At 70.1% G+C, this 57,032-nt stretch carries 47 protein-coding genes (2 of these 47 only partly in view); 29 read left to right on the top strand and 18 right to left on the bottom strand.

What is annotated here, in order from left to right; translation table 11 throughout:
• The 5 genes from dnaB to NFT33_RS17625 all read left to right on the top strand — a co-directional run.
• Window positions 1–97: the 3' portion of a replicative DNA helicase gene (dnaB, locus tag NFT33_RS17645; protein WP_220785776.1), read on the top strand. It extends 1,325 nt beyond the left edge of the window; the window shows 97 of its 1,422 coding nt (coding positions 1,326–1,422); the start codon falls outside the window, past its left edge; the stop codon is at window positions 95–97.
• A 216-nt stretch (window positions 98–313) separates the two neighbouring features.
• Entirely contained in the window at window positions 314–1,501 is a 1,188-nt protein-coding gene (gene carA, locus NFT33_RS17640; protein ID WP_251677284.1) for a glutamine-hydrolyzing carbamoyl-phosphate synthase small subunit, read from the top strand.
• Entirely contained in the window at window positions 1,494–4,772 is a 3,279-nt protein-coding gene (carB, locus tag NFT33_RS17635) for a carbamoyl-phosphate synthase large subunit (RefSeq protein ID WP_251677282.1), read from the top strand. The genes carA and carB overlap by 8 nt, the downstream gene beginning before the upstream one ends.
• A 118-nt stretch (window positions 4,773–4,890) precedes the next feature.
• Complete coding sequence (gene greA / locus NFT33_RS17630; RefSeq protein ID WP_037477629.1) at window positions 4,891–5,367, top strand: transcription elongation factor GreA; 477 nt, start codon at window positions 4,891–4,893, stop codon at window positions 5,365–5,367.
• A 30-nt stretch (window positions 5,368–5,397) separates the two neighbouring features.
• Complete coding sequence (locus tag NFT33_RS17625) at window positions 5,398–5,841, top strand: DUF4149 domain-containing protein (RefSeq protein ID WP_220785773.1); 444 nt, start codon at window positions 5,398–5,400, stop codon at window positions 5,839–5,841.
• Window positions 5,842–5,913: 72 nt separating this feature from the next.
• Here NFT33_RS17625 and NFT33_RS17620 read toward each other — a convergent pair whose 3' ends face one another.
• Window positions 5,914–6,396: a YhbY family RNA-binding protein gene (locus NFT33_RS17620; RefSeq protein WP_149503011.1), complete on the bottom strand. Its 483-nt coding sequence runs from the start codon at window positions 6,394–6,396 to the stop codon at window positions 5,914–5,916.
• 21 nt (window positions 6,397–6,417) lie between these two features.
• Here NFT33_RS17620 and NFT33_RS17615 point away from each other — a divergent pair, with 21 nt between their 5' ends.
• A complete protein-coding gene (locus tag NFT33_RS17615; RefSeq protein ID WP_149503012.1) occupies window positions 6,418–7,098 on the top strand; it encodes an RlmE family RNA methyltransferase in 681 nt (226 codons plus the stop codon).
• Window positions 7,099–7,315: 217 nt separating this feature from the next.
• Window positions 7,316–9,220, top strand: coding sequence for an ATP-dependent zinc metalloprotease FtsH (ftsH, locus tag NFT33_RS17610; protein WP_220785771.1), 1,905 nt, complete (start codon window positions 7,316–7,318; stop codon window positions 9,218–9,220).
• A 79-nt stretch (window positions 9,221–9,299) separates the two neighbouring features.
• Here ftsH and murI read toward each other — a convergent pair whose 3' ends face one another.
• Window positions 9,300–10,139, bottom strand: a complete 840-nt coding sequence (gene murI, locus NFT33_RS17605) for a glutamate racemase (RefSeq protein WP_251677280.1) — start codon at window positions 10,137–10,139, stop codon at window positions 9,300–9,302.
• Window positions 10,140–10,359: 220 nt separating this feature from the next.
• On the opposite strand from murI, the gene NFT33_RS17600 reads away from it, so the two are divergent.
• The 4 genes from NFT33_RS17600 to NFT33_RS17585 all read left to right on the top strand — a co-directional run bounded on the left by NFT33_RS17600 (window position 10,360) and on the right by NFT33_RS17585 (window position 15,032).
• Window positions 10,360–11,109 carry an electron transfer flavoprotein subunit beta/FixA family protein gene (locus NFT33_RS17600; RefSeq protein ID WP_251677279.1) on the top strand — a complete coding sequence of 250 codons (750 nt, stop codon included), beginning with the start codon at window positions 10,360–10,362 and terminating at the stop codon, window positions 11,107–11,109.
• Between the two features lies 1 nt (window position 11,110).
• On the top strand, window positions 11,111–12,040 hold the full coding sequence (locus NFT33_RS17595; RefSeq protein WP_251677277.1) for an electron transfer flavoprotein subunit alpha/FixB family protein: 930 nt from the start codon (window positions 11,111–11,113) through the stop codon (window positions 12,038–12,040).
• A 125-nt stretch (window positions 12,041–12,165) separates the two neighbouring features.
• Entirely contained in the window at window positions 12,166–13,956 is a 1,791-nt protein-coding gene (locus NFT33_RS17590; protein ID WP_251677274.1) for an acyl-CoA dehydrogenase, read from the top strand.
• Between the two features lie 116 nt (window positions 13,957–14,072).
• On the top strand, window positions 14,073–15,032 hold the full coding sequence (locus tag NFT33_RS17585; protein WP_251677271.1) for an NAD(P)H-dependent flavin oxidoreductase: 960 nt from the start codon (window positions 14,073–14,075) through the stop codon (window positions 15,030–15,032).
• A 30-nt stretch (window positions 15,033–15,062) separates the two neighbouring features.
• Here the strand turns inward: NFT33_RS17585 and NFT33_RS17580 are convergent, their stop codons facing one another.
• From NFT33_RS17580 to NFT33_RS17565, 4 genes are all read right to left on the bottom strand, one after another.
• Window positions 15,063–16,193 (bottom strand): protein-glutamate methylesterase/protein-glutamine glutaminase, encoded by a 1,131-nt coding sequence (locus tag NFT33_RS17580; protein ID WP_251677269.1) that lies wholly within the window; start codon window positions 16,191–16,193, stop codon window positions 15,063–15,065.
• Window positions 16,186–16,980 (bottom strand): CheR family methyltransferase, encoded by a 795-nt coding sequence (locus tag NFT33_RS17575; RefSeq protein WP_251677267.1) that lies wholly within the window; start codon window positions 16,978–16,980, stop codon window positions 16,186–16,188. Before NFT33_RS17575 ends, NFT33_RS17580 begins: the two co-directional genes overlap by 8 nt.
• A 67-nt stretch (window positions 16,981–17,047) precedes the next feature.
• Entirely contained in the window at window positions 17,048–19,273 is a 2,226-nt protein-coding gene (locus tag NFT33_RS17570; RefSeq protein ID WP_251677265.1) for a chemotaxis protein CheA, read from the bottom strand.
• A gap of 46 nt (window positions 19,274–19,319) precedes the next feature.
• Complete coding sequence (locus NFT33_RS17565) at window positions 19,320–20,489, bottom strand: methyl-accepting chemotaxis protein (protein WP_251677263.1); 1,170 nt, start codon at window positions 20,487–20,489, stop codon at window positions 19,320–19,322.
• A gap of 259 nt (window positions 20,490–20,748) precedes the next feature.
• Here NFT33_RS17565 and NFT33_RS17560 point away from each other — a divergent pair, with 259 nt between their 5' ends.
• The 3 genes from NFT33_RS17560 (at window position 20,749) to NFT33_RS17550 (ending at window position 26,707) form a co-directional block, all read left to right on the top strand.
• The gene (locus NFT33_RS17560) at window positions 20,749–22,788 is read left to right on the top strand and encodes a methyl-accepting chemotaxis protein (RefSeq protein WP_251677261.1); all 2,040 of its coding nucleotides are present in this window, start codon (window positions 20,749–20,751) and stop codon (window positions 22,786–22,788) included.
• 42 nt (window positions 22,789–22,830) lie between these two features.
• Window positions 22,831–25,233, top strand: coding sequence for a methyl-accepting chemotaxis protein (locus NFT33_RS17555; protein WP_251677259.1), 2,403 nt, complete (start codon window positions 22,831–22,833; stop codon window positions 25,231–25,233).
• A gap of 76 nt (window positions 25,234–25,309) precedes the next feature.
• Window positions 25,310–26,707, top strand: coding sequence for an SUMF1/EgtB/PvdO family nonheme iron enzyme (locus NFT33_RS17550; RefSeq protein WP_251677257.1), 1,398 nt, complete (start codon window positions 25,310–25,312; stop codon window positions 26,705–26,707).
• An 18-nt stretch (window positions 26,708–26,725) separates the two neighbouring features.
• Here NFT33_RS17550 and recJ read toward each other — a convergent pair whose 3' ends face one another.
• From recJ to NFT33_RS17535, 3 genes are read right to left on the bottom strand one after another with little or no spacing between them, the layout of a single operon-like run.
• On the bottom strand, window positions 26,726–28,456 hold the full coding sequence (gene recJ / locus NFT33_RS17545) for a single-stranded-DNA-specific exonuclease RecJ (RefSeq protein WP_251677246.1): 1,731 nt from the start codon (window positions 28,454–28,456) through the stop codon (window positions 26,726–26,728).
• An 8-nt stretch (window positions 28,457–28,464) separates the two neighbouring features.
• A complete protein-coding gene (locus tag NFT33_RS17540; RefSeq protein WP_251677244.1) occupies window positions 28,465–29,445 on the bottom strand; it encodes a hypothetical protein in 981 nt (326 codons plus the stop codon).
• A complete protein-coding gene (locus tag NFT33_RS17535; RefSeq protein WP_251677242.1) occupies window positions 29,435–30,988 on the bottom strand; it encodes a hypothetical protein in 1,554 nt (517 codons plus the stop codon). The genes NFT33_RS17540 and NFT33_RS17535 overlap by 11 nt, the downstream gene beginning before the upstream one ends.
• Before the next feature lie 81 nt (window positions 30,989–31,069).
• On the opposite strand from NFT33_RS17535, the gene NFT33_RS17530 reads away from it, so the two are divergent.
• Together NFT33_RS17530 and NFT33_RS17525 are read left to right on the top strand one after the other, a co-directional pair.
• Window positions 31,070–32,326 (top strand): lipoprotein-releasing ABC transporter permease subunit, encoded by a 1,257-nt coding sequence (locus tag NFT33_RS17530; RefSeq protein ID WP_149503027.1) that lies wholly within the window; start codon window positions 31,070–31,072, stop codon window positions 32,324–32,326.
• Window positions 32,319–33,032 (top strand): ABC transporter ATP-binding protein, encoded by a 714-nt coding sequence (locus tag NFT33_RS17525; RefSeq protein ID WP_251677240.1) that lies wholly within the window; start codon window positions 32,319–32,321, stop codon window positions 33,030–33,032. The genes NFT33_RS17530 and NFT33_RS17525 overlap by 8 nt, the downstream gene beginning before the upstream one ends.
• Here NFT33_RS17525 and NFT33_RS17520 read toward each other — a convergent pair.
• The 3 genes from NFT33_RS17520 to moeA form a co-directional block, all read right to left on the bottom strand.
• The gene (locus NFT33_RS17520) at window positions 33,026–33,727 is read right to left on the bottom strand and encodes a hypothetical protein (RefSeq protein ID WP_251677238.1); all 702 of its coding nucleotides are present in this window, start codon (window positions 33,725–33,727) and stop codon (window positions 33,026–33,028) included. The two genes, NFT33_RS17525 and NFT33_RS17520, sit on opposite strands and share 7 nt — an antisense overlap.
• Before the next feature lie 249 nt (window positions 33,728–33,976).
• On the bottom strand, window positions 33,977–35,713 hold the full coding sequence (locus NFT33_RS17515; protein WP_251677236.1) for a PQQ-dependent methanol/ethanol family dehydrogenase: 1,737 nt from the start codon (window positions 35,711–35,713) through the stop codon (window positions 33,977–33,979).
• A 260-nt stretch (window positions 35,714–35,973) separates the two neighbouring features.
• Window positions 35,974–37,248 (bottom strand): molybdopterin molybdotransferase MoeA, encoded by a 1,275-nt coding sequence (gene moeA / locus NFT33_RS17510; RefSeq protein WP_251677234.1) that lies wholly within the window; start codon window positions 37,246–37,248, stop codon window positions 35,974–35,976.
• Between the two features lie 155 nt (window positions 37,249–37,403).
• On the opposite strand from moeA, the gene NFT33_RS17505 reads away from it, so the two are divergent.
• The 9 genes from NFT33_RS17505 to NFT33_RS17465 all read left to right on the top strand — a co-directional run bounded on the left by NFT33_RS17505 (window position 37,404) and on the right by NFT33_RS17465 (window position 45,400).
• Window positions 37,404–38,135, top strand: a complete 732-nt coding sequence (locus tag NFT33_RS17505; protein ID WP_251677232.1) for an ABC transporter permease — start codon at window positions 37,404–37,406, stop codon at window positions 38,133–38,135.
• Window positions 38,132–38,878 carry an energy-coupling factor ABC transporter ATP-binding protein gene (locus NFT33_RS17500; protein ID WP_251677230.1) on the top strand — a complete coding sequence of 249 codons (747 nt, stop codon included), beginning with the start codon at window positions 38,132–38,134 and terminating at the stop codon, window positions 38,876–38,878. The genes NFT33_RS17505 and NFT33_RS17500 overlap by 4 nt, the downstream gene beginning before the upstream one ends.
• The gene (locus NFT33_RS17495; protein WP_251677228.1) at window positions 38,866–39,741 is read left to right on the top strand and encodes an ABC transporter substrate-binding protein; all 876 of its coding nucleotides are present in this window, start codon (window positions 38,866–38,868) and stop codon (window positions 39,739–39,741) included. Before NFT33_RS17500 ends, NFT33_RS17495 begins: the two co-directional genes overlap by 13 nt.
• Window positions 39,742–39,930: 189 nt before the next feature.
• Window positions 39,931–40,404 carry a 4Fe-4S dicluster domain-containing protein gene (locus tag NFT33_RS17490; protein WP_251677226.1) on the top strand — a complete coding sequence of 158 codons (474 nt, stop codon included), beginning with the start codon at window positions 39,931–39,933 and terminating at the stop codon, window positions 40,402–40,404.
• 45 nt (window positions 40,405–40,449) lie between these two features.
• Complete coding sequence (locus NFT33_RS17485) at window positions 40,450–42,297, top strand: aldehyde ferredoxin oxidoreductase family protein (RefSeq protein WP_251677224.1); 1,848 nt, start codon at window positions 40,450–40,452, stop codon at window positions 42,295–42,297.
• 19 nt (window positions 42,298–42,316) lie between these two features.
• The gene (locus tag NFT33_RS17480) at window positions 42,317–43,645 is read left to right on the top strand and encodes an NAD(P)/FAD-dependent oxidoreductase (protein WP_251677222.1); all 1,329 of its coding nucleotides are present in this window, start codon (window positions 42,317–42,319) and stop codon (window positions 43,643–43,645) included.
• A gap of 19 nt (window positions 43,646–43,664) precedes the next feature.
• A complete protein-coding gene (thiS, locus tag NFT33_RS17475) occupies window positions 43,665–43,919 on the top strand; it encodes a sulfur carrier protein ThiS (RefSeq protein ID WP_149503036.1) in 255 nt (84 codons plus the stop codon).
• A gap of 28 nt (window positions 43,920–43,947) precedes the next feature.
• Complete coding sequence (locus NFT33_RS17470; RefSeq protein WP_220785748.1) at window positions 43,948–44,250, top strand: hypothetical protein; 303 nt, start codon at window positions 43,948–43,950, stop codon at window positions 44,248–44,250.
• Between the two features lie 40 nt (window positions 44,251–44,290).
• Window positions 44,291–45,400, top strand: coding sequence for a substrate-binding domain-containing protein (locus NFT33_RS17465; RefSeq protein ID WP_251677219.1), 1,110 nt, complete (start codon window positions 44,291–44,293; stop codon window positions 45,398–45,400).
• Here the strand turns inward: NFT33_RS17465 and NFT33_RS17460 are convergent.
• From NFT33_RS17460 to NFT33_RS17450, 3 genes are read right to left on the bottom strand one after another with little or no spacing between them, the layout of a single operon-like run.
• Complete coding sequence (locus NFT33_RS17460; protein WP_251677217.1) at window positions 45,379–46,428, bottom strand: quinoprotein relay system zinc metallohydrolase 1; 1,050 nt, start codon at window positions 46,426–46,428, stop codon at window positions 45,379–45,381. The two genes, NFT33_RS17465 and NFT33_RS17460, sit on opposite strands and share 22 nt — an antisense overlap.
• 10 nt (window positions 46,429–46,438) lie before the next feature.
• The gene (locus NFT33_RS17455; RefSeq protein WP_251677215.1) at window positions 46,439–47,260 is read right to left on the bottom strand and encodes a quinoprotein dehydrogenase-associated SoxYZ-like carrier; all 822 of its coding nucleotides are present in this window, start codon (window positions 47,258–47,260) and stop codon (window positions 46,439–46,441) included.
• 39 nt (window positions 47,261–47,299) lie between these two features.
• Window positions 47,300–49,489, bottom strand: coding sequence for a TonB-dependent receptor family protein (locus tag NFT33_RS17450; protein WP_251677213.1), 2,190 nt, complete (start codon window positions 49,487–49,489; stop codon window positions 47,300–47,302).
• Between the two features lie 235 nt (window positions 49,490–49,724).
• Between NFT33_RS17450 and NFT33_RS17445 the strand changes: the two genes are divergently transcribed.
• The 3 genes from NFT33_RS17445 to NFT33_RS17435 are packed head-to-tail and all read left to right on the top strand — an operon-like array spanning window position 49,725 to window position 54,465.
• Window positions 49,725–51,815 (top strand): TonB-dependent receptor plug domain-containing protein, encoded by a 2,091-nt coding sequence (locus tag NFT33_RS17445; protein ID WP_251677211.1) that lies wholly within the window; start codon window positions 49,725–49,727, stop codon window positions 51,813–51,815.
• Window positions 51,816–51,865: 50 nt separating this feature from the next.
• The gene (locus tag NFT33_RS17440) at window positions 51,866–52,417 is read left to right on the top strand and encodes a YfiR family protein (protein ID WP_220785742.1); all 552 of its coding nucleotides are present in this window, start codon (window positions 51,866–51,868) and stop codon (window positions 52,415–52,417) included.
• The gene (locus tag NFT33_RS17435) at window positions 52,414–54,465 is read left to right on the top strand and encodes a putative bifunctional diguanylate cyclase/phosphodiesterase (RefSeq protein WP_251677209.1); all 2,052 of its coding nucleotides are present in this window, start codon (window positions 52,414–52,416) and stop codon (window positions 54,463–54,465) included. The genes NFT33_RS17440 and NFT33_RS17435 overlap by 4 nt, the downstream gene beginning before the upstream one ends.
• Here the strand turns inward: NFT33_RS17435 and NFT33_RS17430 are convergent.
• The 3 genes from NFT33_RS17430 to folE all read right to left on the bottom strand — a co-directional run bounded on the left by NFT33_RS17430 (window position 54,438) and on the right by folE (window position 56,520).
• A complete protein-coding gene (locus NFT33_RS17430; protein ID WP_149503044.1) occupies window positions 54,438–55,307 on the bottom strand; it encodes a DUF429 domain-containing protein in 870 nt (289 codons plus the stop codon). The genes NFT33_RS17435 and NFT33_RS17430 overlap by 28 nt on opposite strands.
• Window positions 55,294–55,722, bottom strand: a complete 429-nt coding sequence (locus tag NFT33_RS17425; RefSeq protein ID WP_149503045.1) for a BLUF domain-containing protein — start codon at window positions 55,720–55,722, stop codon at window positions 55,294–55,296. The genes NFT33_RS17430 and NFT33_RS17425 overlap by 14 nt, the downstream gene beginning before the upstream one ends.
• 75 nt (window positions 55,723–55,797) lie before the next feature.
• Entirely contained in the window at window positions 55,798–56,520 is a 723-nt protein-coding gene (folE, locus tag NFT33_RS17420) for a GTP cyclohydrolase I (protein WP_251677207.1), read from the bottom strand.
• 175 nt (window positions 56,521–56,695) lie between these two features.
• Between folE and NFT33_RS17415 the strand changes: the two genes are divergently transcribed.
• Window positions 56,696–57,032: the 5' end (the start) of a gamma-glutamyl-gamma-aminobutyrate hydrolase family protein gene (locus NFT33_RS17415; protein WP_149503047.1), read on the top strand. Its footprint extends 461 nt past the window's final position; only the first 337 of its 798 coding nucleotides appear in the window; its start codon is at window positions 56,696–56,698; its stop codon lies off the right edge, out of view.

The raw sequence follows: 57,032 nt of genomic DNA, 5'->3' as shown, positions 1-57,032 counted from the left end.
GCGTAACGGCCCGGTCGGCACCGTGAAACTGGCGTTCATGAAGCCGCTGACCAAGTTCGAGAACCTGGCGCCGGGCAGCTACGGCGACGAGTACTGACGATCACCGCGCGCGGGCTTCTGGTTTCCGAGCAGTGACAGGGGCTGGCCGGGTAAACCCCGATCCGGCTATAATCCTCAGGTTTGTCCGCCAACAACGCAGCCCAGCGCCATCGCGGCGTCAACCCCCCGGATCCGGCATGTGCCGGTCTCGTGGACGATCTGGTTGACCGCCGAGCTCCGATGCCGCGCTGGGCTTGCCCACATCGGAGTTCCCGTGCTGCCCGTCCTGCCTCCCGCCATTCTCGCCCTCGCAGACGGCACGGTCTTTCATGGCACCTCGATCGGCGCTGCCGGTCACACGGTCGGTGAAGTGGTGTTCAACACCTCGATCACCGGCTATCAGGAAATCCTCACTGACCCCAGCTACTGCCGGCAGATCGTGACCCTCACGTATCCGCACATCGGCAACTATGGTGTCAACGAGCAGGATGTCGAGGCCTCGAAAGTCCATGCCGCCGGTCTGATCATCAAGGATCTGCCTGTCCGCGCTTCCAATTTCCGTCAGACCCTGACGCTGACCGAGTACCTGGTCCGCGAGGGCACGGTGGCCATCGCCGACATCGACACCCGTCGCCTGACGCGCGTGCTGCGCACGAAGGGCGCGCAGAACGGCTGCATCATGTCGTTCACGGCTGACACCGTCGTGACGCAGGCGATGATCGACGAGGCGGTCGCGCTGGCGCGCTCGGCGCCGAGCATGGCGGGCCAGGATCTGGCCCAGGTCGTGACCCGCGCCGCCACCGAGGTGTGGACCGAGACCGAGTGGCGCCTGACCACCCCGGCCGGCGGCCCCGGCTTCGGCGAGCAGACCGAGCCGCGCTTCCATGTCGTGGCCTATGACTTCGGCGTCAAGCGCAACATCCTGCGCATGCTGGCCGAGCGGGGCTGCAAGGTCACCGTGGTGCCGGCCAAGACCCCGGCGGCCGAGGCGCTGGCCCTGAACCCGGACGGCATCTTCCTGTCCAACGGCCCTGGCGATCCGGAGCCCTGTGACTACGCGATCACGGCCGCCAAGGAGCTGATCGAGACCGGCATTCCGACCTTCGGCATCTGCCTGGGTCACCAGATCATGGCGCTGGCCTCGGGGGCGAAGACCTTCAAGATGAAGTTCGGCCACCACGGCGGCAACCATCCGGTCAAGGACCTGGACAACGGCCGCGTGTCGATCACCAGCCAGAACCACGGCTTCGCGGTCGACGCCGAGACGCTGCCGGCCAACCTGCGCCCGACGCATGTGAGCCTGTTCGACGGCACGCTGCAGGGCCTGGCCCGCACCGACCGTCCGGCCTTCTGCTTCCAGGGCCACCCGGAAGCCTCGCCCGGCCCGCACGACATCGCCTACCTGTTCGACCGCTTCACTGCGCTGATGAACGACAAGCAAGCGGAGAAGAAGAATGCCTAAGCGCAGCGACCTGAAATCCATTCTCATCATCGGCGCCGGCCCGATCATCATCGGCCAGGCCTGCGAGTTCGACTATTCCGGCGCCCAGGCCTGCAAGGCCCTGCGCGAGGAAGGCTACAAGGTCATCCTGGTCAACTCGAACCCGGCGACGATCATGACCGACCCGGCCACGGCCGACGTCACCTACATCGAGCCGATCACCTGGCAGGTGGTCGAGAAGATCATCGCCAAGGAGCGCCCGGACGCGATCCTGCCGACCATGGGCGGCCAGACGGCGCTGAACTGCGCGCTCGACCTGCACAAGCACGGCGTGCTGGAGAAGTACAAAGTCGAGATGATCGGTGCCAACGAGCACGCGATCGAGAAGGCCGAGGACCGTCTGAAGTTCAAGGACGCGATGACCAAGATCGGTCTGGGCTCGGCCAAGTCGGGCATCGCGCACTCGATGGAAGAGGCCTGGGCCGTCCAGAAGGCGATCCAGGCCGAGGTCGGCGGCTCCGGCTTCCCGATGGTGATCCGCCCCAGCTTCACGCTGGGCGGCACCGGCGGCGGCATCGCCTACAACCCGGAAGAGTTCGAGGAGATCTGCAAGCGCGGCATCGACCTCTCGCCGACCAACGAGCTGCTGATCGAGGAATCGCTCATCGGCTGGAAGGAATACGAGATGGAAGTGGTCCGCGACCGGGCGGACAACTGCATCATCGTCTGCTCGATCGAGAACCTCGATCCGATGGGCATCCACACCGGCGACTCGATCACCGTGGCGCCGGCCCAGACGCTGACCGACCGCGAGTACCAGCTGCTGCGCAACGCCTCGATCGCGATCCTGCGCGAGATCGGCGTCGACACCGGTGGCTCGAACGTGCAGTTCTCGATCAACCCGCGTGACGGCCGCATGGTCGTCATCGAGATGAACCCGCGCGTGTCGCGTTCGTCCGCGCTGGCCTCCAAGGCCACCGGCTTCCCGATCGCCAAGATCGCGGCCAAGCTGGCGGTGGGCTACACGCTGGACGAGCTGAAGAACGACATCACCGGCGGCGCGACCCCGGCGTCGTTCGAGCCGTCGATCGACTACGTCGTCACCAAGATCCCGCGCTTCGCCTTCGAGAAGTTCCCGGCCGCCGACGCACACCTGACGACGCAGATGAAGTCGGTGGGCGAGGTCATGGCCATGGGCCGCACCTTCCAGGAATCGTTCCAGAAGGCGCTGCGCGGTCTGGAGACCGGCATCGACGGGCTGACCGAGCGCTCGCGCGACCGCGACGAGATCATCGAGGAGATCGGCGAGCCCGGCCCCGAGCGCATCCTGTTCGTCGGCGACGCATTCCGTCTGGGCATGACGCTCGACGAGATCTTCGAGGAAACCGCGATCGACCCGTGGTTCCTGGCGCAGATCGAGCAGATCATCGCCACCGAGACCCAGCTCAAGGGCCGCACCCTCGAGAGCCTGTCGGCCGCCGAGCTGCGCTTCCTGAAGAAGAAGGGCTTCTCGGACAAGCGTCTGGGCAAGCTGCTCGGCTCGAATCAGCATGATGTGCGCCGCGCGCGCCAGGCCCTGGGCGTGCGCCCGGTCTACAAGCGCGTCGACACCTGCGCGGCCGAGTTCGCCACGCAGACCGCCTACCTGTACTCCTGCTACGAGGGTCTGGATGGCGAGTGCGAGGCCGAGCCGACCGACAGGAAGAAGATCATGGTGCTGGGCGGTGGCCCGAACCGCATCGGCCAGGGCATCGAGTTCGACTACTGCTGCGTTCACGCGGCCCTCGCCATGCGCGAGGACGGCTTTGAAACCATCATGGTCAACTGCAACCCCGAGACCGTCTCGACCGACTACGACACCTCCGACCGCCTGTACTTCGAGCCGGTGACGCTGGAAGACGTGCTGGAGATCGTCGACAAGGAAAAGCCGGTCGGCGTGATCGTGCAGTACGGCGGCCAGACCCCGCTGAAGCTGGCGCTCGACCTGGAAGCCAACGGCGTGCCCATCATCGGCACCACGCCCGACTCGATCGACATCGCCGAGGACCGCGAGCGCTTCCAGAAGCTGCTCAATGAGCTGGGCCTGAAGCAGCCGCCCAACCGCACCGCCCGCGCCGAGAGCGAGGCGATCGCGCTGGCCAACGAGATCGGCTACCCGCTGGTCGTGCGCCCGAGCTATGTGCTGGGCGGCCGCGCGATGGAGATCGTGCACGGCGACAAGGACCTCGAGCGCTACATGCGCGAAGCGGTGCGCGTCTCCGACAAGTCGCCGGTGCTGCTCGACCGCTTCCTCGATGACGCGGTCGAGGTCGACGTCGACTGCATCGCCGACGCCGGCGGCGACGTGATGATCGGCGGCATCATGGAGCACATCGAGCAGGCCGGCGTGCACTCCGGCGACTCGGCGTGCTCGCTCCCCCCCTACACGCTCAGCACCGTGCTGCAGGACGAGCTGCGTCGCCAGACCGCCCTGATGGCCAAGGCGCTGAAGGTGGTCGGCCTGATGAACGTGCAGTTCGCGATCCAGGGCGACGTGACCGGCGGGCTCGATGCCTGCACCGTCTACGTTCTGGAAGTGAACCCGCGCGCCTCGCGCACCGTGCCCTACGTCTCGAAGGCCACCGGCCAGTCGCTGGCAAAGATCGCCGCGCGCTGCATGGCCGGCCAGAAGCTGGCCGACCAGAAGGGCCTGAACGGCGAGGCGCCGCGCGAGATCGTGCCGCCTTACTTCAGCGTCAAGGAAGCGGTCTTCCCGTTCAACAAGTTCCCTGGCGTCGACCCGATCCTGAGCCCGGAAATGCGCTCGACCGGCGAAGTCATGGGCACCGGCAAGACCTTCGCCGAGGCAATGCTCAAGAGCCAGCTCGGCGCGGGCTCGCGCCTGCCGCGCAGCGGCAACGTGGTGATCTCGGTCAAGGCCAGCGATCACGCCCGCGCCGTCGGCGTGGCGCGCGACCTGCACCAGCTCGGCTTCGGCATCGTCGCGACCAAGGGCACCGCTGCGGCCATCGCCGCCGGCGGCATCCCGGTCAAGGTGGTCAACAAGCTGAAGGACGGCCGTCCGCACATCGTCGACATGATCAAGGGTGGCGAGATCCAGCTGGTCTTCACCACCGTCGACGAGACCCGCACCGCGATTGCCGACTCGCGCCACATCCGCACCGCGGCCCTGGCCAACCGGGTGACCTACTACACCACGATGGCCGGCTGCGAGGCTGCCACCGAGGCGCTGAAGCACCAGGACGGCCTGAGCGTCGTGTCGCTGCAGGAACTGCACGCCGAGCTCGGCTGAAACTGAACTAAACTGCGCGGGCTGCCGCCCGTGCGCAGCCCCGTGCCGCCGCCGGCCTTCCGCGAGGAAGCAGGCGGCGGTTCGCTTTTGTTGATACCCGACCGATCGAAGAACACCCATGGCCACGATTCCGCTGACCAAGCGCGGCGCCGAGCTGCTGAAGGAAGAGCTGCACCGCCTCAAGACCGTCGAACGCCCGGCGGTCATCCAGGCGATCGCCGAGGCCCGCGCCCAGGGCGACCTGTCCGAGAACGCCGAGTACGACGCCGCCAAGGACAAGCAGGGCTTCATCGAGGGCCGCATCCTCGAGGTCGAGGCCAAGCTGTCGGTCGGGCAGGTGATCGATCCGGCTTCGCTCAATGCCGGCGGCAAGGTGGTGTTCGGTGCCACCGTCGATCTGGAAGAGGAAGAAAGCGGCGACGCGGTCACCTATCAGATCGTCGGCGAGGACGAGGCCGACATCAAGTTCGGCCGCATCTCGGTGGGGTCGCCGATCGCACGCGCGCTGATCGGCAAGGAAGCCGGCGACGTCGCCACCGTCAATGCACCCGGTGGCCTGAAGAACTACGAGATCATCGAAGTCCGCTACTGCTGAGCGGCAGCAGTCGGGCAAGGAGAGCCGATGTTGCTGTGTCGCATTCGCACGCTGCTGGCCGCGCTGTGGCTCGGGCTGGTCGTCACGCTCGGCGCGGCGGTGGCGCCGACGCTGTTCGCGATGCTCGAGCGCACCGAGGCGGGCCGCATCGCCGGTCAGCTCTTCCGCATCGAGGCCCATGCGGGCCTGGGGCTGGCGGTGGCGCTGTTCCTGATCGAGCGCCGGCTGGCCTCGCTGCGCATGGCCGCGGGGCGTGGTTCGGTGATGTCGCTGAACCTGCTGCTGGTGCTGGGCGCGCTGTTCTGCACCGTGCTGGGCTTCTTCGCGCTGCAGCCGATGATGGAGGCGGCACGGCTTGGCCAGGGCAGCTTCAGCTTCGGTGCGCTGCATGGCGCCTCGAGCACGCTTTTCCTGGTCAAGGGCCTGCTGCTGCTGGGGCTGGTCTGGCGCGCTGCGGGCGAGAGTCCGGCCTGAAAATGCACAGGCCCCCGCAGCGATGAGATGCTGCGGGGGCCTGTTCTTCTTGGCAGTCTGCTTTGAGCAGGCTCAGTCCTGCTGGCGCTTCTTGGTGCTGGTGGGGCGGTTCTTGGCCCGCTTGACCAGGCCGCCGGTGGTCAGACGCTGGTTGCCCAGGATGGTGACCTTCTTGATCTGTGCGCGGTGCGAGCCGCTCTTCGAGAAGGTCAGCAGCTTGACGACACGCGGCGCGGCGGCGCGGCGGTCCTCGCTGCGCTCTTCGGTGCGTTCCTTTTCGGGCAGCGGGCGCCACAGCACCAGCAGCTTGCCGATATGCTGGATCGGCGCGGCATCGAGTTCATGCGCGAGCTGGACCAGCAGGCCCTCGCGCGCACCGCGGTCGTCGCTGAAGACGCGCACCTTGATCAGTCCGTGCGCTTTCAGCGCGGCATCGGTCTCCTTGAGGACGGCAGGGGTCAGGCCCTCGGATCCGATCATGACGACGGGATCGAGGTGATGGGCCGCAGCGCGATGTTCCTTGCGCTGGGCCGGTGTCAGTTGGATGGCAGCCATGCCTCTATTATCGTTCCTAGCATGAAGATCGACAGCAAGAGCAAGAAAATCAACAAGGCGTGGCTGAACGCGCACGTCAACGACCCCTATGTGCGGCAGGCGCAGAAGGAGGGCTACCGCTCTCGTGCGGCCTACAAGCTCAAGGAGATCGACGAGACCTTTCACCTGATCCGGCCCGGACAGGTGGTGGTCGATCTGGGCGCGTCGCCCGGCGCCTGGAGCCAGTATCTGCGCCGTCGCTTCGCGCCGAAGGAGGCCGGCGCCGGGGGGGCCGCGGTCGGCGAGCTCGACGGCACGATCATCGCGCTGGACCTGCTGGATTTCGAGCCGATCGAGGGCGTGAACTTCATCCAGGGCGACTTCCGCGAGGATGCGGTGCTGCAGCAGCTGGTGAGCATGCTGGGCGGCCGGCCGGTGGATGTGGTCGTCTCCGACATGGCGCCCAATCTCTCGGGTGTCGGCGTGACCGATGCGGCGCGGGTCGAGCTGCTGATCGAGCTGGCGATCGACTTCGCGCAGTCGCACCTGAAGCCCGAGGGCGCGCTGGTCTGCAAGGTCTTCCATGGCGGCGGCTACGCCCAGCTCGTCGAGCTGTTCCGCCAGCATTTCCGGGTCGTCAAGCCGTGCAAGCCGAAGGCCTCGCGGGACAAATCTTCCGAAACCTTTCTGGTCGGCATCGGTCTCAAGCGCAGGTCGGCCTGAGAAATGGCGGCGATCTTGTCGGCACGGGGTCTCGTGTCGATGTCGTCCATGACTTTTACCCCGGGGCACAAGGTCTTCCGGGCATTTCGTCAGGGGCGGGGGGGTTGACTGGACTAGAATCGTCCACATCTACCGCGTTGGTGCATCCGTCCTGCTGTCAGGACCGGATGCAGAGCCCGCGAATCGGGCAGGAGATTGGATCAATGAAGGAGCCGCGGTGAACAATCAATGGTTCTCCAAAGTCGCTGTGTGGCTGGTGATCGCCCTCGTGCTGTTCACTGTCTTCAAGCAATTCGACCGCACGGCCACCGCCGGCAACCAGATCGGGTACTCGGAATTCCTCGAGGAGGTCCGCGCCAAGCGCATCCGGGAGGTGGTCCTGCAGGAAAACCCGGGCGGCGCGGAGATCGAGGCGCTGACCACCGATGACAAGCGCATCCGCACCACGGCCACCTATCTGGACCGCGGTCTGGTCGGCGACCTGATCAACAACGGCATCAAGTTTCGTGTCAAGCCGCGCGACGAGCCCTCGCTGCTGACCAGTCTGCTGGTTTCCTGGGGTCCGATGCTGCTGCTGATCGGCGTGTGGGTCTATTTCATGCGCCAGATGCAGGGCGGCGGCAAGGGCGGGGCGTTCAGCTTCGGCAAGAGCCGTGCGCGCATGCTCGACGACACAAACAACTCGGTCACCTTCGCCGATGTCGCCGGTTGCGACGAGGCCAAGGAAGAGGTCAAGGAGCTGGTGGATTTCCTGAAGGATCCGCAGAAGTTCCAGAAGCTCGGCGGCCGCATTCCGCGTGGCGTGCTGATGGTCGGCCCTCCGGGCACCGGCAAGACGCTGCTGGCCAAGTCGATCGCCGGCGAGGCCAAGGTGCCGTTCTTCTCGATCTCCGGCTCCGACTTCGTCGAGATGTTCGTCGGTGTCGGTGCCGCCCGCGTGCGCGACATGTTCGAGCAGGCCAAGAAGAACGCGCCGTGCATCATCTTCATCGATGAAATCGACGCGGTCGGTCGCCATCGTGGCGCCGGCCTGGGCGGTGGCAACGACGAGCGCGAGCAGACCCTGAACCAGATGCTGGTCGAGATGGACGGCTTCGAGACCAATCTCGGCGTCATCGTGATCGCGGCGACCAACCGTCCGGACATCCTGGATCCGGCGCTGCTGCGCCCGGGCCGCTTCGACCGTCAGGTCTATGTGACGCTGCCGGATGTGCGTGGTCGCGAGCAGATCCTGAACGTGCACATGCGCAAGATTCCGATCGGCCAGGACATCCGCGCCGACATCCTGGCGCGTGGCACACCGGGTTTCTCCGGTGCCGATCTGGCCAACCTGGTCAACGAGGCCGCCCTGTTCGCCGCCCGCCGCAATGCGCGCGTGGTCGACATGGTCGACTTCGAGAAGGCCAAGGACAAGATCATGATGGGCCCCGAGCGCAAGTCCATGGTCATGCCCGAGGAGGAGCGCAAGAACACCGCCTATCACGAGGCCGGCCACGCGCTGGTGGCGCGTCTGCTGCCCAAGACCGATCCGGTGCACAAGGTGACGATCATCCCGCGCGGTCGTGCGCTGGGCGTGACGATGCAGCTGCCCGAAGGCGACCGCTACAGCATGGACAAGGGCCGCATGCTCTCGACCATCTCGGTGCTCTTTGGCGGCCGCATCGCCGAAGAGGTCTTCATGGACCAGATGACCACCGGCGCCAGCAACGACTTCGAGCGTGCGACCCAGATTGCCCGCGACATGGTGACCCGCTACGGCATGACCGATGCGCTGGGCCCGATGGTCTACGCCGACAACGAGGGCGAGGTCTTCCTCGGCCGCTCGGTCACGAAGACCACCAACATGTCCGAGCAGACGATGCAGAAGGTCGATGGCGAGATCCGTCGCATCATCGACGAGCAGTACGCGCTGGCGCGTCGCCTCATCGAGGAGCATCAGGACAAGATGCATGTCATGGCCAAGGCGCTGCTCGACTGGGAAACCATCGATGCCGAGCAGATCGACGACATCATGAACGGGCGTCCGCCGCGTCCGCCGAAGGACTGGACCCCGTCGGTCGGCCGGCCGGGTGGCCCGTCGAATCCGTCGGTCAGCTCCGGCAATGCCGCTGCCACGGCCTGATGATCTGACCTGACGGCGCAAGCCGGACCGATGCGAACGGGGCCTGAGGGCCCCGTTTGTCTTGGCTTGTCTTGTTGGCTCAGTCTGGAATCGCCGCTGCTTCGGCCTGCCAGGCGAAATCCAGCCAGCGCCTGGCGAAGCTCTCCAGCCGGACCTGCTCGCCGGTGGTCCACAGCCTGGCCGCATCGGTGGCCGCTGCCACCGGCCATGCGGCTCGGGCTGGCAGCGACTCGCACAGGTGGCGTGTGCGCCGTGCGACCGCGTCCGAGGTGTCGATCAGCCTGACCATCGGGCCGAGTTCGGCCTGGATGTGATGAGCGACGAAGGGATAGTGGGTGCAGCCAAGTACCACGGTGTCGACCTGCTGCTCGCGCAGTGGCGCGCAGTGCTCGGCAACCCTGGACCTGACCTCGGGTGAATCGACTTCGCCGCCTTCGATGGCTGCGGCCAGGCCGGGGCAGGGCTGCAGCCGCAGGTCGACATGAGCCGCGTGGGCCTGGGCCAGCAACCGGAAGCGCTCGCTGCGCAGCGTGCCGGTGGTGGCCATCACGCCGATGCGGCCGTTGCGCGTCAGTCCGGCGGCCGGCTTGATGCCCGGCTCGACGCCGACGATCGGCCAGACCGGATGGTCCTGGCGCAGCGCGGAGACGGCCGCTGCGGTCGCGGTGTTGCAGGCGATGACCAGCAGATCGGCGCCGCGCTCGCGCAGGAAGGCGGCAATGGCCCGCGACCGGGCGATGACATGCGCGTCGCCGCGCTCGCCGTAGGGTGCATGACCGGAGTCGGCCACATACATCAGTTCGGCCGCCGGCAGCAGCGAGCGGATCGCACGCAGCACCGACAGTCCGCCCAGCCCGGAATCGAACACGCCGATGCGAGCGGTGGCCGCGGAGGGAGGGCAGGCAGTCGGCGTGATCACGGCAGAAAGGCAGGCAGGCAAGGTCGGCCGGGCAGTCTAGCAGCCGCCTTCTCAGGGAGATCCCGAGGTGCGTGACCCGGAAACGTCGCCGTTTTCATTCTAGAATCGAACGGTCGTGCTTTTTTGAGGCGACGGTGCCACAATCCGTCGCAATTTCACCCGAGCCGGACCCTAAAATCCGGCTCCCCATCTACAGCATGCAGACTTTGGAGAACCTCGCATGAAGGCACTCGTACCCGTCAAGCGGGTGGTCGACTACAACGTGAAGGTGCGCGTGAAGAGCGACGGCACCGGCGTGGACATCGCCAACGTGAAGATGAGCATGAACCCGTTCGACGAGATTGCCGTCGAGGAAGCGGTGCGGCTGAAGGAGAAGGGCATCGTCACGGAGATCGTGGCGGTGTCGTGCGGCGTGAGCCCGTGCCAGGAGACGCTGCGCACGGCGATGGCGATCGGTGCCGATCGCGGCATCCTGGTCGAGACCGATGCCGAACTGCAACCGCTGGCGGTGGCGAAGATCCTGAAGGCGCTGGTCGACAAGGAACAGCCCGGCCTGGTGATCCTGGGCAAGCAGGCGATCGACGACGACTGCAACCAGACCGGCCAGATGCTGGCGGCGCTGGCGGACCTGCCGCAGGCGACCTTCGCGTCGAAGGTCGAGGTGGCGGACGGCCGTGCGGTGGTGACGCGCGAGGTCGACGGCGGTCTGGAGACGGTGTCGGTGGCGCTGCCGGCGGTGCTGACGACGGACCTGCGCCTGAACGAGCCGCGGTATGTCACGCTGCCGAACATCATGAAGGCGAAGAAGAAGCCGCTGGAGACCGTCAAGCCGGACGCGCTGGGCGTGGACGTGGCGCCGCGCATCAAGACGCTGCAGGTGGCCGAGCCGGCCAAGCGCAGCGCCGGCATCAAGGTGGCGGACGTGGCGACGCTGGTCGCCAAGCTGAAGAACGAAGCGAAGGTGATCTGAGATGGCTGCACTCGTCATTGCTGAACACGACAATGCGTCCATCAAGGGCGCGACGCTGAACACCGTGACCGCTGCGGCGCAGCTCGGTGAAGTGCATGTGCTGGTCGCGGGCGCGAACGCGGCCGGTGCTGCCGCGGCCGCTGCGCAGATCGCCGGCGTGACCAAGGTGCTGCACGCCGACGGCGCCAGCCTCGCCGACGGCCTGGCTGAGAACCTCGCGGCGCAGGTGCTGGCCGTGGCCGGTGCCTACAGCCACCTGCTGTTCCCGGCGACGGCCAGCGGCAAGAACGTCGCGCCGCGCGTGGCGGCCAAGCTGGACGTGGCCCAGGTCAGCGACATCACCCGGGTCGTGAGCGCCGACACCTTCGAGCGCCCGATCTACGCCGGCAACGCGGTCGCCACCGTGCAGAGCCTGGACGCCGTCAAGGTCATCACCGTGCGCTCGACCGGCTTCGACGCCGCGGCCGCCACCGGTGGCAGCGCCGCGGTGGAGACCGTCGCTGCAGCCGCCGACTCCGGCAAGAGCACCTTCGTCGGCCGCGAGGTCACGAAGAGCGACCGTCCGGAGCTGACCGCCGCGAAGATCATCGTCTCGGGTGGCCGCGCGCTGGGCTCGAGCGAGAAGTTCGACGAAGTGCTGACGCCGCTGGCCGACAAGCTCGGCGCCGCGCTGGGCGCCAGCCGCGCCGCGGTCGATGCCGGCTACGCGCCGAACGACTGGCAGGTCGGCCAGACCGGCAAGATCGTCGCGCCGCAGCTGTATGTGGCCTGCGGCATCTCGGGCGCGATCCAGCACCTGGCCGGCATGAAGGACTCCAAGGTGATCGTCGCGATCAACAAGGATCCGGAGGCCCCGATCTTCCAGGTGGCCGACTACGGCCTGGAAGCCGACCTGTTCGCGGCCGTGCCTGAGCTGGTCAAGACCCTCTGATCCCTGCGATCGTCCGGCAGACGACATGCCGACCTCCCCGAAAAGGGCGCCCCACTGGCTGAGGCGCCTTTTTTTCGGCCCGACGCCCGATTTTTGCCCCTGAAACCACCCCAAAGGACCCCGAAATGACCTACCGAGCCCCCGTCAAGGATTTCCTGTTCGGCCTGAAGGAACTGGCCGGTCTGGACCAGCTCACGCAGATCGACGCCTTCGCCGAGGCCGGTCTGGACACCGCGCAGGCGGTGCTGGAGGAGTGCGCGAAGTTCAACGAGGGCGTCGTCGCGCCGCTGAACTGGGAGGGTGACAAGAACCCCTCGAGCTGGAAGGACGGCATCGTCACCACCACGCCGGGCTTCAAGGAGGCCTTCCGGCAGTATGGCGAAGGCGGCTGGCAGGGCCTGCAGCACCCGGTCGAGTTCGGCGGCCAGGGGCTGCCCAAGGCGATCGGCGCGGCCTGCGGCGAGATCCTCAACAGCGCCAACCTGAGCTTCGCGCTGTGCCCGCTGCTGACCGACGGTGCGATCGAGGCGCTGCTGACCGCCGGCTCCGAGGAGCAGAAGGCGCTGTACCTGCCGCCGATGAACGAAGGCCGCTGGACTGGCACGATGAACCTGACCGAACCGCAGGCCGGCTCCGATCTGGCCGCGGTGCGCACCAAGGCCGAGCCGCAGCCCGACGGCTCCTACAAGATCTTCGGCACGAAGATCTTCATCACCTACGGCGAGCACGACATGGCCGAGAACATCGTCCACCTGGTGCTGGCGCGCGTCGCCGGTGCGCCGGAGGGCGTCAAGGGCATCAGCCTGTTCATCGTGCCGAAGTTCATGGTCGGCGCCGACGGCTCGCTGGGCGAGCGCAACGACGTGCACTGCGTCTCGATCGAGCACAAGATGGGCATCAAGGCCAGCCCGACCGCGGTGCTGCAGTTCGGCGACCATGGCGGCGCGATCGGCTACCTGGTCGGCCAGGAGAACCGCGGCCTCGAGTACATGTTCATCATGATGAACTCGGCGCGCTTCGCGGTCGGCGTGCAGGGCATCGCGGTGGCCGAGCGGGCCTACCAGAAGGCGGTGCAGTACGCACGTGACCGTGTGCAGTCGCGTCCGGTCGACGGCTCGGTGGCGGGTGCTGCCAGCATCATCCACCACCCGGACGTGCGCCGCATGCTGATGACGATGCGCGCCTACACCGAGGGCTGCCGCGCGCTGGCGCTGGTCGCCGGTGCCGCCTATGACGCCGCGCACCATCATCCGGATCCGGAAACCCGCAAGGCCAGCCAGACCTTCTACGAGTTCATGGTGCCGCTGATCAAGGGCTATTCGACCGAGATGAGCCTGGAGGTCACCAGCCTGGGCGTGCAGGTCCACGGCGGCATGGGCTTCATCGAGGAGACAGGTGCGGCGCAGTACTACCGCGACGCCAAGATCCTGACGATCTACGAAGGCACGACCGCGATCCAGTCGAACGACCTCGTCGGCCGCAAGACCGCCCGCGACGGCGGCCAGACCGCCCGGGCGCTGGCCGGCCAGATCGCGCAGACCGAGGAGCTGCTGGCCGCGCGCGACGATGCCGCCGCGCAGTCCTTCGCGAAGAACCTGAAGGCGGCCCGCCTGGCCTTCCTGGACGCGGTCGACTTCATCGCCGGCAGCGCCAAGGCCAGCCCGAACGCGGCCTACGCCGGCTCGGTGCCCTACCTGATGCTGGCCGGCAACCTGATGGCCGGCTGGCAGATGGGCCGCGCGCTGCTGGCGGCGCAGGACGGACTGAACGAGGGCGAGGACGTCGACTTCATGAAGTCCAAGATCGTCACCGCGCGCTTCTACGCCGAGCACATCCTGGTCAAGGTGCCGGGCCTGCGCGACGCGATCGTCGGCGGTGCGGACTCGGTGTGCGACATGGCGCTGGACGCGTTCTGATGGCGCTCTGACGGCGTTCCGATGCCTGCCGCCTGAGCGACAGGGCGGGACGCCGGGCCGCGGCACACTGCAGGGGACTCTGTTCCCCGAACTCCAGCACCTCCAGGAGACCGTCCGTGCCGCTGCCCCCCGTCCTTGCCCGGCTGCCGCTGCCCATCATCGGCTCGCCGCTGTTCATCATCAGCAACCCGAAGCTGGTCATCGCCCAGTGCCAGGCCGGCGTCGTCGGCTCGATGCCGGCACTCAATGCCCGCCCGGCCTCGCAACTCGACGAGTGGCTGGCCGAGATCACCGAGACGCTGGCCGCCTACGACGCCGCGCATCCGGACGCGCCGTCCGCGCCGTTCGCGATCAACCAGATCGTGCACCGGAGCAACGACCGGCTCGAGCAGGACATGGCGCTGTGCGCCAAGTACAAGGTGCCGATCATCATCACCAGCCTGGGCGCGCGCACCGACGTGAACGACGCGGTGCACGGCTGGGGTGGCGTGGTGATGCACGACATCATCAACAACGCCTTCGCCCGCAAGGCGATCGAGAAGGGCGCCGACGGCCTGATCGCGGTCGCCGCCGGCGCGGGCGGCCACGCCGGCACCAAGAGCCCGTTCGCGCTGATCCAGGAGATCCGCCAGTGGTTCGACGGCCCGCTGGCGCTGTCGGGCTCGATCGCCTCGGGCGGCGCGGTGCTGGCGGCGCAGGCCATGGGCGCCGACTTCGCCTACATCGGCTCGGCCTTCATCGCCACCGACGAGGCGCGCGCCAGCGAGGCCTACAAGCAGTGCGTCGTCGACTCGAACAGCGACGACATCGTCTACTCGAGCCTGTTCACCGGCGTGCACGGCAACTACCTGAAGCCGTCGATCCGCGCCGCCGGGCTCGACCCGGACCACCTGCCCGAGAGCGACCCGTCGGCGATGAACTTCGGTGGCGACGCGAAGAAGGCGTGGAAGGACATCTGGGGCTGCGGCCAGGGCATCGGCGCGATCGACGCGGTGGTGCCGGCGGCCGAGCGCGTCGCCCGGCTGCGCCGCGAGTACGAGGCCGCGCGGGCGCGGCTGTGCGGCCTGGGCCGCTGAGAGGCCGCGCCGGTCGCGCAGCAGCGGGGCTCAGCCCGGCGTGGCGCCCGGCGTGCGCAGCGGCCGGTGGCTGGCGCTGTGGATCCACTCGGCGACCCGACCCAGCGGCACGACGTCGTCGACGCCACCGAGCTTGAGCGCCTCGGCGGGCATGCCGTAGACGATGCTGGTGGCCTCGTCCTGCGCGGCGGTCCAGGCGCCGGCGCGGTGCATTTCCAGCAGGCCGCGCGCGCCGTCGTTGCCCATGCCGGTCATGACGATGCCCAGCGCGTTGCGCCCGGCGTTCTGCGCCACCGACTTGAACAGCACATCCACCGAGGGCCGGTGATGGTTGATCAGCGGCCCGTCCTTGACCTCGACGACATACTGCGCACCGCTGCGCAGCAGCCGCATGTGACGCCCGCCCGGCGCGATCAGCAGCCGGCCGTTGATGACGCGGTCGCCGTCCTTGGCCTCCATCACCTCCAGGTCGTACTGGCTGTCGAGCCGCGCCGCCAGCGAGGCGGTGAACTTCTCGGGCATGTGCTGGACCATGACGATGCCGGGCGTGGTGGTGCGGCCCAGGCCGCGCAGCACCACCTCGATCGACTGCACGCCGCCGGTGGACAGGCCGATCGCCACCACCCGGTCGGTGGTGCGGCTCATCGCCTGCTGCACCGCCGGTGGGCGGATCACCGGCGCGCTGCCGGCGGCCGGACGCTGGCTGCGCAGGCTGGCCGCTGCGGCGACATTGGCGCGCGCGGCCGCCTTGACCGCCGCGACCAGGCCGTTACCGTCATCGGTCAGGAACTCGCGCAGACCCTCCTTGGGCTTGGTGACGAAGCCGACCGCGCCGGCGTCGAGGGCGGCCATCGTGGTCTCGCAGCCCTTCTCGGTCAGCGTCGAGCACATCACCACCGGCGTGGGGCGCTCGTTCATCAGCTGGCGCAGGAAGGTGATGCCGTCCATGCGCGGCATCTCGACGTCCAGCACGATGACATCCGGCCAGTCGGCCGTCATCTTCGGCATCGCGAACAGCGGGTCGCCAGCGGAGCCGATGACCTCGATGCCACCGGCGGTCAGCTTCTCGGCCATGAAGCGGCGCACCACCGCCGAGTCGTCGATCAGGAAGGCGCGCACCGGGCGCGCACCGGGCATCGCGGCGCGGCTGGTGTCAGGCATGGGTGTAGACCGCCGGGGCCAGGCTGGTGACGGGCAGGCCGAGGTTGGCGATCGACTCCGCATGGCCGGTGAAGAGCAGACCGCCCGGCTTGAGCTTGGGCAGCACCCGGCGCACGATCTCGGCCTTGGCCGGCGGCTCGAAGTAGATCAGCACATTGCGCAGGAAGATGATGTCGAACATGCCGATCTCCGGCAGCTGGCGCATCAGGTTGGCGTTCTCGAAGGTGACGTTCTGGCGCAGCTCCGGCGAGATCATCAGCTTGCCGGCGTTGTCGCCCTGGCCCTTCAGGCACCAGCGCTTCAGGTCGGCCTGCGCGGTCTGGCGGGCGCGCTCCATCGGGTAGACCGCGCGCCGTGCGGTGTCGACCATCGCGGTCGACAGGTCGGTGCCGACGATCTTCCAGCCGCGGGTGCCGTAGTGGTTGCCCAGCACCATCGCGATGCTGTAGGCCTCCTCGCCGGAGGAGCTGGCCGCGCTCCAGACGCGGAACTCGCTGGCCGAGGCCGGGCGCTTCTCGATGACGCTCTTCATGCGCTCGAAATGCTGCGGCTCGCGGAAGAAGTAGGTCTCGTTGGTGGTCAGCTTGTCGACCAGGCGGACCATTTCCTCGGTGTCGTTGTCGCGCATGAGCTGCTCGACGTACTGGTCGACCGAGCTCAGGCCGCGGGCCTGCGCGAGCTTCTGCAGCCGGCCGGCCACCAGCGCGCGCTTGGCATCGGTCAGCTGGATGCCCGAGACCTTGTGGAACATCGAGGTGACGGCTTCGAAGGATTTCTGGGACAGCATGGCGGCTTCCGGCGGGACGATGAGTTGAGGGGGATTGAACGAGGGGCGGCGACGACCGGCGGGCGACTCAGGTCGCCACCGTGCTGCGGGCCAGGCGCGGCGGCGCCGACTGGCGGACCTGGTAGCGCTCGAGCGAGGCCACATCCAGGATCAGCGCGACCTCGCCGCTGCCCAGGATGGTCGAGCCGGCGATGCCCTCCAGATGCTGGAAGATGCTGCCCAGCGGCTTGATGACGGTCTGGTACTCGCCCAGCAGCCGGTCGACCAGCAGGCCGATGCGGCTGTCGGTGCTGTGCACCACGATCAGGCTCTGGCGTGTCGGGCGCGGGCCGTCATGGCCGAAGCAGCGTCGCAGGTCGATGTAGGGCACCACCTCGCCGCGCAGGTCGAAGCAGCCGCAGGCGCCGCACTCGCCCAGCGCGAAGCCCGGCGGCGTCTCGATGCATTCGGCGACGATCTCCAGCGGCAGCACATAGCTCACGCCCGCGACCTGGGTCAGGAAGCCGTCGATGATGGCCAGCGTCAGCGGCAGGCGGATCTGCATCGTCGCGCCGCGACCGGGCGTGCTGGCGACCTTGATCTGGCCGCGCAGCGACTCGACGTTGCGCTTGACCACGTCCATGCCGACGCCCCGGCCCGACAGGTTGGTCACCTGTGCGGCGGTCGAGAAGCCGGGCTCGAAGATCAGCCGGTAGACCTGCTCGTCGTCGAGCACGCTGTCGGGCGAGACCAGCTCGCGCTCGACCGCCTTGGCCAGGATGCGGTCACGGTTCAGGCCGCGGCCGTCGTCGCTGACCTCGATGATCACGTTGCCGGACTCGTGATAGGCGTGCAGCGCCAGCGTGCCCTGGCCGGGCTTGCCGGCGGCTTCGCGGTCCTCGGCGGTCTCCAGGCCGTGGTCGAGGCTGTTGCGCACCAGGTGCATCAGCGGGTCTGCGATGGTCTCGACCATCGACTTGTCCAGCTCGGTGTCGCCGCCGGTGATCTGCAGCGCGACGTCCTTGCCGAGTTCCTTGCTGACGTCGCGCACCACCCGCTGGAAGCGGCTGAAGGTCTCGCCGATCGGCACCATGCGCAGGCCCAGGGCGCCGTCGCGCGCCTCCTGCACCAGGTCATGGATGCGCTGCGCGGCCTCGCCGAAGCGGGTCGAGCGTTCCTGCTGCGCCGCGACCTGTGCGCCGGAGCTGGCGATGACCAGCTCGCCGATCAGGTCGATCAGCCGGTCGAGCTTGTCGGCACGCACGCGGATGAAGCGGCTTTCCTCGCCGCCGGCGCGCCGGTCGCGCGGGCCGCCGCGGCGCTCCTCGGTCCGCGCTGCGGTCGCCGGCGGGCGGGGCGCCACGCTGGCGGCGGCCGGAGCGGGGCTGTCGGCGATGACGGGCTGGCCGCTGCCAGCGGGCTCAGAGGTCTCGAGCTGCCGGGCCAGGCCCAGCGCCTGCCAGTGCGCCAGCAGCGCCTCGCGTGCCGACTCGTCGGCGGCGCGCTGCGCCAGCAGCCGCTGGTAGTCCGCCGCGCCGGCGTCCGGCGCCAGCACCTCCAGCTCGCAGTCGTCCTGCAGGAACTCGAACACGTCGACGATGGTCTGCCGGTCGGCCGGGCTGCGCAGGCGGATCTCGAAGCCCAGGCAGCAGCCCTCCGGATCGAGCAGCAGCAGCTCCGGCACCGCCTCGGTCAGCGTGCGGATGCCCTCGACCTCGCCCAGCGTGTCGAGGTAGCGGATGAAGGACATCGGGTCGAGGCCGTTGCGCAGCGCGTCCACGCCCAGTCGCAGCGACAGGTGCCAGACGCCCGAGCCTTCGTCGTCGCTGGCCGGGCTGCTGTCCCCGGGCGGGGCCGTCGCAGCCGCGGGGGCCGGTGCGGCCGCGCCCGCGGACCCGCCGCGCAGCTGGCGCAGCTGCTCGCCCAGGCGCTGGCTGATCGCCTCCAGCTCGGCGTTGCCCTCGGTGCCGTCGCGCACCGCGTGCACCAGCCGCTCCATCTGGTCGCGGCCCTGCAGCAGCAGCGCCATGCCGGGCTCGGTCACCGCCAGCAGGCCGTCGCGCATGCGGTCGAGCACGCTCTCGACCTCGTGGGTGAAGCCGACCACCGCCTGGAAGCCGAACAGCCCGGCACCGCCCTTGATGGTGTGCGCGGCGCGAAAGGCGCTGTTGACCGCCTCGGCGTCGCCGGGGTCCTGCTCCATCGCCAGCAGGCCCTGCTCGAACTGGCGCAGATTGTCCTGGGCCTCCTCGAGAAAGCCCTCGCGGGCGGCCGCGATGATGTCGTCGTCGTCTCCGGTGGAATGCTTGCTCATCGCGATGTCCGTCTGGGTGGTCTGGAAGGTCCGAGGAGAGTGGCGCTCAGAAGAACTCGACGCCGGCCTGGCGGTCGACCGAGGTCACGCCGTGATGCGCCGAGCGCATCTCCTCCATCGTGTAGCTCTGCTCGAGGCGCTCGAGCCAGCGTGCCGGGTTGTCGGCCTGCGGATCCTGCTCGCCGCCGATCCAGCGGGTCAGCCGCTCGATGTCCTCGCTGATCGAGCCCAGCATCTGGGTGAAGCGGTCGTGCGACTGCAGGCTCATCAGGATCTGGTCGATGTCGCTCTGGACCTGGCGGCCGGTGTCGTGCAGCTCGCGCGAGGCGCGGCCGACCTCGCCCAGGCTGCCCAGCAGCCCGCGCACGATCTGGCGTGCGCGCTCCTCGGCCTGCAGCGCGAGCTCCTCGTCGTCGACCGATTCGGCGCGGGCGCGCGAGCGCAGATCGCTGACCGATTCCTGCAGCCGCCCGACATGCGCGGCGATGCTGGCCCCCACCTGGCGCGACTGTCCTGCGAGCTGGCGCACCTCGTGCGCGACCACCGCAAAGCCGGTGCCGCGCTCGCCGGCGCGGGTGGCCTCGACCGAGGTGTTGAGCGCAAGCATCTGGGTCGAGCGTGCGATCGACTGCACCTCGCGCGCCAGCCGGCCGAGTTCGCCCACCGGCGCGGCCAGGGCCTCCAGCGTCGTCAGCGTGTCGTCGCGCAGCCGCAGCGCCGCACGGCTGCTCTGCAGCAGCGCATCGATCTCGGGCTGGTGCTGCTCAAGCAGCCGGTCGCTGGTGCCCGGATCCAGCCGGGTCACGCCGGCGCTGGCGCCCAGCGTGGTGTCGAGCTGCTGGCTGATGCTGGCGAAGCGCTCGACCAGTTCGTTGCTGCTCTGCTCTGATTGTGTTCGGGCCGCCTCGATGCTGCGCTTCCAGACCGGCAGCACCTGGCGCGGCAGCAGGATGGGCACCGACTGCGGACCGCTGTCGACCGCCATCGACAGCGGCGGGCTGGTCGAGTCGCCGGGCAGGCCGCTGCCCGTGCCCGCACGCATGGCCAGCAGCGCGGCGGCCAAGGCCAGCGCGGCGCAGGTGGCCGCCGGCCAGGGCGAGAGCGCTGCACCTGCGCTGCCCGCCGCGACGAGCAGAGCGGCTGCAGCCGCCCGACGCAGGGCGGAGCTGCGGGCGGCGGGTGCGACGGGGGCGCTGATCGTCGAGGTCTCGGACATCCCTGTTCCATGGAAGTGCTCGGGGCTGCGGGCCGAGGGTGCAGCACGGCTTGTCGCAGCGCAGTGTCCGCATTCGCCGCGTCCCCGACGGCCGGATAAGCCCCGGCGCCCCGGCGCTGTTCCTTCCGTTCGCGCCAGAGGCCGCGGGCACAGTGCCGGACGACGGGGACACCCGGGCGCGACGGGCGCTTCAGCCTCGCGCGGCCCGGGCCGATAGCGCGGCAGCCCGGCCCCGTGCCCGTGCCCGACGAGGAAGGACATGACCACCGCCGCAGAATCTCCCGCCCGAGTCGAGAAGGCCGTCGCCAGCCGCGTCGTCACGCTTGCCGAGCGTGTCGCGCGCGCACGCCGCTGGCTGGCCGAGCAGCCCTCCGGTCTGTGGGGCCCCGGCATCCGCCTGCTGCGCAACCTGAGCCTGGCGCGCAAGACCGTGCTGGTGGGCACGCTGCTGCTGCTGCCGGGTGTGATGCTGATGCAGGATGCAGTGCAGCTCTGGCGCGGCCATCTCGCCGAGGTGCGCCGTGCCGTCGAGGGGCAGGCGCGCTACCAGGCGGTGGTCGATCTGAATCTGCTGATCGGCCGGCTGGCCCGCGAGACCTTCTGGCGCGAGCAGTCGATGCCGCATGGCGACCTGGCGGCCCTGCGTCGCCAGGAGGCCGAGGCCTTTGCCCGCCTGCAGCAGCAGCTCGACCGGCTGCCCGAGGCGGCACCGGATCGGGTCAGCGCGCTGTCGGCCGCTCGCAAGCGCCTGCTGGCCCGCCATGAGCTGATGCTGGCCCGGCTCGACCGCACCGATCCCGCCCAGCGCTGGCAGGCCCTGTTCGACTGCGTGGCCGAGCTCGAGGTGCTGCGCGGTGTGCTGGTCACCGACTGGTCCCATGCGGTCGACACCGATGTCGGCAGCAAGATGCTGCGCACAGGCCTGGTGGATCCGCAGTTCCAGATGCTGATGCAGATGCAGCGCCTGGCCGGAAAAGGCTTTCTGCAGATGAACGAGGCCACCGAGGCGCGCCAGAACGAGATGCTGCTGCTGCAGGGGCGGGTGGAGATGCTGTCGGACCAGGCTCGGCCGGCGGTGTCCCAGGCCCTGCTGATGCAGCTGCTGGATGTGGATGCGGTGCAGCGCGATCTGGGCTCGATCCGCGATCTGCTGGCCATGACCCTGCGGCTGACCGGACAGGACCGGTCCGCGGTGGATGTCGCGGCCTATACCCGGTTGGCGGTGACCGCCATCGAGGCCAGCGCCCGGCTGCAGCACATGGCGCTGGAGCGCATCGGCACGCGCATGAAGGCGCGGGAGGCGGTGCTGGTCGATCGGCTCGGCGTGCGGCTGGCGCTGCTGGGCGTGCTGGCGCTGGTGGGCCTCTATCTGCTGGTCTGCCTGTACCGGGTGATGTCGGGCGGGCTGAACACGCTGTGCCGTCATCTCGACCGCATCGGCCAGGGGGATCTGAGCGCACGTCCGCGTGGCTGGGGGCGCGACGAGATCGGCCATGCGCTCAACACGCTGGGCCGGGCGAACGCCAGCATCTCGTCGCTGTTCGAGGCGGTCCAGCATGGCGTGGCCGCGGTGACCCATGCCTCGCGCGAGGTGGCGATCGGCAACACCGGCCTGTCGGGGCGCACCGGCGAGGTGCGCGATGCGCTGTCCAAGGTGGTCGAGCGGGCGCAGCGCTTCTCCGGCGCGATGGATGCGTGCGCGCACCAGGTCGACGAGGCGGCCGAGCATGTGCGCACGATGCGCACCGAGGCCCAGCGCAGCCGCAAGGCGATGGAGGGCCTGCGTGAGAGCATGCAGTCGCTGCAGGTCAAGAGCCGCGAGATCGTCCACATCGTCGGGCTGGTGGAGGCGGTGGCCTTCCAGACCAAGCTGCTGTCGCTCAATGCCTCGGTCGAGGCGGCGCGGGCCGGCAGCGCCAGCCGCGGTTTCTCGGTGGTGGCGCAGGAGGTGCGCTCGCTGGCGCAGCGCAGCGAGGATGCGGCGGCCAAGATCCGCGCCATCGTCGAGGTGTCGGCCGCCGAGATCGAGCAGGGCAGCGTGATGACCGATCGCGCCAGCCGCGCGGTGGGCCGCACCGGCGACGAGATCCAGGCGGTGGATCGGATCATGGGCAGCCTGGTCCAGGTCACGCTCGACAGCCGCGAGCAGTCGCAGCAGGTGCTCGACATCGTGCATCAGGTGGATGCCTCGGTGCAGGGCAATGTCGCGCTGGTGGCGCAGCTGTCGGAGGCTTCGGGGGGCTTGCGCCATCAGGGTGATGCGCTCAAGCGCTCGGTCGGGCACTTCGTGGTGCGCTGAGCATCGAGGATGCACAAGGACCTACAAGTGGGAGGGGGCAGGATGGAACAGATCCGAGGCCGCCGGCTGCTGCAGCCCGGCATGCGCCTGATGCGCCGGCTGCCGCTGCCGCGCAAGATGATGCTGATGGCGCTGCTGCTGCTGCCGCCGCTGCTGCTGATGCTGGGCCTGTCGCTGAGCGACGGACTGAGGACGCTGGCCGCGGCCGACCGGGCCCGCGCCGGTGCTGCGCTGGCGCGCGATCTGGGCGACATGGCGGTGCTGGTGCAGCTGCACCGCACCCTGAGCCTGCAGGTCGCCGGCACCCAGTCGGCGGAAATGATCAGCGCGCGCGATGGCGTGCGGCGCCAGATCACCCGGGCGCTCGAGCATGTCGAGACGCGCCGCGCCGAGATGCCGGAGGCGCTGCGGCTCGAGGATGTCTGGCCGACCGAGCGCGAGCGTCTGCAGGCGCTGGCCCAGGGGCGTCTGCCGGAAAAGCGGGCCGAGATGCTGGCCGAGCATGGTGCGCGGGCCGCTCGCCTGAGCCAGCTGGCCTGGCTGAGCAGCGAGCGCGCCGGCGTGCTCTTCGATGCCGATCCGGCCGCCACGCTGCTGGCCGATCTTTCGGTCGAGCGGCTGCCGCCCTGGCTGGAGACGACGGCGCTGGCCGGCTCGCGCGGCATCGAGCTGCTGCAGCGCGACGTGATGCCGCGCGAGGCCGCGATGATGCTGGCGCTGGCCGATGATCTGGAGCGGGCCACCGGCACGATGGTGCCACGGCTGCAGGCGCTCGAGCGGGCGGGGGCCGGCGTGCTGCCGGGTGCCCCGGCCGCACGTGAGCGCCTGCGGCACCTGGCCGGCACGATTCGCGGGATCTTTGACCGCGAGGCGATCGAGGCCGAGGTGCTGCCCTTCCAGCGCGAGACCGCCGAGGTGCTGCAGCTGCTCGGACAGCTCGAGCAGGAGAGCTGGGGTCGGCTGGACGAGCGGCTCATGCAGCGGGCCCAGACCCAGCGCGTGCATCTGGCCGGCCTGCTGGCACTGAATCTGGCCGGCGTGCTGCTGACGCTCTATCTGGCGATCTGCTTCTACCGCGGCTTTGTGGAGGCGCTCGGCGAGGTGAGCGCGGCGGTCGGCGCGGTGGCGGCCGGCGACCTGACCCGGGCGGTCCGCATCGACGGCGACGACGAGATGGCCGAGGTGGGGCGATCGCTCGAGGCGATGAGCGCGCGGCTGTCGGCGCTGGTGGGCGAGATCCGCAGCAGCGCGGTGCGCATCGACCAGGCGGGCGGTCAGGTGTCCGGCGGGGGAGACATGCTGCGCCAGCGCACCGAGGAGCAGTCGGCCGAGCTGCACCGCACCGTCGGCAGCGTGCAGCAGCTCGACAGCCTGGTCGGCGCCAGCAGCCGGGCGGCCGATGCGCTGCAGCATCTGGCGGCCGGGCTGCATGGCGACGCCTCCACCGGCAGCGAGGCGATGCAGGCCGCCATCGGCGCGATGTCCGCGCTGCAGGACAGCGTGCGCCGGGTGGCCGAGATCAATGCAGTGATCGACGACATCGCCTTCCAGACCAACATGCTGGCGCTCAATGCCTCGATCGAGGCCTCCCGGGCCGGCGAGGCCGGACGCGGCTTTGCGGTGGTGGCGGGCGAGATCCGTGGTCTGGCTGCACGCTGCAGCCAGGCCGCAGCGGAGGTGCATGCGCTGATCGAGGCCACCGCGCTGCAGGCCGGGCAGTCGCGCGGCGCCATCGACGAGGCGGGCCAGCGCATCGAGGCCCTGTCGAGCGGCATCGACCAGATTTCCGCCCGGCTGCTGACGCTGGCCGAGGGCAGCTCCAGCCAGCGCGATTCGCTGGCGGGCGTGGCAGCCACCATCGAGAGTCTGGACGCGCTGACCCGCCACAACGCCGAGATCGCGGTGCAGTCGAGCCGCTCGGCCGGGGTGCTGTCGACCCAGGCCACGGTGCTGCGCCGCTCGGTGGCCACCATCCGGCTGCGCGATGCCACGGTCGAGGAGGCGCGCGAACTGGCCGAGCAGGCGGTGGCCCGCATCGACGAGCTGGGGCTGGATCCTGCGCTCGTCGAGTTCAACCTGCCTGACGGTCCCTGGTCGCAGCGCGGCATGTTCGTCTTTGTCATCGATGGCGCTGACCGCTTCGCTGCCCATGCCGCCCGGCCGGAGCTGGCCGGGCAGCGGGTCGACGAGACGCCGTCGATGAGCGCCGATGCGGCCGACGCGCTGATCCGCGCCGGCCGCGAGGCGGCGCGCCAGGGACGCGGCTGGATCGACTATCTCGGGCTGGACCCGGTCAGCGGCGGCTCGATCCGCAAGAGCGCCTATGTCATCGCGCTGCGTGACGAGGAGCTCTTCCTGGGCTGCGGCGTCAGCCGCGAGGGCGTGGATGCCTTCGGTGCCCAGGCGCCGGCCCGGGCGCCGGCGCCGGAGGTCGAGATTGCCTGAGCCTGGCCGGGCGGGGGGCGTGATGTGAACGGCGTGAGTGGTGTGAAAATCAGGGCTGACGCCGCTCGCCCCGACCATGAACACCATCGTCATCAGTTACCGCCGACAGGACAGCCGCGATGCGGCCCGGATGCTGCTCGAGCGGCTTCTGCACTACTTTCCCGGCCGGGTGGTGATGGGGCTGGAAGGGCTGCTGCCCGGGGAGAACCTGCGCCTGAAGGCCGAGCAGCAGATGCAGGACTGCCGGCTGCTGCTGGTGCTGATCGGCCCGGACTGGTCGCACATCGCCGATGACCGTGGCCGGCCGCGCCTGCAGGACCGGCGCGACTGGGTCCGGCTGGAGATCGCCACAGGGCTGCAGCGCGGGGTGCCGATCCTGCCGGTGCTGCTGGGCTCGACGCCGATGCCCGACGAGCACGATCTGCCGTCAGAGCTGCACAGCCTGCTCGACCTGCAGCCGCAGCGCCTGGACGATGGGGCCGGCCGGTCCGCGGCGCTGACGGGTCTGGTGGAGGCCATCCGGCGTCAGCTCGGCGAGGCCGACGAACTGCTGGCGCTGGTCACCGCCCCCGCGCCGATGCCGGCACCGATGCCCGAAGCGATTTCGGTCGCCGGCAGTGCCGAGGTGCTGCCACTGCGGCGTGCCGATGGCAGTCGGGTCACGCCGGCGCCGCCGCTGCCAGCGAGGGCGCCGGCCCGCAGCGCGGCCGAGCCGCTCGACCACGGCGGCTGGCCGGCCTGGGCACTGGCCTGCGGACGCGACGAGATCGGCGCCTGGGCCGAGATCGGCGTGGACGGGGTGTGCCAGCGCCTGCGCCGCATCGAGCCGGGCATGTTCCTGATGGGTGCCGGGCCGGGCACGCCTGAGCGCTTCGACGACGAGCTGCCGCGCCACCCGGTCACGCTGACCCGCGCCTTCTGGCTGGCCGACACCGCCTGCAGCCGGGCGCTGTGGTCGGCGCTGCTGGGCGATGATCCGGCGCTGCACCGTGCGCGGCCGGATCTGCCGGTCGACTCGGTCAGCTGGAACGACATCCAGGCGCTCTTCCTGCCTGCGCTGGCGCACGAGATCGGCCACGGCGCGCGGGTGCGCCTGCCCACCGAGGCCGAATGGGAATACGCCTGCCGTGCCGGTCAGCGGGGCAGCTTCCACTTCGGCGAGGTGGCCTCCGCGGCATGGATGCATGTCGGCGGCGAGGCCGACGGCCCGCTGCCGGTGCAGGCGCTGCCGTCCAGCGCCTGGGGCCTGCACCAGATGCATGGCAATGTCTGGGAGTGGTGCCAGGACGCCAAGCGCCGCTATGACGGCGAGCCGGCGCTCGACCCGCAGGGCGATCCGGTCGACATCGGCCGGGTGCTGCGCGGCGGCTCCTGGGCCGGACCGGCGCGCTGGGCGCGGGCCTCCTGCCGCTTCGAGGCGCCGCGCAGCCAGCGCCTGGACGACGCGGGCTTCCGCTTCCTGATCGAGGTCTGATCCCGATCTTGGCGCGGGTCAGAGCGGCTCGGCCGCCTCGACCATCATCTGCACCCGCGACTGGCCCTGCCAGGTGTCGAGCGCGAGCCGGTAGGCCAGCCGCACCCGCTCGGGCACCGGCTCGGCGTGGTGGAACCAGACCGCGTCGCGCAGCTGGCCGGCATGGCGCACCGACAGCTTCAGGTGCTTGTCGCCGCCGATCAGGCGCTGCTTGACCACCTCGACCTCGTCGACGAAGACCGGTGCGTCGAAGGCCTGGCCCCAGACCTGCGCCTCCAGCAGCGAGACGGTGTCGGCCTCGAACCAGCGCAGCTCCAGCGGTCCGTCGGTGGCCAGGCGCCGCTGCAGCGTGGCTTCGTCCAGCTCCTCGCGGGCGATGTCCTGCAGCGCCTGCGCGAAGGCGTCGAAGTCTTGCGGCGCGATGGTGCAGCCCGCCGCCATCGCATGGCCGCCGAATCGGCGCAGCAGCGTCGGGTGCAGCTTGCTGACCCGGTCGAGCGCGTCGCGCAGATGAAAGTTCGGAATCGACCTGCCCGAGCCCTTCAGCAGCCCGTCGCCGCCCAGCGCGAACACGAAGGTCGGCCGGTGCAGCCGCTCCTTCAGCCGCCCGGCGACGATGCCCACCACGCCCTCGTGGAACGCCTCGTCGTGCAGCACGATCGCTGGCGGCGGCGTGCCCGCGGGCATCAGCGACTCCAGCAGCAGCGCCGCCTGTTCGCGCATGCCGGCCTCGACATCGCGGCGCTCGCGGTTGATCGCGTCGAGCGTGCGTGCCAGCTCCGCCGCCTGCGCCGGGTCGTCGCACAGCAGGCAGGCGATGCCGATCGACATGTCGGCCAGCCGTCCGGCCGCGTTCAGGCGCGGGCCCAGCGCGAAGCCGAAGTCGGTCGAGCCGGCGCGCTGCGGATCGCGCCCGGCCGCAGCGAACAGCGCCGCCACCCCGGGCTGCATGCGCCCGGCGCGGATGCGCCTGAGCCCCTGCGAGACCAGCCGGCGGTTGTTGGCGTCGAGCTTGACCACATCGGCGACCGTGCCCAGCGCGACCAGGTCGAGCAGCGCGTCCAGCCGCGGCTGGCTGGCGGCGTCGAAGCGGCCGCGCCGGCGCAGCTCGGCGCGCAGCGCCAGCAGCACATAGAACATCACGCCGACGCCGGCGATGGCCTTGCTCTCGAAGTCGCAGCCCGGCTGGCTCGGGTCGACGATGACGTCGGCGGCAGGCAGGTCGGGACGGCCTTCGGCATCGACCGCCGGCAGGTGGTGATCGGTGACCAGCACCTGGATGCCCAGCGCGTGCGCGTGGTCGATGCCGGCATGGCCGGCGATGCCGTTGTCGACGGTGACCAGCAGCGCCGGGTCGAAGACGCGCGCCAGATCGACGATCGGCGGCGTCAGGCCGTAGCCGTGCACCGCGCGGTCGGGCACGACATGGTGCAGCGTGCCGGGGCGCGCGCCCAGCATCGCCAGCCCGCGCAGCGCCACCGCGCAGGCGGTCGCGCCGTCGCAGTCGTAGTCGGCGACGACGACGATGTTCCGGCCGGCGTCGATCGTGTCGGCCAGCAGCTGCGCGGCCTCCGGCGTGCCTTTCATCGTGTCGGGCGGCAGCAGCCGGGCCAGGCCGTCGTCGAGCTCGTCGGCGCGGCTCACGCCCCGGGCGGCGAAGAGCCGCGCCAGCAGCGGATGCACGCCGGCCTGCTCGAGCGCCCAGGCGGCGCGGGGCGGAACATCGCGGAGTTCGAGTTGCGGGGTCATGGTCGGATTCAGAGCGAGGCGAGCAGGGCGGAGGCATCGGCCGGGCGCGGCGCGCCCATCAGCCGGGAGAGCCAGCCGCGCGGCTTCAGGCCGAAGCGGCGCGCGTGGCGCTCGCCGCAGAGGGTGAGGGTGACCGGCGCGCCGGCCTCGGCGCGGGCGCGCAGCGCCGCCACCGGGCCGGCGTCGAGCGCCTGCCAGGCGGCGACCCAGGCGGCCCAGTCGCCGGCCAGCAGCGGTGCGCGCAGCCGCTCGTCGACCTGCACGCCCGCCTCGGCCAGCGGCCGGCGCGGCTGCGCGGCGCCGCAGCCGTCGAGCCAGAAGGAGTTGATCGTCAGCGCGCGCGCTTCCTCGCGTGCGGCGTTGACCGGGTGGTCGTGCCAGATCATCTGCGCCTCGACCTGCATCCGGCGCAGCCGGCGGGCCTCGGGCGCGTCGCTCATCCACAGGTCGAGGTTGCGGCCGACCGCGCGGTCCAGCGAGGCGCAGGCCAGCCCGCCCAGCGCCTCGTGGCGCACATGCCAGCGCAGCGGCGCGCCCCACAGCAGCGTCCAGCCCTCGGCGTCGAAGGAGGGCTTGACCGCCTCGAACAGCGCGCGCGACTCGGCTTCGTCCAGCGCGAGCGCGGCCGGATCGACCAGCGTGACCGAGTCGCTGCCGACATGCCAGTGCACCGGCGTCAGCCGGCCCCAGGGCGCGCCCGAGGTGTCGGTGTCCGCGCGCAGGCCGTCGTCGGCCGCAGCCGCCGCAGCCCAGGGCAGACGGCCGTCCTCGCCCGACCAGCCGTGCAGCGCGGCCAGCGCGCGCTCGTGCGGCGCGCTCAGGCTGTATTCGTCGGCGTCCGCCTCGGGGGCGGCGTCCGCCAGTGGCTGCAGCCGCGCCAGCAGCGCCGCCAGGTTCGGCAGCTTCACCACCTTCAGTGCGGCCGCGCCGGCCTCGGAGGCGGCGCTGGCGTGGGGGATCAGGAGGTGCGGGGCAGGATCAACGTGCATCAGAGGCGTGGGGCGGTGTCGAGGAACGCCTCTGATTATCCGCATCCCGTCCGCCTGAGGAGTTCAGTACGGAGATGATCTGTCCATAGACCGTACGCACGAAGCTGAGAAAGTGCGGGTTGTAGATGTTGCCATGGTTCTCGATGACGTCTTTTGTGGTGTGCACGATCCAGACTGGATTGCCAGCAGGAGACCAATTTTCTGGACGAGCTTTCAGAATCAGACCGTTGCAGAAGTGCTCTTCTTGCCCATAGTGCCGAGCATCTGCCGCAGATCGGCCATCACGAATCTCCTGAACTCGTCGAGTGATCTGCGACTTTTCTGCTTGAAGCAATTCCGTGGAAGGCGTTTTGTCTCCATCTTTGCTCATCTCTGCGCAAGATGGTGATGATTTTACGAGATCATGGGTCAAATATCGATCGTCGTGCCCGGCGGTCAGGACCGTGGCCCGCCACTGGCTGCGCGTGGGCGTAGGCTGCAGCACCGTGCTCAGGATTCGTGCAGCAGGAAAGGCCATGCGTGTAGCCAGGTCGGCGTCGCTGGTGACGGAGATCAGTACCGGCAACTGGTCCCGCCTGTATTGAAGGTTGTGCTGACGAGTGGCTCGATGAAGCGCTTCGTGTCTGGCGCCTTCCAGTGCGGCGTTGACGACGATTACCAGATCACCCTGCCTGGGCATGTAAGGAGGGAGATTTGCCACTCCGGGTTGACTCTGGTGCGAGGCTTGATTTTCTACCGCTGCTGAAGCGAGCCTAACCATGTTGGCTGACATGCTCTGAAGGACGATCAGGCCACCCATCGAGTGACCGATAGTGAGCATGTGCACGCAGTTTCCTGGAGAGTAATTCTTGTCTTTTGTGGCGAGCTGAGCAGTTCCTGATGACGTGCAGTCTTGGTTCGATAGCGTGTCTCGCCACTGGTCCAGACGACTGAACAGTTCCCTGACTGATCCGGAGGCTACGCGCTCTGCCGTGGCCTTGCGATCCCAGAAGGTCAGCGCGGTGTCGATCAGCGGCATGTCAATCGACTGTCCGCGCCATCCCACGTACAGCCCTACGATCTGTTTCCCTTCCGATGCCATTCGCTCCTGTCGCGCCAGTGAATGCAGCAGTTTTCTGAACTCGATGACATCCGCATCGTTGGCTGATGCGTCGTGTCTCCAGCCATGTACATACACGACCAAGGACAAGGCTTGACCTCCTGCTCGCTTCTGGATGTGGCGCAGCCTTTCCAGTGTCGATTCAAGACGGTCCACCGTCTCGCTTCTGGATCTGGCTGTCCAGCCTTGATCGTCGAACTCCGTGAATACGAGCTCGTAGCCAGCATCAGGGTAGGACTCCACGGAGCGTTGCCAGCAGGCCGAGGCGCCAAGGTCTGGCGGTCTGCGCGAGTCTCCGTTCGCATAGGGAGCGTAGACCGCGCGACACTCAGCCGAGGGCTCGCTGTAGTCTGCTTGACGGCGAGGAATCAGCGGAGTGCATCCTGACAGCAGCATGCCGAGAAGTGCCACGCCCGCCAGCGTGCGAACAAGGGATGTCTTCATGCGGGCAGTGTCCGTGCCTGGTGGTACCGCCGCATCCTTCATTGTGCTGATAGGAGGGGACTCGGGTAGCATCGCCTCCCCATGAACTGGCCCTACGAAATCCGCATCGGCTGGCGCTACACGCGCGCCGGTCGCGCCGGTCGCCGCAACGGCTTCATCTCCTTCATCTCGGGCGTGTCGATGCTGGGCATCTCGCTGGGGGTGGCGGCGCTGATCATCGTGCTGAGCGTGATGAACGGTTTCCAGAAGGAGGTGCGCGACCGCATGCTCGGCGTGATCGCGCATGTCGAGATCCATGCCGCCGACGGCCAGCCGATCGAGGACTGGCAGGCGCTGGCCCGGCGTGCCGCGCAGGATCCGCAGGTGAAGGCGGCCGCGCCCTTCGTCGCCGCGCAGGCGCTGGTGGCGCGCGGCGAGGACATGCGCGGCACGATGATCCGCGGCATCTCGCCCGCCGACGAGCCGGGCGTCACGCCGCTGGCCGCCAGGCTGCGCGACGGCGAGCTGGCGACGCTGCAGCCCGGCCAGTGGAATGTGCTGATCGGCCTGCAGATGGCGCGTTCGCTCGGCGTGGCGCCGGGCGACACGATCGCGCTGGTCACCCCGGGCGGGCAGACCACGCCGGCCGGGGTGGTGCCGCGGCTCAAGCAGGTCACCGTCTCCGGCGTCTTCGAGGCCGGCCACTATGAATACGACAGCGGCCTGGTGCTGATGCACATCGACGATGCGGCGCGGCTGTTCCGCACCGGCGGCCCGCAGGGCATCCAGCTGCGCCTGGCCGATCAGCAGGCCGCGCGCGAGGTCTCGGCGCGGCTGGGCGGCCAGCTCGGCCCCGCCTTCCTGGTGCGCGACTGGACCCGCACCAATGCCGCCTGGTATGACGCGGTGCAGATCGAGAAGCGCATGATGTTCATCATCCTGACGCTGATCGTGGCGGTGGCGGCCTTCAATCTGGTCTCGACCCTGGTGATGACGGTGACCGACAAGCAGTCCGACATCGCGATCCTGCGCACGCTGGGCGCCAGCCCCCGCTCGATCATGGCGATCTTCATGGTGCAGGGTGCGACCTCGGGCGTGATCGGCACGCTGGGCGGCCTGGCGCTGGGTCTGGCGGTGGCCTTCAACGTCGACGTGATCGTGCCGGCGCTGGAGCGCCTGTTCAACGCCTCCTTCCTGCCAGGCAGCATCTACCTGATCTCGAGCATGCCCAGCGATCCGCAGGCGGCCGACATCGTGCCGATCGGGCTGATCTCGCTGGCGCTCGCCTTCGTGGCCACCCTGTATCCGAGCTGGCGCGCCAGCCGCGTCAACCCTGCCGAGGCGCTGCGCTATGAATGAGGCCCTTCGATCCGGCGCTGTCGATCCGGTGCTGCAGGCCACCGGCCTGGTGCGACGCTTCCGCGAGGGCGGTGCGGGCGGCCCCGATGTCACCGTGCTGCACGGTGTCGACCTGCGCATCCACCGCGGCGAGACGGTGGCGATCATCGGCTCGTCCGGCTCGGGCAAGAGCACGCTGCTGCACCTGCTGGGCGGGCTGGACGCGCCCAGCAGCGGCCGGGTGCTGCTGGCCGGGCGCGATCTCTCGACGATGGACGCGGCCGAGCAGGGCCGCTGGCGCAACCGTCACCTCGGCTTCGTCTACCAGTTCCATCACCTGCTGCCGGAGTTCAGCGCGCTCGACAATGTGGCGATGCCGCTGCTGATGCGCCGCGAGCCGCTGGCCGCAGCCCGCCAGGTCGCCGCGCAGGCGCTCGAGCGCATGGGGCTGGCCGCGCGGGTCGAGCACCGCCCGGGCGAGCTCTCGGGCGGCGAGCGTCAGCGGGTGGCGATCGCACGGGCGCTGGTGACCGATCCCTCGTGCGTGCTGGCCGACGAGCCCACCGGCAACCTCGACCGCGACACAGCCACTGCGGTGTTCGCGCAGATGCTGGCGCTGGCACGCGATCGCGGCACCGCCTTCGTGCTGGTCACCCATGATCCGGAGCTGGCCTCGCGCTGCGACCGCACGCTGCGCATCGACAAGGGGCGCATCGCCGGTCAGTAGTTCTTCATCGTCAGCGCGGTGCCGCTGCTCAGCGTGACGGTGGCGCGTGCACGGGCGCCGATCGTGCCGTCGGAGGCGATCTCGTGGCAGTGCTCGGTGAGCGCGCCCACCACCATGCTGACCGAGCTGATGCGCACCGACTGCACGCACAGCATCGTCCAGCGGTCATTGTCCTCGCCGACCAGGCGCCAGCTGGAGGCTGCCTTGCCCAGGCGGGTGGCGCTGGCGCTGCAGCTGTCGTATTCCTCGTGGACCGCCTGCGGGCCGCTCTGGGTGCGCAGCGCGGCGGTCGGCAGTGCGGCGGTCGGCGTCGAGCTGATGTCGGTGCAGCGGCCGCTGCCGTCGGTCGAGCCGAAGGCCAGGCCGTCGCTGTCCAGATGGTTCAGGGTGCTGACCGTGTCGACCGTGGCGGCGCTCACCCACAGCCGGCTGACCAGCTCGCTGCGGGCGCCGACCTGGGCCGTGCGCGGATAGGTGCCGGCCTGCTGCGGGGTGTTGGTCAGCGTCAGCGTGTAGCTGACGGTGCCGCTGCTGCCGGTCAGCGTCAGCGCACGCGGCTGGGTCATCAGGTTGCGCAGGCCGGCGCGCACGTCGAAGCGATCGTCGTCATGGCCGCCGCCGCAGCCGGCGAGCAAGGCGGTGGCGAGGCAGGCGCCCAGGGCGCGGCAGCGGGAGGGCGAGAGAAGGCGGGTCATCAGGCGAGCCAGTCCGGGGTGAAGTGCCCGATTCTCGGTGTTGCCCTTTGTGGAGATCGTGCCCTGTTGTGGAAAAAACGGTAATGCTCCGTGTCTCGGCCGGGCGGATCCGGCCTGCGGTCTCGCCGTCGATGCGCACTGAGGCGCACAAACGACAAGGCCCCGCCGAAGCGGGGCCTGGACCGTGCGGTCACGGATCAGCGGGTCAGTGCATCACCTCACCCGCACGGGCCGTGTGCTCGGGCGATCTCACTTGACCAGCTTGAACACCCAGACCGAGCCGCCCTGCTCGAGGAAGCTGACCTTCTTGGCCACGTCGCCACCCCACAGCGGCACGGCGCCGCCCCAGCCCGAAGCCACGGCGATGTACTGCTCGCCCTTGTCTTCCCAGGTGACCGGGGGCGCCACGATGCCCGAGCCGGTCTGGAACTTCCAGACCACCTTGCCGGTCTTGGCGTCGGCGGCCTGCAGATAGCCTTCCGGCGTGCCCCAGAACACCAGGTTGCCGCCGGTGGTCAGCACGCCACCCCACAGCGGGGCGTTGTTGGGCACTTCCCAGACGATCTTGCCGGACTTCGGATCGACCGCGCGCAGCGCGCCGATCGGGCCGTCGCCCAGCGTCTTGATGGTGAAGCCGGCGCCCAGGTAGGCAGCGCCCTTCTTGTAGGTGATCGGCTCGTTCCAGATCTCCATGCCCCACTCGTTGGCCGGCACGTAGAACAGCTTGGTCTCCGGCGAGTACGCCATCGGCATCTGGTTCTTGCCGCCCAGGAAGGACGGGGCGGTGAACACCGAGCCGCCCTTCTTGCCGTCGGCCGAGGCGGTCGGGTCGCCCGGGCGGTTCTCCGGCACGAAGTTCGGGCGGCCGGTCTTCAGGTCGATGCCGGTGGCCCAGGTGATCTTCTTGACGAAGGGGAAGGCGTTGACCAGCTTGCCGGTCTTGGCGTCGTTGACGTAGAAGAAGCCGTTGCGGTCGGCCTTGCCGCCCAGCACCTGGCCACCTTCCTCGTAGGTCACGAACTCGTTGACGCCGTCATAGTCCCAGCCGTCGTTCGGGGTGCTCTGGTAGTGCCACTTGATCTGGCCGGTCTTGACATCGATCGCGACGGTCGAGGTCGAGTACAGGTTGTCGCCCTTGCGCAGGTGGCTGTTCCACGGCGCCGGGTTGCCGGTGCCGAAGTAGGCCAGGCCGGTCTTCTTGTTGTAGCTGCCGCCCAGCCAGGTGGCCGCGCCGCCGGTCTTCCACAGGTCGCCCGGCCAGGTCTTGCCGCGCTCGCCGGAAATGCCGTTCTCGATCTTGTTGCCATCCTTGTCGAACTTGTAGCCCATGTGGCCTTCGACGGTCGGGCGCACCCAGACCAGCTCGCCGGTCTTCGGGTTGCGCGCCTCGACGCGGCCGACGACGCCGAACTCGCCGCCCGACACGCCGGTCAGCAGCAGGCCTTCGGCGATCAGCGGTGCGGCCGATGCGGAGTAGCCGTCGGCGTAGTTGTCGATCTTCTCCTTCCAGACCACCTCGCCGGTGTCCTGGTTCAGCGCGACGATCTGGGCGTCCAGCGTGGCGAAGATCACCAGGTTGTCATAGAGGGCGGCGCCGCGGTTGATCACGTCGCAGCAGGGCATGATGCCGTCAGGCAGGCGATGCTCGTACTTCCACAGCTTGGCGCCGGTCTTGGCGTCCAGCGCGAAGATGCGCGAGTACGAACCCGTCACGAACATCTTGCCGTTGTGGATCAGCGGCTGGCTCTGCTGGCCGCGCTGCTTCTCGCCGCCGAAGGAGAAGGACCAGGCCGGCACCAGCTTGGAGACGGTGCTGGTGTTGATCTTCTTCAGCGGGGAATAGCGCTGGCCCTCCTGGCCGATGCCCCAGCTGAGCACGTCGCCGGGGGTCGCGGCGTCGTTCTCGATCATCTTGTCGGTCACGGTGGCGTGGGCGATGGACGAAAGTCCGGCGCACACCAGCAGGCTCAGAAGTTTCTTCTGCATGGTCGGTCTCCTCGGAGAGGTGGCTGTGTCACGGAACGGCTAGGGTGCCGTTCGGGAACGTTTCCCGGGCAACAAATGTGCCACTGGCAGAAGACCGGCGAACCCTGGGGAACCTACTAGCTCCAGCCCGCGTGCAGCCGCCCTTGCGGTCGCTTTTGACGCTTCCCGATCCAGGGTAAATGCGGAGGGCTGTTCCAGCCTCGCACATCCGTGTCACGGTACGCCGCGGGGCCGCCTGAGGGCCCCGTCTCGGACTCCGCTCAGACCAGGCCGTCGAACAGCCAGACCTCGACCTCGTCGCCGGCGGCCACCGAGCCCTGCGCGTGGCCGAGCACCACCAGCGCGTTGGCCTCGCTCATGCTGCGCAGCACGCCGGCGCCCTGGGTGCCGGTCAGGCGCACTTCCCAGCGGCCGTCCGCGCCGGGCGAGACGATGCCGCGCTGGAACTCGGTGCGGCCCGGGCGCTTGCGAACCGGGGTCGTGCAGCGCGCGCGCAGCACCGGCAGCGGCTGCGGCGTGGCGCCGCCCAGCGTCAGCAGCGCGTCGCGCACGAAGGCGTAGAAGGTCACCAGCGCGGCCACCGGATTGCCCGGCAGCGCGAACAGCCAGGCCGCGTCGGCCTGCTCCGCACGGCGCAGCGGGCCGAAGGCGAACGGCCGCCCGGGTCGCATCGCCACCTTCCAGAACGCGATCTCTCCACGGCGGGCCAGCAGGTCCTTGGTGAAGTCGGCGTCGCCGACGCTGACGCCGCCGCTGGTCAGCACCACGTCGGCACGTGTGATGGCCTCGTCCAGCGTGGCCGCCAGGGCTTCGGGGTCGTCGCGCACCAGCCCGAGGTCGATCACCTCGACGTCCAGGCGCTCGAGCGCGCCCATCAGGCTGTAGCGGTTGCTGTCGTAGATGCAGCCGGCGTCCAGCGGCTGGCCGAGCGTGCGCAGCTCGTTGCCGGTGGAGAACAGCGCCACCCGCAGCCGGCGCACCACCGCGACCTCGGCGATGCCCAGCGAGGCGATCAGGCCCAGGTCGGCCGGGCGCAGGCGCCGCCCGGCCGCTACTGCCGGGCGGCCGCGGCTCAGGTCCTCGCCGCGCAGGCGGCGGTTGTCGCCGGCGCGCAGCGTGCCGGGCGCGATGCGGATGCGGCCGCCTTCCAGCCGGCACAGCTCCTGCGGCACCACGGTGTCGAGGCCCGGCGGCATCACCGCGCCGGTCATGATGCGCACGCAGTCGCCGGGCGCGGTCGTCATCGTCGGCACATCGCCGGCATGCACGGTGGCGGCCACCCGCAGCACCGTCTCGGCGCCGTCGGCCAGCGCGCTGCCGGCGAAGGCATAGCCGTCCATCGCCGAGTTGTCATGGGCCGGCACGTCGATCGGCGAGATCACGTCCTCGGCCAGCACGCGGCCGAGCGCCTGGCGCAGCGGCAGCGTCTCGCGGCCGTCGATCGGGCGGATTGCCGCGGCGATGGCGGCACGGGCAGCGGCGACGTCGAGCGAGTCGCCGCCGGTCATCAGGGGGGAGGGGCCGAGTTCGGGCATGGTCGGTGGGGCGCGGCCGAGCAGCGCGCGCCGGTCAGAGGATCGATCGGCCGATGATAGGGCGATGCCCGCCCGCGCCGGCTATGCAGTCGTCGACATATGGTCAGCGGCGGGCGCTGCGGCAAGAATCGCGTCCGTTCCGATGCCGCCGCCCGATGAACACCTTCTCCGACAGCCTGAGCCTGGCCTGGCGCCTGATTTCCTCGCTCGACCCCGTGCTTCTCGACATCGTCGCGCTGTCGCTGCGGGTGAGCGCCAGCGCCTGTCTGCTGGGCGCGCTGGCCGGCGGGCTGCTGGGCGCCTGGCTGGCGGTGGCCTGCTTTCCCGGTCGGGGCGCGGTGCTGGGGCTGCTCAACACGCTGCTGGCGCTGCCCTCGGTGGTGGTGGGTCTGGCGGTCTACCTGCTGCTGTCGCGCTCCGGGCCGCTGGGCGCCTTCGGCCTGCTGTTCACGCCGACCGCGATGGTGATCGCGCAGAGCATCCTGGTGGTGCCGCTGATCGCCGCGCTGACGCACCGCCTGGTCAGCGAAGGCCTGCAGGAAGGCGGCGACCAGCTCGCCTCGCTCGGGGCCGGGCCGATGACATCGGCCGCGCTGCTGCTGCTGCACCAGCGGGTGGCGGCGCTGACCATCCTGCTGACCGCCTTCGGCCGGGCGGTGGCCGAGGTCGGCGCGGTGATGATCGTCGGCGGCAACATCGCCGGCTCGACCCGGGTGATGACCACCGCCATCGCGCTGGAGACCAGCAAGGGCGACCTGCCGCTGGCGCTGGCGCTGGGCCTGGTGCTGCTGGGCGTGGTCGGCAGCCTGCATCTGCTGATCGCGCTGGTGCGCTGGCGCGCAGCCGAGGCGGGCGCCGGCCGCGGCACTCGGGAGGCCTGGGCATGACCACGCTGCCACCGGCACCGCTGCTGCTGTCGCTCGAGGGCGCGCAGGTGCATTTCGGCGCGCAGCAGGCGCTGCAGCCGCTCGACCTCCAGATCCACCGCGGCGAGCGCATCGCGCTGGTCGGCGCCAACGGCTCGGGCAAGACGACGCTGCTGCGGCTGCTGCACGGGCTGATCCTGCCGGCGCGCGGCCGCCGCGAGCTGCATCGCCTGCCCGCCGACGACCGGCTGCCGCGCGCGGCGATGCTGTTCCAGCAGCCCTTCCTGCTGCATCTGTCGGTCTGGCGCAACCTGATGCTGGCGCTGTGGCTCGGGCGGGTGCCGCGCGACGAGCGGCGCGCGCGCGCGCTCGATGCGCTGGCGCGGGTCGGCCTGCAGTCCTGCGCCGACCGGCCGGCGCGTGCGCTCTCGGGCGGCCAGCAGCAGCGGCTGGCGCTGGCGCGGGCCTGGGCGCTGCAGCCCGACATCCTCTTTCTCGACGAACCCACCGCCAGCCTCGACCCCAGCGCCCGGCGCGAGGTCGAGGCGCTGATCGCCGAGTTCGCCCAGGCCGGCCTGACGCTGGTGATGAGCACGCACAACCTCGGCCAGGTCAAGCGCCTGGCCACCCGGGTGCTCTACCTCGAAGGCGGCCGCCTGGTCGCCGACCGGTCGACCGCCCGCTTCTTCGAGGCGCCGGCCGACGATCCGCTGCCGCCCGAAGCCGTCCAGTTCCTCAAAGGAGAGTTGCCATGGACCCCCTGAATTCCAGCCCGAGCCCGGGCATGAAGCCGCTGCGCCGCCGCCTGCTGGCGGCCGCGGTGCTGTGCGTGGCCGCGGTGCTGCCGGGCCTCGCGGCCGCGCAGGACGCGGCGAAGTCGATCGTCATGGCCTCGACCACCTCGACCGAGCAGTCGGGCCTGTTCGCGCACCTGCTGCCGAGCTTCAAGGCCGCCAGCGGCATCGAGGTGCGTGTCGTGGCCGTCGGCACCGGCCAGGCGCTGGACATGGCGCGCCGCGGTGACGCCGACGTCGTCTTCGTGCACGACCAGGTGGCCGAGGAGAAGTTCGTCGCCGAAGGCTTCGGCCTCAAGCGCGTGCCGGTCATGTACAACGACTTCGTGCTGGTCGGCCCGGCCGCCGATCCGGCCAGGGTCAAGGGCGCGACCATCAGCGAGGCGCTGCGCAAGGTGGGCGCCTCCGGCGCCGCCTTCATCTCGCGCGGCGACAAGAGCGGCACGCACGCGGCCGAGCTGCGCCTGTGGTGCCAGGCCGGCAGCGATCTGGCCGCGCCCGGCGCGACCAAGCCCGCCGGCTACAAGGAATGCGGCTGCGGCATGGGTCCGGCGCTGAACATGGCCGCCTCCACCGGTGCCTATGTCTTCACCGACCGCGGCACCTGGCTGAGCTTCAAGAACCGCGCCGATCTGGCCGTGCTGGTCGAGGGCGACAAGGCGCTGTTCAACCAGTACGGCGTGATGGTGGTCAATCCGGCCAAGCACCCACATGTCAAGCAGGCCGCCGCGCAGGCCTTCGCCGACTGGGTGACCTCGCCGGCCGGACAGGCCTCGATCGCGTCCTACAAGGTCGGCGGCGAGCCGCTCTTCTTCCCGAACGCGCCGCGCTGAGCGCGCCAGGCCCCAGCTCCGGGGCCTGTCTCAGTCTGGAGCATTTGCGGCGCCGGACATCAGTCCGCCCCCGAAAAAACCGCGGGGCGGATCGGTTCCCCTTCGGTTTCTAGGGTTAGGCCTAGGTTCCTCGCATCGGTCGATATGCAGATGATTGCATAGACATCTGCCGATCACGGAGAACCGACCATGCAGAAAAGCCTCCACCTGAACCCGGACAAGTGCACAGGGTGCCTGCAGTGCGAGATGGCCTGCTCATACGAGAACTACGGCGTGTTTGCGCCGGCGAAGTCCCGCATCAAGGTCTTCGACTTCCACGAGACCGGCCGCAAGGTGCCCTACACCTGCACCCAGTGCGACGAGGCCTGGTGCCTGCACGCCTGTCCGGTGGAGGCGATCACCATCGACAAGGCCACCGGCGCGAAGGTGGTCGCCGAGACCACCTGCGTGGGCTGCAAGGTCTGCACGATTTCCTGCCCCTTCGGCACCATCAACTACGTCCAGGAAACCGGCAAGGTCCAGAAGTGCGACCTCTGCGGCGGCGAGCCCGCCTGCGCCGAGGCCTGCCCGACCGGTGCCATCACCTTCATCGACGCGAACTGGACCGGCATCGACAAGATGAAGGCCTGGGCCGACAAGCTCGGCAACCAGGCGGCCGCCTGATCCTGTCCAGAAACATCCGCCTCACCCGGCACTAGGAGCACACACATGTCTTGGGCAGGAAAGATCCTCCGCGTCAACCTCACGAACGGCACCGTCGCCAGCGAACCGCTGCGCATGGACTGGGCCCGGCAGTACCTGGGCTCGCGCGGCCTGGGCACCAAGTATCTGGTCGAGGAGATGGATGCCACCGTCGACCCGCTGTCGCCCGACAACAAGATGATCTGGTGCACCGGTCCGCTGACCGGCACCATGGCCTCCACGGGCGGGCGCTACACCGTCATCACCAAGGGCCCGCTGACCGGCGCCATCGCCTGCTCGAACTCGGGCGGCTACTGGGGCTCGGAGCTGAAGGCTGCCGGCTGGGACATGGTGATCGTCGAAGGCGCCTCGGCCAAGCCGGTCTACCTCTACATCAACGACGATGTCGCCGAGCTGCGCGATGCCTCCCACCTGTGGGGCAAGAGCGTCTGGGAGACCGAGGAGTCGCTGAAGAAGTCGCATCAGGATCCGCTGCTGCGCATCTCCACCATCGGTCTGGCCGGCGAGAACAAGGTGCTGTTCTCGGCCATCGTCAACGATCTGCACCGCGCGGCCGGCCGCTCGGGCGTGGGCGCGGTGATGGGCTCGAAGAACCTGAAGGCGGTCGCGGTGCGCGGCACCAAGGGCGTGGGCAACATCGCCAACCCCAAGGAGTTCATGAAGGTCACCTTCGAGAAGAAGAAGATCCTGCATGACAACGCCGTCACCGGCGCGGGCCTGCCGACCTACGGCACCCAGGTGCTGATGAGCGTCATCAACGAGATCGGCGCGCTGCCGACCCGCAACCACCGCGACGTGCAGTTCGAGGGCGCCAAGGACATCGGCGCCGAGGCGATGGCCACCCCGCGTGCGACCGACGGCAAGAAGCACCTGGTGACCAACCAGGCCTGCTTCGGCTGCACGATCGCGTGCGGCCGCATCTCCAAGATCGACAAGACCCACTTCACGGTCGAGAACAAGCCGAAGTACTGGGGCGCCTCGGGCGGCCTGGAGTACGAGGCGGCCTGGGCGCTGGGTGCGGCCAACGGCGTCAACGACCTGGAGGCGCTGCAGTACGCCAACGTGCTGTGCAACGAGCAGGGCATGGACCCGATCTCCTTCGGCGCGACCATCGGCGCGGTGATGGAGCTCTACGAGATGGGCGTGCTGACGAAGGAGCAGCTGGGCATCGACGCCAAGTTCGGCGATGCACGCGCGCTGGCCCACTTCGCCGAGATCACCGCCCGGGGCGAGGGCTTCGGCGTCGAGATCGGCCAGGGCTCGGCCCGCCTGTGCAGGAAGTATGGCCACCCGGAGCTGTCGATGAGCGTCAAGGGCCAGGAATTCCCGGCCTACGACTCGCGCGGCGTGCAGGGCATGGGCCTGACCTACGCCACCAGCAACCGCGGTGCCTGCCACCTGCGCTCCTACACCATCGCCTCCGAAGTGCTGGGCATTCCGGTCAAGACTGATCCGCTGACCGCCGACGGCAAGCCGGAACTGGTCATGGCCTTCCAGGATGCGACCGCCGCCTTCGACGCCGCCGGCATCTGCATCTTCACCAGCTTCGCCTGGACGCTGGCCGACGTGCAGCCGCAGGTGGCCGCCGCCTGCGGCGAGGAGTTCACGCTCGAGAACCTGAACCAGATCGGCGAGCGGATCTGGAACATGGAGCGCGACTTCAACAACCGCGCCGGCTTCACCGCCAAGGACGACACGCTGCCCAAGCGCCTGCTGGAAGAGCCTGCGCAGACCGGTCCGGCCAAGGGCCTGGTCAACAAGCTGCCGGAAATGCTGCCCAAGTACTACGAGATCCGTGGCTGGGACACCGAAGGCCGCCTGAAGCCCGAGACGCGCGAGCGCCTGGGTCTCTGAGCACAAGAGGCACAACACGATGAGGCACGTGATCCTGGGGGCCGGTCCGTCCGGCGTCATCGCGGCCGAGACGATCCGAAAGCACGCGCCGCATGACGAGGTCATCGTCATCGGCGACGAGCCGGAGGCGCCGTACTCGCGCATGGCGATTCCCTATCTGCTGATCGGCAAGGTCGGCGAGGAGGGCACGCACCTGCGCCACGGCGAGGGCCACTACGAGCGGCTGGGCATCTCGCTGCGCCGCGGTCGCGCCAAGCGCGTCGACGTGCAGGCGCGCAGCGTCGAGCTCGACGACGGCAGCACGCTGGCCTTCGACCGGCTGCTGATCGCCACCGGCTCGTCGCCGGCCTCGCCGCCGATTCCCGGCATTCACGGCCGCGGCGTGCATCCGTGCTGGACGCTGAAGGACGCCCGCGCGATCGCCGCGCTGGCGCGCCCGGGCGCCAAGGTCATCCAGATGGGCGCCGGCTTCATCGGCTGCATCATCATGGAGGCGCTGCAGCAGCGCGGCGTCGAGCTGACCGTGGTCGAGATGGGCGACCGGATGGTGCCGCGCATGATGGGGCCGACCGCCGGCACCATGATCCGCGAGTGGTGCGAGAAGAAGGGCGTGCGGGTGTTCACCAGCACCCGCGTCGAGGCGATCGAGCGCCGTGCGCCGGACCTGATGGACCGTCTGGCCGAGGCCGGCGGCATCGAGGACCATGTGCCGGTCACGCCGATGACGGTGCGCCTGTCCAGCGGCGAGCATCTGCCTGCCGACCTGGTCATCAGCGCCACCGGCGTGCGCCCGAACATCGGCTTTCTCGAGAACTCCGGCATCACCTGCCTGGTCGGCGTGCTGACCGACGAGCGGCTGCAGACCAATGTCGAGGGCATCTACGCCGCAGGCGACTGCGCCGAGGCCTTCGACAAGGTCAGCGGCCGGACCATCGTCAGCGCGATCCAGCCCAACGCGGCCGAGCAGGCGCGCGTGGCCGCGATGAACATGATCGGCCGCGACGCCACGCTCAAGGGCGTCACGCAGATCAATGTGCTCGACACGCTGGGCATGATCTCGGCGTCCTTCGGCAAGTGGGACGGCGTGCCCGGCGGCCAGCATGTCGAGCTGACCGACCGCGACGAAGGTCGGCACCTGAGCCTGCAGTTCGACGGCGACATCCTGGTCGGCTGCAACTCGATCGGCTGGACCGAGCATGTCGGCGTGATGCGCGGCCTGGTCGAGGGGCAGGTCCGTCTGGGCGACTGGAAGGACCGGCTGCTCGAGGATCCGACGCTGCTGATGGAGGCCTATCTGGCCTGTGCGCAGGCCCAGGGTGACTTCGGATGGGTTCGCGCCAAGGCGTGATGCAGGGCATGATGCTGGCATGAGGATCACCTTCAAGCTGTTCGCGATGCTGGCCGAGCACCTGCCGGCCGACCGCCCGCCGGGCAATGCCGTCGATCTGGAGGTGCCGGACGGCTCGACGGTGGCTGCGGTCATCGACCGCTTCCAGCTGCCGCCCGCGCTGGTGCATCTGGTGCTGGTCAACGGCAGTTATGTCGCGGCCGACCAGCGCGCCGCGCGCGTGCTGGCCGACGGCGACGCGCTGGCGATCTGGCCGCCGATCGCCGGCGGCTGACGCGGCCGATGCCGCAGCCCGGTCCCGGATGAACGACGTTCCCGCCGCCTTCTCGCGCGAGCAGGGCTGCACCGAGGCCGAGTGGCTGGGCTGGCTGCCCGGTGCGGTCGATGGGCGAGCGCTGGCGCTGCAGTCCGGCCAGGCGCGCATCGAGTCCATCGGCTCGGGTGGTCTGACGATTCTCTGGCGTGCGCTCGAGCCGCGCCGCATCGCGCTGATCAGCCTGCCCCGCCTGGCGGTGGACTTCCGCTTCGATGCGGATGTCGAGGCCTGCGAGCGCCAGCGCTTCATGCGTCGCTTCGATCTCTGGATGCAGCGCGGCGGCGGCTGAGGCGCGGGGGGCGCCGCGCTTTCCGCTATCGTCGCGGCCCATGAAGACCCGCGGCATCCATCTCCAGTACACCTTCGGCCCGCCGGACCAGCGCGGCGCCGACATCGGCAACCCGCTGTTCGATCTGCTCAGCGCGGTGCACGAATGCGGCTCGATCCAGCATGCGGCGCGTTCGCTGGGCGCCTCCTATCGCCATGTCTGGGGCGCGCTGAAACAGTGGGAGGAGGCGCTGGGCGAGCCGCTGGTCACCTGGGCCCAGGGCCAGCCGGCGCGGCTGACGCCCTTCGCCGACCGGCTGCTGTGGGCCGAGCGCCAGGCCCGCACCCGGCTGACCCCGCACATCGAGGCGCTGCGCGCCGAACTCGAGCGGGTGCTGGCCGACGCCTTCGACGGCACCCAGCAGGTGCTGACCATCCACGCCAGCCACGACCTCGCGCTGGCGCGGCTGCGCGAGCTGGCCAGCCAGGACGAGCGGCTGCACATCGAGCTGAAGTTCTCCGGCAGCCTGGACGCGCTGCGCTCGCTGGCCGAGGGACGCTGCCAGGTCGCCGGCTTTCATGTGCCGGCGCTCGGTCAGGCGGTGCCGCTGTTCTCGCAGGCGCTCAAGCCGCTGCTCAAGCCGGGCCGTCACAAGCTGATCGGCTGCACGCGCCGGATGCAGGGCCTGATGGTCGCGCCCGGCAACCCGCGCGGCGTGCACGAGCTGAGCGATCTGGCCGGCCGGGACCTGCGCTATGTGAACCGCCAGCCGGGATCGGCGACCCGGCTGCTGGCCGACCACCTGCTGGAGCGCGCCGGGCTGGATGCGGCCACGCTCGCCGGCTGGAACGAGGGCGCGGAGGACAGCCATCTGGCGGTGGCCGCCGCGGTGGCCTCGGGCCAGGGCGATGCGGGTCTTGGCATCGAGGCCGCGGCGCAGGCCTTCGGGCTGGACTTCGTGCCGCTGGTCGAGGAGGACTATTTTCTGGTCGGCCTGAAGGAGACGCTGGACCACCCGGCGGTGCAGCGCCTGGGCCAGGTGCTGCAGGGGCCGCGCTGGCGCGATCAGCTCGAGCGCCTGCCCGGCTATCACGCGGCCGAGCGCATCGGCGAGGTGCTGTCGCTGACCCGCGCGCTGCCCTGGTGGCACTACCGCAGGCCGCGCGCCTGAGACCGGGCCTGATTCAGCACCTTCTGCTCGTAGACCGGGTAGAGGTGCGCGACATTGCGCACGTACTCGGTGCGGAAGGCGGCCCACTGGCGGAATTCCTCGGGCACCGGTGCACGCAGCACCTCGTTCATGTCCCAGCCCTGCGCCGCCCAGGCGCTGAAGCTGCGGTCGATCCACTGCAGGAAGCGCCGGGTCTGCGCGATGCCCTCGGCCGCGCGCTCGGGGCCGATCTGCACCGGGCCGTGGCTGGGCACCAGCGTGCGCAGCCCCAGCGTCTGCAGCCGGTCCAGGCTCTGGAGCCAGCGCTCGACCCGGGCATGCGGCGTCGTCGGCACCCGCTGCACGAACACCAGCCCGCCGACGAAGGCCACGCCGCTGGCCCGGTCGATCAGCACCAGATCCGAGTCGGTGTGACCGCCCAGCTCGATCAGGTCGAAGGCGCGTCCGCCGACCGTCAGCGCGCCGAGGCCGCCTGTCGGCACCGCCAGGTCGGCATCCGGCGCCAGTGTCTCGGTGCCGCGCATCCAGTCGCCGCACAGCCGGTACAGATTGGTCTCGTAGGCCGAGGCCTCGCGGGCGATGCCGGCGCGCGTGACCGGCGTGGCCAGGCGTGGCACGTCGGCGAAGGCCTGGTTGCCGAGAAAGTAGTCCGGATGCAGGTTCAGGTGAACGACCCGCGCGACGCGCTGGCCGGTGGTGCGCTCGGCCAGCGCGCGCAGCTGCTGGCCGTGCAGCCGGCTGGTGCCGGTGTTGACCACCACCGTGCCCTCGGCGGTGGCGATCAGGCCGAGATTGATGATGTTGCAGCCATTGGCGACCGAGAAGTCGTCGTTGGCGCCCTCGACCACCCAGACGCCGTCGGCCAGCGAGCGCGCCTGCAGGCCGTAGTCGAGCCGGGCGACATCGACACGAGGTGCGGGTGCCGGCGCCTGTGCCGCGACCGGCGGCGTGGCGGTGGTCAGCAGCGCCGCCACGCCCAGCAGGACCGGCTGCAGAGCAGGGCGCAGGGCAGAAAACAGCTCAGGCATCGCGCTCTCCTCACTCCAGCCGCGCATCGATGCGGTTGCCGTTGTTGTCGGTGCCGACGATGCGCAGCGTGCCGGCCGGCTTCGAGGGAAAGTCGAACGAGAACACCGGGTTCTCGCTGACCGGCTCGTAGGTCTGCAGACGCAGCAGTTCGCGGTCGCCGCTGTCGCGCACGCTCAGCCGGTTGACATAGAAGGCCGGAATGCCGCCGACCAGGCCGGTGTCCATCGGGTGCATGATCTTCAGCCGCAGCCGGCTGCCGGTGGCGAGCTCCTCGGTGCCGGGCACCGGCGTGGCCTCGAAGACCCGGCCGCTGACCAGGCCGAGCGTCTGCGACCAGCTGCCGTCCTTGCGGGTGCTGCCGGGCACGGTGCAGCCGCCGCCGGCCGAGTCGACCCAGGTGCCGCCGATGTGCCAGACGCCGTCGGCGGTGCGCACTGCGGCGCGCACCGGGCTGGCCTGCTCGAGCTTGAAGCGGAAGGACACGCTGGGCAGCGCGCTGACCGGCTGGTACTCGAGCACCTTGCGGATCGGGTTGCGGTCGACCAGCACGACGATGCGCTCGATGCCGGGCAGGTCGCGCACCGACACGGTGATCGGCACGTTCATCGGATCCTCGGCGAAGGCCGGGCCCTTGACCTGCACCCGCTCGTCGAAGACGGTGCGCGCGTCGCGGCCAAGGAACTCGCGGCGCATGTCCGGCCAGGGATGCGACTGGTAGGGATCGCCCTCGAACAGGTCGGCCACGGTGGTGCCGGCCACCGCCGACAGCGTCGCCAGCGCGATGGCCAGCACCGCCGAGGCGAGCACAGGATGACGCGAGGAGAGGAACATCGAGGATCTCCGTTGCGGCTGACGAGGTGGCGAGGCGCCTCAGAACCGGCGCGAATAGCGCAGCGACACCAGCGCGCTGCGCCCGGCCGCCGGCTCGAAGTGGCGGCCGTTGGCGTCGTTGACGATCACGCTGCCGACGACGCGGCGGTCGGCCAGGTTGTCGATGCGCGCCAGCAGCTCCAGCGCACCCTCGGCATCCAGCGTCCAGCGGTGGCGGTAGCGCAGGCTGAACAGCGCATGTCCGGCGGCGAAGTCGCTGTTGAGGTCGTTCACCGCGGTGCGGCCGCGCGCCAGCGCCTCCAGGCCCCACTCGCCGTCGACGCTCCAGGGCGCGACGCCGGCCAGCTCGACGAAGCCCGAGGCCGGCTGGGTGCCGGCGATGCGATTGCCGGCCGGAACGGCAGCGGTGTTGGTGGCCGAACTCAGCGTGCAGGGCACGCCGGTGCAGGTGAGGAAGCCGTCCTGGTAGGACGCATGCAGCAGCGACAGCGCCATCTGCGCGCGCAGGCCCGGCTGCATCCGCCAGGCGCCGCCCAGCTCCAGGCCCCAGCGCCGGGTGGCGCCGACATTGCGGAAGGAGGAGCGGCCGCCCGCATTGGTCGCCACGCCGATCTCGTCGTCGGTGGCGATGTGGAACACGGTGGCGTCCAGCGAGAGCGCGCCCTCGCGCCACTTGGCGCCCAGCTCGATCTGGCGGCTGGTCTGCGCCTTCAGGTCGGTGTTGAAGCCGCTGGCCCCGTCGGGCCGGTAGGCCAGCTCGCCCAGCGTCGGCGATTCATGGCCGAGCGCGGCGGCCGCATGCAGCGTCCAGGCCGGGCTGGCCCGCCAGCGCAGGCCGGCCACCGGATTGGTGTAGCGGTAGCTCAGCTCGCCCGAATCGTCGCCATTGGCCAGGTAGCGGTCCGCCACCTGCATGCGCACCCGGCCGCTGCGCACGCCCGCGCTGGCCTGCCAGGCATCGGCCAGGGCCCAGTCGGCCTGGGCATAGGCCTCGCGGGTGTCGGCACGGTTGGTCTCGTCGCGGCGCAGCCGGCCCTGCACGCCCAGCACCTGGCTGGCACCGGTGCCGGTGTAGTTCTCGTGGCCCTGGCGATCGTCCTTCTGGCGCTCCAGGCTCAGGCCGGTGGTCAGGTCGACCCGGTCCCAGTGCCACAGCGCACGCGCATCGAGGCCGTCGTAATGGCGGTCGAAGTCGACCAGGCCGCCGCCGTGGCGGGCATTGGCCTGGGTGGCCGGCGCGATCGCCAGGAACTGGCTGACCCCGCGCGAGCCGGCATAGGCCGACACCCGGGTGCTCGAGAGCGCGCCGGCCGCGTCGAACTGGCGGGTCCAGCTCGCGCCGGCCTGGGTCTGGCGGATGGTCTTGCGGGTGTCGTACTGGGTGGCCACCGCGGCGGTCTGGTCCGGATCGGCCTCGAACTGGGCGCGGGTCAGGCCGAGCGGATCGTCGGCGGCCTGGTTCTGGTCGCTGAGGGCCAGGGTGATGCGGTCGCGCTCGCCCTTCCAGTTCAGCCGCAGGTTGGCCAGACGGCGCTCGGCGCCGCTCTGTGGCCGGAAACCGTCGATCGACATGTCCGAGAGGTTGCCCGACAGGTCCAGACCCTCGCCTAGCGGCGCGGCGAAGCCGACCCGGCCCTGGCGCAGGCCGGCGCTGCCGGCGTCCAGCCCGATCTCGAACCGGCGCTCGCGCACCGGCTTGGAGAACAGCGCGATCACGCCGCCGGAGGCATTGCCGTACAGCGCCGAGAACGGCCCGCGCAGCACCTCGACGCGCTCGGCGCCGGCGAGATCGAAATGTGCCGCCTGGCCCTGGCCGTCGGGCATGGTGGCCGGAATGCCGTCGGCATACAGGCGCAGGCCGCGCACGCCGAAGCCGGCACGTGCGCCGAAGCCGCGGCTGCTGATCTGCAGATCCTGGGCGTGGTTGTGGCGATTGGCCACCACCAGGCCGGGCACGCGCGCCATCGACTCCGACAGGTTGATCATCGGGCCGCTGTCGCGCAGCGCGCCTTCGCCGACCGCGCTGATCGCATAGGGCAGCTCGGCGAGGCGGCGCTCGCGGGTCGTGCCGGTGACGACCACCGGCTCCAGGTCGGCGGCGGCCGTGGTCGGGACGGTGGCGGCCGGCTGCGCGGCGACCGTGCAGGGCAGGGCGCTCAGCAGGGCCAGCATCAGCGGGGACAGCCGCGCCGGCGAGGCGAGGCGGCGAAGGGGGCTCGGGCGGATCATGAGGCGGGACAGGTCATTCTGGAATCCAGGGCATGGTCCGGATCCGTGACCCGCGCGGCCAGTCGGCATTTACCCGGTGCCGTGTCGTCGCCTCCGATCTGTACCGTGCGGGTGCGCCAGAAAGTGACAGTCGTGTTCATGGGCGTGTTCACGGGCGGAAGGGTCAAGACCACCGGAGGGTCTCCGATATCGACAGCACTGCCTGCACCGGACGCTGCCCTGCGCTCTTGCCACCATGAAGCCTGCTCTCCAAGACCGACTCTGCCTGCACCCTGCTGTCCGGTCGCTGTCGAGGCCCCGGCTGCCGCTGTCGATGCTGGCGCTGCTGCTGGGGGCTGGCCTGTCGCTGCAGGCGGGTGCGCAGTCCGGCGCCGGGGTCAAGGCGCTGGCCGAGCTCTCGCTCGAGGACCTGATGCGTGTCGAGGTGGTCAGCGCCGGGCGCGAGGCCGAGCGCCTGGCCGATGTGGCCGCGCCAGTCTTTGTCATCACCCGCGACGACATCGCCCGTACCGGGGTGCGCTCGCTGCCGGAAGTCCTGCGGCTGGCGCCGGGCGTGGATGTGGCGAGGCTGTCGGCCGGGCGCTGGGCGGTCGGGGTGCGGGGCGACACCGGCCGCTTCTCGAACAAGCTGCAGGTGCTGGTCGACGGGCGCAGCATCTATTCGCCCTTGTTCTCCGGCGTGCTGTGGGAGACGCATCAGGTGCCGCTGGGCGAGATCGAGCGCATCGAGATCATTCGCGGCCCGGCCGGTGCGGTCTGGGGGGCCAATGCGGTCAACGGCGTGATCAACATCATCACCCGGCCGGCGGACGGCGGCGGGCGTGCCGCCCGGATCGAGGCGGTCGATGACGGCTCGCTGCGGCTGGGCCTGCGTGCCGGCCAGAGGCTCGACGACGATGCCGGCGGATGGCGTGCCCATGCGCAGGTCGAGCGCCAGTCCGCCTCCGAGGCTCAGGCGGGCGGCCAGGCGCATGACGCCACCCGCGCCGCCACCGCCGGGCTGCGCCTGGAGCGCCGCATCGATGCACGCACCCGGCTGGACCTGCAGGCCCAGGTCGAGCAGTCCCGGGTCGAGGACACCCGGCTGCGCCAGATCGTGCGCCCGCCCTACCGGCAGGAGGTCCCGACCCATCAGGACTATGACCGCGCCTACCTGAGCGGTGCGCTGGAGCACCGGCTGCACGGCGGCTCCTCGCTGAAGCTGACCGGGCTGCTGATGGCCGAGCAGGGCGGCGAGGCCGGCTTCGTGCAGATGCGCAGCCGCACCGCCGACCTGGAGGTCGAGCAGTCCTGGCGGCCCGAGGGCTCCGGCCACCAGCTCACCTGGGGCGGCGGGCTGCGACATCACCGCGACCACAACGAATCCCTGGGCGATGGCAGCTTCACGCCGGCGCGGCGCGAGATGAACGACTGGCGCCTGTTCGCGCAGGACCGCTGGACCTCCGACAGCGGGCGGCTGGTGGCGGTGGGCGGGCTGCGTGTCGACCACACCTTCTTCGGCGGCACCCGCACGCAGCCGAGCCTGGCGCTGTCCTGGCGGCCGAGCGACGAGAACCTGACGCTCTGGTCCTCGGTGTCGCGTGCGGTGCGGGTGCCCTCGCGCGGCGAGAACGATGCGAATGTGGCGGTGGCGGTGATTCCGCCCGGACAGATGGGCAATCCGCTGCCGGTGCGGGTGCTGGCCAGCAGCGCCAGCGGTCAGGTGGTGGAGTCGGTGCGTGCCTTGCAGCTCGGGGCACGGCGCCGCTGGGGCGAGCAGCTTGCGCTCGATGCGGTGCTTTTCCGCCACGACTACGATCCGCTGAGCTTCAATCCGGCCGGACTGACCGGGGCCGAGCTGTCGATGTTCCCGCAGCCGCATCTCGACGCCTCGCTGCGGCGGGTGCCTGGCCGGGCCCGGGTCAGCGGCCTGGAGCTGTCGCTCGACTGGCATCCGCTGCCCTCGCTGCGCCAGCAGTTCAGCGGCGCCTGGAGCCGTGGCGAGGAGTTCCCGGCTGCCGCCGGCGACAGCGCGCGGCTGCGCGAGCGTCTGCCCACGCGCCTGCTGTCCTGGCGCACCTCGATCGATCTCACGCCGCATCTCGGCCTGGATGTCTGGGTGCGTCACACCGCCGCACGCGGCAGCGCCAGCACCGGCACCCGGGTGGATGCGCGCACCGTGCTCGACCTCAGCACCCGCTGGGCGGTCAGCCGCGATGTCACGCTGAGCCTGCGGGCCTGGAACCTGGGCGCCGCGAAGGCGGTGGAAATCCACCCGGATCTGGGCTATTCGCAGGCCGTCATCAGCAGTCCGGGCGTCGGCCTGCGCGCCGAGATGATCTTCTGAGCCCTCCTCGTCGCCATCGCTGCACCGACCGCCGCACCCCGCACACCGCGATGAGAGCTGCCCTGTTCCCGCTCGTGACCGCGCTGGCCGTCGCGGTGCTGGCGCCGCTGCGCAGCGCACAGGCCGGCTCGGACGAGGCGACGGTGCAGGCGGCCTTCGTCGCCAATTTCGCGCGCTTCACCCAGTGGCCTGCGGCCGTCTCGCCCCAGCGCCAGGGCGTGATGCAGCTGTGCCAGTATGGTCAGCGCGAGGATCTGGAGCAGGCGCTGCGTGCGCTGCAGGGCCGGCCGCTGCAGGGCGCGAGCGTGCAGTGGCGCCAGATCCAGCGGGCCGAGGAGGCGCGCGGCTGCCATCTGCTGTTCGTCACCGAGCCCGGTCTGGCGCTGGTGGCGCTGACCGGCCAGCCGGTGCTGACCGTCAGCGACCAGCCCGGCTTCGTGCAGCGCGGCGGCATGATCGGGCTGCTGCGCCACGGCGGCCGGCTGCGCTTCGAGATCCATCTGGGTGCGGCCAGCCAGGCGGGGCTGAAGCTGTCCTCCGATCTGCTGTCGCTGGCGGTCGGCGTGATCGAGACACCGCAGCGGCGCGAGGGCGCGCCATGATCGGCACGCTGCCGTTCCGGATCCGCCGTCGCTTCGCGCTGCTGCCGCTGCGCAGCAAGCTCGGCCTGCTGGTGGTCGGCTCGACGCTGCTGGCCTCGCTGCTGCTGTTCGTGGTCGTCACGGTGATGGAATACCAGACTTCGCGCCAGCGGGTCGAGGAGCGCGGCCAGGCGCTGGCCCAGGTGCTGGCGCAGAACACCCGTGCGGCGCTGGCCTTTGCCGACGCGGCCGCCGCGCAGCGGGTGCTCGAGGCGCTCGGCCAGGTGGCCGAGGTGCGCTGGGCGGTGCTGGGCGATGCGCGCGGCGTCGTGTTCGCGCACTACCTGGCGCCGGGCGAGCAGATGCCGGACGCCGCCCACATGCTGGCGCTGCAGGCGGGCATCACCGACGCGGCCCGTGCCCATGCGGTGGCGTCGATCGAGCTCGACGGCGCGCCGCTGGGCCGGCTGCTGCTGTGCATCGATGCGACGCCGACCTTCAGCGCCACCGCGCTGCGCGCGCTGCTGGTGCTGCTGGGCGCGACGCTGATCGGCGGGCTGGCCGCGGCCGCGGCGATCGCCGGCCAGGACGGTGTGGTGCGACCGATCGTGGCCCTGGCCGATGTGATGCGCACCGTCTCCCACACCCATGCCTACGCCACCCGGGTCAGCACCGACCGTGACGACGAGGTCGGTCAGCTCTACGCCGGCTTCAATCGCCTGCTCGAGGAGCTGGAGGTGCGCGAGGCGATGCTGAAGAAGCAGCAGCAGCGCCTGTTCACGCTGGCGCATGTCGATGCGGTCACCGGGCTGAGCAATCGGCACCATTTCCGGCTGCTGCTCGACGAGGCGCTGGCCGCGGTCGACACCCACGGGTTTGCGGTGCTGTGCCTGGACCTGGACCGCTTCAAGACGGTCAACGATGCACTGGGCCATGATGTCGGCGACCGGCTGCTGAGCTGCGTGGGCGAGCGCCTGCGCGCCCTGGCCCGCGCGGGCGACCCGGTGGCGCGGCTCGGCGGCGACGAGTTCGCGGTGGTGCTGCGCGATGTGCGCTCGCCCGAGGAGGCGGCCGGCTTCGCCGCGCGGGTGCTGGCCGCGCTGTGCCAGCCGGTCGACATCGACGGGCTCACGGTGCCGATGGGCGTGAGCGTCGGCATCGCGCTGGCGCCGGCCGACGGCCGCCTGCCCGATCAGCTGCTGAAGAACGCCGACCTGGCGCTCTATGCCTCGAAGGCCGGCGGGCGCGGGCGCGCCAGCTTCTACTCGCCCCACATGAGCACCGGGGTGGTCCGTCGCCTGCAGCTCGAGCGGGCGCTGCGCAATGCCATCGCGCTGCGCCAGCTCTCGGTGGTGTTCCAGCCGCAGCTCGATCTGGACGGGGACCGGGTGGTCGGCTTCGAGGCGCTGGTGCGCTGGCGCCATCCCGATCTGGGCCAGGTCTCGCCGGCCGAATTCATCGCGGTGGCCGAGGATGCCGGCCTGATCAACGAGATCGGCGAGTGGGTGCTGCTGCAGTCCTGCCGCATCGCTGCGCAGTGGTCACAGCCGCTGTCGGTGGCGGTCAATCTCTCGGCGGTGCAGGTGATGACCCAGGATCTGCCGGCGCTGGTGGAGCGGGCGCTGCGCCAGTCGGGCCTGCCGGCGGCGCGGCTGGAGGTCGAGATCACCGAGTCGGTGCTGCTCAACGAGACCGAGGCGACGCTGGCGCAGCTGCACGGCCTGAACCGGCTGGGCGTGCGCATCGCGCTCGACGACTTCGGCACCGGCTACTCGTCGATGGCCTATCTGCGCCGCTTCCCCTTCGACAAGCTGAAGATCGACCGCTGCTTCGTCCAGGCGCTGACCCGCGATCCTCAGGCCCGGGTGATCGTGCGCGCGATCATCGACATGGCCACCGGCCTGCGCATGGCCACCCTGGCCGAGGGCGTGGAGACGCCCGACGAGCTCGAGGCGCTGCGTGCCGAGGGCTGCACGCTGGTGCAGGGCTATCTGGTGGCGCCGCCGCTGCCGGTCGAGCAGGTCGAGCCCTTCCTGGCGCGTCACGCGGCCTCGGGCCTGGCGGTCTGAAGGTCGGGGCCGGTCGTGGCCACGCCGGTGATCCAGCCCTCGAGCGGATCGACCGCCGCCGGCAGGCCGAAGCCGGGCGCCTGGCTGGCCTGCGCGGCCTGCAGCAGGCACAGCACCGCATCCAGCCGGTCGCCACGGGCGTCCTCGAGCAGCGCGGTGCGCTGCTCGGCATCGATCTGCAGGCCTTCGTCCTGCTCCAGCGCCTGCACCAGCGTCTGGCGCGCCTGGCGCCGGCCCTCGTCCTGGCGGGCCGGGTCGTCGCTCTTGTAGCTGCGTCGGCCCAGCACCGCGCGGGCGCTGCGCCCGGGATAGCCCTCCAGCGCGATGCGGCTGCGGTCGCCCTCATGCAGGCCGGGCAGATGGCAGCCGGCATCGAGCAGGGCCGGCGCGCCCGCATGCAGCATGAAGGCCACCGGCGGGTTGACCCATTTCATCGACGGCGAGGCGCCGGCCGGCCGGTCGCAGGCCCGGTGCGCGAACTTCGCGCCCGCCGGCCGGGCGGCGCAGAAGGCGGCAAAGGCGGCGCGGATCTCCTGGCGTGACAGGCGCCGGTAATGGTCGATCAGCGCCGCCCAGCTGCCGCTCGGCCAGCCCAGCGTCTCGACCAGTTCGCGCGGCAGGCCGAAGGGCAGGTCGAAGGCGCCCAGCCAGGGGCCGGGCTCGGTCAGCAGGCAGGAGAAGTCAGCCGGATCGGACAGCTCGCGCAGCCGGTCCAGACGCAGCCGGCCCGACGCATCGCACCGGTGGCCTTCGGCCACGACGATCGGCTTGCGCCGGTCGGGCCGGCTGCTGAAGTCGACGCCCAGCAGGCGCAGGCGCGGCGAAGGCTCAGCCGCCGGCACGCCCGACGATCGAGGCGGTGGCGATCAGCTCCTCGAGCATCGCCATCGAGGCCCGGCCCGGCACGGTGAAGGGATCGAGCACCGGGCGGGCGCTGTACTTCAGCACGATCGACGGATTGACCCGCGTCAGATTGACCACGCCCATCGTCCAGCCGGAGAAGCGCCGCTCGGCGATCTCCTCGAAATGCAGCAGCGTCACGTCATGGTGGCGGCTGTCGCGCACGATCGAGCCGTAGAGCCGGTTGACCGCATCGCGCCCGCCCTCGAGCACCTGCATGAAGACATCGCCGCCGTGGCACAGGATGCCGGTGATGCCCTGCGTCGGATTGCGGGTGCGCGACTGCGCCAGGATCGCGTCGATCGTCTCGGGGCTGACCGCGGTGGCGCGGCTGGCATACAGAAGACGGACCATCATCGGGAATTCCTCTTCGCCCGGGAAGGGCAGTGGCAGGCGGTGGCAGGCGGTTGGGGGGCTGCGGTGCGGCCGGGCTCAGCCCTTGCGCTGGCCCAGCAGCGACAGGAACTCGCGGCGCAGGTTCGGATCCTTCAGGAAGGCGCCGCGCATCACGCTGTTGATCATCTTCGAGTCCAGATCGCGCACGCCGCGCCAGCCCATGCAGAAATGGTCGGCCTCCATGACCAGCGCCAGGCCGTCGGGCTGCATCTTGTTGCTGAGCAGGTCGGCGACCTGGATGATCGCCTCTTCCTGGATCTGCGGGCGGCTCATCACCCATTCGGCCAGGCGGGCGTACTTCGACAGGCCGATCAGCGCCGAGTGCTCGTTGGGCAGGATGCCGATCCACAGCTTGCCGATGATCGGGCACAGGTGGTGCGAGCAGGCACTGCGCACGGTGATCGGCCCGACGATCATCAGCTCGCCCAGACGCTCGGCGTTGGGGAACTCGGTGACCGGCGGCTGCGGCTCGTAGCGGCCGCGGAAGACCTCCTTCAGGTACATCTTGGCGACGCGGCGCGCGGTGTCCTGGGTGTTGTGATCGCTCTCGGTGTCGATCACCAGGCTGCGCAGCACGCCCGACATCTGGCCGGCGACCTCGTCGAGCAGCGCGTCGAGTTCGCCCGGGCGGATGAAGTCGGCGATGTTGTCGTTGGCGTGGAAGCGCCGGCCGGAGGCGCGGATGCGCTCGCGGATCACCGTCGAGATCGGCCGGCCCTCGTCATCCGGTCGGTCCTGCGGCGGGGTCGGAAGGCTCATGGCGCGGCGGGAGTCGTCGTTGTCTTGCACGTCTGTCTTTCAGGTCTCGGTCGCCATGCTAGCAGCGAGGTCATCCCCCCGCATGGCGAGCGGTCGGTCGAACACAAAACCACACTTCGGTGCGGGCGAGAGACTCCGGGTTTGCGAGAATCGACCCGCAAAGGATGTCCTGCCCATGTCTCGTCCGCCGCTGATCGGCATTTCCGCCCGCATCTATTTTCCGGCCGCGCCGGTGGCCGACATCGGCGGCGTCTTCACCCGCACGCTGCACTATCTGGAGCAGTCGGTGGCGCACTGGATCCTGGGCGGGCGGGCGCTGGCGGTGATGATTCCCGCCATCGAGAGCCAGGGCATGCTCGCGCGCAGCGAGATGAGCCTGGCCGAATACGCCAGTCAGCTCGACGGCCTGGTGCTGCAGGGCGGCAACGACATCGCGCCCGAGAGCTATGGCGAGACGCCGCTGCGCCCGGAGTGGAGCGGCGACCGGGTGCGCGACCGCTACGAGATCGACC

It is taken from the genome of Sphaerotilus sp. FB-3 (assembly GCF_023706025.1).
GTDB classification, from domain to species: domain Bacteria; phylum Pseudomonadota; class Gammaproteobacteria; order Burkholderiales; family Burkholderiaceae_C; genus Sphaerotilus; species Sphaerotilus sulfidivorans.
The sequence above is the reverse complement of the archived record's forward strand: the minus strand, read 5'-3'. Positions and strand labels throughout refer to the sequence as shown.

Coding starts and splice junctions, on each gene's coding strand:
- carB (WP_251677282.1), top strand. CDS start 1,494: ATGCCTAAGCGCAGCGACCTGAAATCCATTCTCATCATCGGCGCCGGC.
- greA (WP_037477629.1), top strand. CDS start 4,891: ATGGCCACGATTCCGCTGACCAAGCGCGGCGCCGAGCTGCTGAAGGAA.
- NFT33_RS17620 (WP_149503011.1), bottom strand. CDS start 6,396: ATGGCTGCCATCCAACTGACACCGGCCCAGCGCAAGGAACATCGCGCT.
- NFT33_RS17615 (WP_149503012.1), top strand. CDS start 6,418: ATGAAGATCGACAGCAAGAGCAAGAAAATCAACAAGGCGTGGCTGAAC.
- NFT33_RS17600 (WP_251677279.1), top strand. CDS start 10,360: ATGAAGGCACTCGTACCCGTCAAGCGGGTGGTCGACTACAACGTGAAG.
- NFT33_RS17595 (WP_251677277.1), top strand. CDS start 11,111: ATGGCTGCACTCGTCATTGCTGAACACGACAATGCGTCCATCAAGGGC.
- NFT33_RS17590 (WP_251677274.1), top strand. CDS start 12,166: ATGACCTACCGAGCCCCCGTCAAGGATTTCCTGTTCGGCCTGAAGGAA.
- NFT33_RS17580 (WP_251677269.1), bottom strand. CDS start 16,193: ATGCCTGACACCAGCCGCGCCGCGATGCCCGGTGCGCGCCCGGTGCGC.
- NFT33_RS17575 (WP_251677267.1), bottom strand. CDS start 16,980: ATGCTGTCCCAGAAATCCTTCGAAGCCGTCACCTCGATGTTCCACAAG.
- NFT33_RS17570 (WP_251677265.1), bottom strand. CDS start 19,273: ATGAGCAAGCATTCCACCGGAGACGACGACGACATCATCGCGGCCGCC.
- NFT33_RS17565 (WP_251677263.1), bottom strand. CDS start 20,489: ATGTCCGAGACCTCGACGATCAGCGCCCCCGTCGCACCCGCCGCCCGC.
- NFT33_RS17560 (WP_251677261.1), top strand. CDS start 20,749: ATGACCACCGCCGCAGAATCTCCCGCCCGAGTCGAGAAGGCCGTCGCC.
- NFT33_RS17555 (WP_251677259.1), top strand. CDS start 22,831: ATGGAACAGATCCGAGGCCGCCGGCTGCTGCAGCCCGGCATGCGCCTG.
- NFT33_RS17550 (WP_251677257.1), top strand. CDS start 25,310: ATGAACACCATCGTCATCAGTTACCGCCGACAGGACAGCCGCGATGCG.
- recJ (WP_251677246.1), bottom strand. CDS start 28,456: ATGACCCCGCAACTCGAACTCCGCGATGTTCCGCCCCGCGCCGCCTGG.
- NFT33_RS17540 (WP_251677244.1), bottom strand. CDS start 29,445: ATGCACGTTGATCCTGCCCCGCACCTCCTGATCCCCCACGCCAGCGCC.
- NFT33_RS17535 (WP_251677242.1), bottom strand. CDS start 30,988: ATGAAGACATCCCTTGTTCGCACGCTGGCGGGCGTGGCACTTCTCGGC.
- NFT33_RS17530 (WP_149503027.1), top strand. CDS start 31,070: ATGAACTGGCCCTACGAAATCCGCATCGGCTGGCGCTACACGCGCGCC.
- NFT33_RS17525 (WP_251677240.1), top strand. CDS start 32,319: ATGAATGAGGCCCTTCGATCCGGCGCTGTCGATCCGGTGCTGCAGGCC.
- NFT33_RS17520 (WP_251677238.1), bottom strand. CDS start 33,727: ATGACCCGCCTTCTCTCGCCCTCCCGCTGCCGCGCCCTGGGCGCCTGC.
- NFT33_RS17515 (WP_251677236.1), bottom strand. CDS start 35,713: ATGCAGAAGAAACTTCTGAGCCTGCTGGTGTGCGCCGGACTTTCGTCC.
- moeA (WP_251677234.1), bottom strand. CDS start 37,248: ATGCCCGAACTCGGCCCCTCCCCCCTGATGACCGGCGGCGACTCGCTC.
- NFT33_RS17505 (WP_251677232.1), top strand. CDS start 37,404: ATGAACACCTTCTCCGACAGCCTGAGCCTGGCCTGGCGCCTGATTTCC.
- NFT33_RS17500 (WP_251677230.1), top strand. CDS start 38,132: ATGACCACGCTGCCACCGGCACCGCTGCTGCTGTCGCTCGAGGGCGCG.
- NFT33_RS17495 (WP_251677228.1), top strand. CDS start 38,866: ATGGACCCCCTGAATTCCAGCCCGAGCCCGGGCATGAAGCCGCTGCGC.
- NFT33_RS17490 (WP_251677226.1), top strand. CDS start 39,931: ATGCAGAAAAGCCTCCACCTGAACCCGGACAAGTGCACAGGGTGCCTG.
- NFT33_RS17485 (WP_251677224.1), top strand. CDS start 40,450: ATGTCTTGGGCAGGAAAGATCCTCCGCGTCAACCTCACGAACGGCACC.
- NFT33_RS17480 (WP_251677222.1), top strand. CDS start 42,317: ATGAGGCACGTGATCCTGGGGGCCGGTCCGTCCGGCGTCATCGCGGCC.
- thiS (WP_149503036.1), top strand. CDS start 43,665: ATGAGGATCACCTTCAAGCTGTTCGCGATGCTGGCCGAGCACCTGCCG.
- NFT33_RS17470 (WP_220785748.1), top strand. CDS start 43,948: ATGAACGACGTTCCCGCCGCCTTCTCGCGCGAGCAGGGCTGCACCGAG.
- NFT33_RS17465 (WP_251677219.1), top strand. CDS start 44,291: ATGAAGACCCGCGGCATCCATCTCCAGTACACCTTCGGCCCGCCGGAC.
- NFT33_RS17460 (WP_251677217.1), bottom strand. CDS start 46,428: ATGCCTGAGCTGTTTTCTGCCCTGCGCCCTGCTCTGCAGCCGGTCCTG.
- NFT33_RS17455 (WP_251677215.1), bottom strand. CDS start 47,260: ATGTTCCTCTCCTCGCGTCATCCTGTGCTCGCCTCGGCGGTGCTGGCC.
- NFT33_RS17450 (WP_251677213.1), bottom strand. CDS start 49,489: ATGATCCGCCCGAGCCCCCTTCGCCGCCTCGCCTCGCCGGCGCGGCTG.
- NFT33_RS17445 (WP_251677211.1), top strand. CDS start 49,725: ATGAAGCCTGCTCTCCAAGACCGACTCTGCCTGCACCCTGCTGTCCGG.
- NFT33_RS17440 (WP_220785742.1), top strand. CDS start 51,866: ATGAGAGCTGCCCTGTTCCCGCTCGTGACCGCGCTGGCCGTCGCGGTG.
- NFT33_RS17435 (WP_251677209.1), top strand. CDS start 52,414: ATGATCGGCACGCTGCCGTTCCGGATCCGCCGTCGCTTCGCGCTGCTG.
- NFT33_RS17425 (WP_149503045.1), bottom strand. CDS start 55,722: ATGATGGTCCGTCTTCTGTATGCCAGCCGCGCCACCGCGGTCAGCCCC.
- folE (WP_251677207.1), bottom strand. CDS start 56,520: ATGAGCCTTCCGACCCCGCCGCAGGACCGACCGGATGACGAGGGCCGG.